Below are 57,671 nucleotides of genomic sequence, written 5' to 3' on the forward strand. Positions count from 1 at the left end.
GAAGAGGAAGAGGATTTTACTATTTTACAAAAGTTCATTGACACGAATAGTTCTGAAAAAGGGATTCATACAAATTCAAAAAGATTTATGATTATCGCTGTTAAATTATAATATATTTTAGCGTAAAAGCTGCTTTTCATTTAAAGAAAAGCAGCTTTTTGTGTGGAAAAGAATACAGGAAATACTTGAAAATAATAGAAATAAATAAAGTGTAAATCAAAATATGGAGGATAAATGTTTTGAAACGTTACTATATTAGCAATGAAAAAATAAATGTACATATTACTGAATGGGGGAATAATGACAAGCCCGTTATCTTTTTTTTACATGGATTAGGTAGTACGAGTTTAAGTTTTATAGAAATTGCTGAGGAATTAAAAGAAGAGTATAGATTTATCTCCGTTGATGCACCTGGACATGGTAAAACACCGCCATTTGAAAGAACAGAAGATTATGAGATGCAGAATTTAGCAAATTGGTTAAATGAAATAATAAATGAATTGAGAATCGAATACTTCTATTTTCTATCACATTCATGGGGAAGTTTTGTAGCGTTATTTTATTTGTTACATCATTCAGAAAAAGTACAAGGAAGTATTCTTATTGATGGTGGATATCAAACAAAAAGGCTTCAAGAAAAAACGTTGGAAGAAGAAATTGCTTATTATGAAAAGGACTTTGATGAATACGTTTTTAATAATTGGGACGAATTTTTCAAAAGTGAAAAAGAAGCTTATACTAGGTGGTCTTCATTGTTAGAAGTTGCTGTAAAGGACCTAGGGATCGAAATGGATAACAAAGTATGGTGGCATGCCAGGGGGAATACAGCTAGTAATATAATAAGAGGTATGCATAAAGATGAAACGATAGATATATATGAGAAGCTGCCGGCTAATATTGTATTACTCCGAGCTACAGTTCCACAAGTTTGGGCGGATTATAGAGATAAGACAGTAAATGTTTTCAAAGAGAAAACGGACAGGATAGTAAAAGTAATTCCTGATACTACACACATGTTGCACTGGGATAAACCAGAAATTGTTATAGCAGAAATAAAAAATAATTGGAGCTAACATATTCATACTAAAGTTGTAGTTTCTATATGAAAAATCCATCCTTCCGTTTGATTTTATCTATTTATAAGTGTAATACAATACGAATAGATAATAAGAAATGAGGGGGAATGTAAAGTGATTACACATATATCAGATATAAAACTACAAACGGTTTCCATGGAAGGGGTAAAACAAGTTTATAAGGACATATTATCTTTTCCAATAAAAAAAGAAACAGCATCCTTCATTCAATTTGAAGTAACACCTTATACAACAATTAGTTTTCAAGAAGTGTATGAACCAATTGCACCTGCACATGTTGCTTTTGAAATCCCATATTCAAAATTTCATGAAACAGCAAGATGGCTTGAGGAGTCTGGATTACTCATTGCGAAATGGAAAGATGGTCATATAATTGATGAAGAGGATGGTCGATTCAATTTATACTTTAAAGACGGAGATGGAAATCTACTCGAAATTATCGCGCATAGTTATGTTAAAGAAGATGTATTAGTACCGCAGTCACCTTTAAACATTTTATATGTAAGGGAAATTGGTCTTCCTGTTAAAAGTGTACCTATTTTTAGGGAATGGCTGAAATCAAATCTAAATATGAAAACGATGGAAGACGGGGATATTTTTAACTTTGTAGTTGGTGGCACTGCTTATGTCGTCGCAACTTGGTGGCAGCGACCTTGGATTCCAATCGCGATGAAAGCTCTATCACCGAAAGTACACGTTTCTTTCGGAACACCAGACGTCGCATTTTTACAGCGAATCCAAAATAACTTTAAGAAAAATGGTGTATCATTTGAATATAAATGTAATGAAGTATCATTTATTGAGCAAGGATATACATTTTCAATTGTGCATACATCAGAGTTTCATTCTGATATTCCTAAACAATTAAACTTACCGCTTTCTATTTAAGGATGGAAAGCGGTAAGTTTTTTGTATATTCGTGAAGAAGGTTTTAGCTAGGATTATAGTGAATTTAAAGAGAGGTATAAGGTGTTATTTTAATTTATGTTAAGGGGAGAAATGAAGTGGTTTTAGGTAATCCGATTGCAAAAGGGAATACAGCAGAAATTTATTTAACTGATGATAAGGTTGTAAAATTATTTAAAGATTACCTCTCAGATACAGAGTCTATAAAGGAAGCAAAAAAACAAAAATATGCGTATTCATGCGGGCTGCCAGTTCCAAACGTATTTGAAGTGACAAAGATACAAAATAGACAGGCAATTATTATGGAATATGTAAAAGGGGAGAACATTGGTAATCTCCTGCTTAATAATTTGAATGAGGCAGAGCGTTATATCGGACTTTGTGTTAATGAGCAAAAAAAGATCCATGCTATACGTGTGAATACAGATGAAATGGAGTTAATGAGGAAAAGGTTAGAGCGTCAAATTAAATCTGTACATAAATTGGATGAAAGCAAAAAGAAGAATATATTACAAAAATTAGATTCTATTACATTTGATTTTAGGCTATGTCATGGAGATTTCCATCCATTTAATTTGATTTTGAGTAAGGAAGAGAAAGTGAAAGTTATAGACTGGGTAGATGCAAGTTCAGGTGATATTCGCGCAGATGTATTTCGAACATACTTGTTGTACTCACAATCTTCGGTAGAATTAGCTGAGATGTATTTACATATATATTGCAGTCGTACCGGCTTATCAAGAGATGAAGTTTTTCAATGGGCTCCTATTATTATTGCAGCTAGATTTTCTGAAAAAGTATCACCGCAAAATGAAGTGTATTTGAAAAGATTATTGAATCAGTATTTATAAGTCATAAAAAAGGCTGTCAGCAAATTAATAAATGCTGTTGTTTAACCAAAGTTTCCTTGTAGTTAAACAACAGCGTTCTTAAATATTGATATAGGTATTCTTATTTTCGATCTTCATCCTATAAAGGTTCATAATCCGTACTTGTTCCTCCCTTAATTCTTCTTTATCCCAATACATATGCATTAAGCTATATTCAAAAATCTCCTTTAATTTAATAAATAATGGAAACTTGTCTATCATCTCTTTTGGTAGTTCATTTTCCTCTTGGTAGCCTTCAAATAGTGCTTTTGTAATAGAATGTTCATAGTCAATGATATTCCCATTTCCAGCAAATGAATATTCTATCGCACTATAAATAGGAACGGCTAAATCGAATATGTAAAAATGTTTTTGGAATGAATCCAAGAGAATATCAACTTAACAAAATGTCTATTCAATCATTTCTTAAACTAAATTTAAATAAAGAAGGGGCGTTTAATATGAATATTTCTAGAAAAATAGAGGTTGAACAGTTGCGAAATAGGAAGAGTGAGCTATTTGATAAAGAGGTACTTAACATATTAAATGGTCAAGTTATGTATGAAGAATTTAAAAATAAAAAGCTAATGGGTGATTCTGATTATGCCCCATTTAATGAGGCAATGTGTGTGAACTCGGCTACTACTCAAGTTTTTAATGAAGAGTTTATTAAAACAAGAGCGAAAGGACATAACAGTTCAGTAGAAAGTTATATAAAAAAGGTTATAGATCCGTTAGAAAACCTTTTTACGAAAAAGTATAAATGTATTGTTCTATGGTTTGGTGAAGATATGTTTTGCCAAATGAACCTACTTACCATACTTTCTCACCTTGAACAGTCTGCTTATGAAGGGAAGGTATACTTAAATAGCTTTAGAGAGGATGAATTTAAAGTAAATCAAATTGAACTTGAATTGGGGAATTACTCTTCTATATACAATGAAGTATTAGTAAACCATAAAAAGACCCCCCATAAGGTACCACCTGTAATGTATCAGGCTATAGACTTATTTTTAGAAATGTTAACAGAAGATAATGCAGTAATGAAATTCATTTCTAAAAATAAAGATTTATCAACTCAAGAATTATTAAAGAAGTTGTTTCATCTTTTTCCTACAATCGGATATGGAGATACTCAGTACATAGAACTGATTAATAAAATAAAGAAGAAAACTACACCTAAAATATAGGTGTAGTTTTCTTCTTATAATTGCTCAAGTAATTCTAATTCTTTTTCTACAAATAGCATTAGTTCTTTTATGGTTTCACCAGAGAAATCAAAACGAATACCGGCTGCATCATATACTTCTTTTATAGATTGCGAGCTTCCTAGTGATAATGCCTTTTTATAATTTTCTAGTGTTTGCTTAGGATCCTCTTTATATTGTTTATACATTTGTAATGCCCCAAGTTGGGCAATCGCGTATTCAATATAATAAAATGGTACTTCAAAAATATGGAGTACAGGTAACCAACTCGTTGCTATCCAGTTTTCGTAGCCATCAATATGTATGACGCTAGATTGATAATGTTTTTGAAGTTGTAAGTATTTTTCATTTCTTTCTTCAGAAGTATGAATTGGATTTTCATACAGCCAGTGTTGAAATTGATCTACAATAAGCATAATAGGTAAATATGAAATAACATCTTTAAAGAAGTTAATTTTTGCTTGTTTTAAATCTTTTTTGTCTGTATAGAAGGTATCCCAATAATTAAGCGAGAATAACTCCATTGTCATACTGGCTAGTTCAGCTGTTTCAGCTGGAACTTCTATATACTGTCGTAATTCTAATGGTTTTATGAGTTCGTTATGAATACTATGACCCATTTCATGTATAAAAGTGATAATATCATCTTGTGTATAATTTAAGTTCATAAAAATATAAGATAATTGTGAAGCTGGTAAGTACTCACAAAAGCCACCAGCTGCTTTTCCTTTGCGGCTTGTTAAATCAAGACAATTGTGTTTATACATTCGGTTTAAAAGTGCTGAAAATTCAACATCTAGTTTATTAAAGATATGAGTGCTCTTTTCAATTAAATCATTTTCATTTGCAATAGGTTTAAGTACTTTTTGATCTGGAGTTACAGCTGATACATCCCAAGGGCGAAGTGTATCTACTTGCAGTTTTTCTTTTTTCTCTAGCATTATTTTATCTTTAAGAGGCACAACATACTTACGTATGGATTCGGCTAGTTCATAGCAATCTATCGCTGAATAATCAAAACGCTCGTATTTTTTGAACATATAATCGCGATAATTCTCTAGTTGAATATTTTTTGCTTTTTGATGGCGAATTTCAATTAATTGATTTAATATGTTTTGGAGTTCTTTTTCAACAGATAAAAATTGTTCAGAAATAATAGTTTTTGCCTTTTTACGGATGTCACGATTCGAATCTTGTAAATAGGATTGTAATTCTGTTATCGTTTTTTCTTCTCCGTCCCAAATGGCACTTAATCCTCCAGTGATTTCAAAGTACTCTGTGACTAATTTGTCTTCCTGTATTTCTAATTCAATATTTTCCTCACAAAATAACTTTTGAGCATTTTTTATTTTTGTATCTAATAAACCATATACGTTAGAATCTAATTCCATTCGAAAAGGTGACTCTAAATATTTATTATCCAATAAATTTTGGTACCGCTTTAAAAGTGGCTTTACAAATTGTTGATCATGTTCAAATGTATCCTTTATTTCTTCATCATCCGTATTACATTGAAAGGCGATGTAATGTAATCTTAATTGTTCTTCGATTTCCCAAATTACTTTTGACTGCTCTTTTAACCAATTTTCAAGGTCTAGTTTTGAAGAAATCATCTTATTTAATAAAGTCGAAAGAGTTTTTTCCAATTGTAGTACATTACTAATATCAATCGTATTTACACGTTGCATTATATATCCCTCACTTTTTATTTATTCATAGAGATATTCTATTTATTAATTGTAATTCCCTTGTTAAGTGGGGAAAATGTGAAATAATGTTAAATTTAATAATTATAGAAGGTATTTATATGTCAAAGTAAAAAGTTTATCGTAAATGAAAATTTGTGGAGGGGTGCTACATGAGAAAGGGAACAAAGGTACTTGTATTTTTAATTCCATTTGCTTTATTATGTGCCTGTGAGAATGAGATTGAAGATGCTAAAAGTGAAGATTCTATAGTGATGGATATTGCTACAGCAGCGGTAAAGGAGGAATCTTTTTTTAGTGCTGCTATATGGGATGAAAAAGCAAGAATAGTAGATTTAGAAATTGCTGATAGCGAAAATGCTAACGAAATAAAAAAAGAAATTAATAAAAGATTGCAAATTCAAGGTGTTATGTCCTATAAAGTAAATATATCTCAAAGAAACAAGGAGATTGTAAATGCAGAACATAGATGGGAGTTAGTTTTTGGACAGATATTTGATGACGTATTCAGGAAGAATGGATATGAAGGGTTTGGGATTCAGCAAATAAATTATAAAAAGAATCAACCTGTTACCATTGATATAAAAACTAAGATTAGCGATGATGAAGTAGGGGCGAGAGAACTTGGACAGAAAATAGAAAAAGAAGTTGAAGGGGTACTTAAAACAGAAGCAGTAAAGAAATGGATTGAAAATGATTCATACGCTATTGGGATTTACGATATAGATGATCGGAAAATTAACTAATTGAGGAATGAATGCTATATGAATATAAAATCGATATAATTAAATAGAAAATTGCTGAAGGAGGTGTAATATGTATAAGTATTTACATATTTTAAACGACATAGAAAATATGATTCAAAATGGAGAAATAAATGAAGGAAAGAAATTACCGTCTATACGGTCACTCGTTACGCAATATGAATGTAATAAGGCGACAGTTATACGTGCGCTTCATGAATTAGAAAAGCGTCATATTATATATTCTGTCCCTCAAAGTGGATATTACGTTGTTAAGAAATCTGGGAGTACCATAGAAAATAACGAGATAATTGATTTTGCTTCCTCAGCACCAGATCCAGATGTTTTCCCATATTTAGATTTTCAACATTGTATTAATAAGGCTATTGATACGTATAAAAATGATTTGTTTGTATATGGAACGCCGAAAGGGTTACCATCTTTAATACCAGTTATTCAAAAACAACTAGCAAATTATCAAGTCTTTACAAAAGAAGAAAATATTTTTATAACGTCAGGTGTTCAGCAGGCACTTGCTATATTAACTTCCATACCATTTCCGAATGGAAATGAAACTGTATTAATTGAACAGCCAACATATCATCTATATATTGATTATCTAGAAATAAATAAAGTTCCTGTAATCGGTATTAGACGTACGAATAAAGGTATCGATTTGAATGAATTGGAGCAAATATTTCAAACTGGAAAAATAAAATTCTTCTATACGATACCGAGATATCATCATCCGCTTGGAACGTCTTATTCTAAAGATGAGAAAGAAAAAATCACACTATTGGCTAAGAAATACAATGTATTTATAGTGGAAGATGATTATTTAGCAGATTTAGAAACTGATTCAAAAGCAGATCCGTTATATAGCTTGGATAATTGTAGTCATGTCATATATTTGAAAAGTTATTCGAAGATTATTTTTCCAGGTTTACGGGTTGGAGTTGCGGTCATCCCACGATCCATTGCAAATGCTTTCTATACATACAAAAAAATACTAGATATTGATAGTCCGATGATTTCTCAAGCGGCTTTAGAAATTTATATAAAGAGTGGTATGTTTGAACGTCATAAAAGTAAAATTAATTCTTCCTACTACAATAGATCAATAAAACTAGCAGAAACATTAGAAAAAGTGCAAAATGAAAATTCATCATTATTTACATATAATAGACAAAACACACTGGGAATACACACTTGTTTAGAAATGCAGAAAAACATAGTTACAGAAACACTTATACAAAAATTAGGTGACATTCAAATAAGTGTCGATACTATTGATAAGAATTATATGAGGGATTTTCCTAAAGAAAAACTATTAAAATTAAATGTTTCGAATGTAAAAGAAGATAAGATTGAAGAAGGTATTCGTAAAGTAATTGAGGAAATCAAGCAATCAAGACAGTTGGATTTTCAGTTTAGAAAGGAATAATTTGAATTAGGAGGTTTGTTGTGAGATTGTTTTACAATTAGTTACTCCAGATGGAGAAGCCTATATGAGGAAATATGATAGGAAGCATATACCAGAGGTTATAAAGCTGAATTATAAAAGTTGAATAAAATGAAACGATTACGGAGAAAAGTAGCAGTTGTGGCCGGAGCAACTATATATGTAACTGAATAACTATATGTTTTTTAAGAGCACTCTTAGCAAAAAGTGCTCTTTTTCATTAATGTAAATATTTACTTAGCATCTTTTTAAAATGATTTTTATCATAATTTACATATTGCGTAGCTGTATTTCGTATTGAATCTCCCGCGTAAAATCTTTCGTACAATTCGTGTCTAGATCCTAATGGGCTTCCGATGATATCCCAGGCTAACTTAAATAATTTTGTACGTTGTTCGGCATCTATATTCGTTCCATTAAAGTATTTTTTCAATAAATCAGCTATCGGACTCTGGAAGTCATTCGAGCTCGAAGGAAGTTGAATGAAACCACCTGCTCCAATTAATTGTAAAATTTCTATTGCACGGGGATAATATTTGGAACCAAGATTCCTTGCAGTTTCGATATATTTAAATTTCGGCAAATAAGTTTTTGTTTCATTTGTAGTACCTTCAACTTCTGCAGCAATTAAAAGTGCGCGAATTGTTTCGATTTGCATAATTAATTCCCCAAGCTTCTCTTGAACATGCAAATAAGTAGTAGCACCGATTGCTTCAGCAATTTCACAAGCAATTGCAGTTATAAATTCTAGCTTTACTACTAATCGTACAATTGCTTGGTGATAAGCTAAACTACTAGAAGCTATATCTGACTTTATTGCCCATAACGCTTCAGGGTTGTTATATAGTAAGACACGTTCCCATGGTACAAATACATTATCAAAGATTAATAGTGCATCCATTTCATCGTACTGTGAGCTAAGAGGGGAATCAACTGTAATTGAATGTGTATTCGCAAATGGTTCTCTACAAACCATATGTAATCCAGGAGAATTGGCTGCCACAATGAGAAAGTGAGCTAAATCTTTTTGAGTATCAGTCAGTTTTGCTAATGGATAGATTAATAAATCATTTGAATAAGGAGAAGCAGTACCGATCATTTTAGCACCACTTAAATAAATTCCGTCAGAAGTTTTCTTCGTAACTCTTAGTAATCCTAAGTCATTTGTATTCAACATTGATTCTGTAGATCGATTTATTTGTGGATCACGTTGAACTACGCTTAAGAACAAGTGATTATCTCTCGCTTCTTCATAATAAGATGTAATTTTATCTGGAAACTGTACATCGAATTTTTTATAAAAATATTTTGATACGTACCAGCCGGTAAGTCTCGATCTTGCGTAATCAGATAGTCTACTCATTACACCGTCTGTAGCATAACTCCACGTTTCAAAAGCGGTTCTTCTCATTAATAATTCGTTATAGGAATTCGGAATTAAAAAGGCTGTATGGACAAATTCTTTCGTTTTTGGGCTAACATATCCAACAGAATCTCTTCGTATTGGATCATCAAACAATGAAAATAAATTAGAAATGGTACTTAATGTTCCTGCAAAATGTTTGTCTGTAGTTACATCTACTTTTTGTCCATAGAGCCAAACGTTACGACCATCTTGTAAGCTCTTTATATAGTAATCTTTCAAATTTTGCATATTTCCTCCTTCTAAAGACTATTCATATATTTGGACATCTTTTAATGGTGGGGAATATACGTGGAAAGTTATTACTGCCGAATCTGTAGCATTATACATTTTATGCACAGTATCTTTTTTTACTGTGAAAATATTTCCCTCTGTAAACTCTTCAATCCGCTCGCTATTATTTTCGTACGTTATATTTTGTAGCGTACCATTGACTATTAGTATACATCCTACAGATATTCCGTGATCGTGCACAAAAGTCTTTGCTTTGCTGGGGAAATTTAATACTAAAATCTCTACAAATTCAGACTGATAGATAACGTTCCTTCCGTATTCAAGATTAACTGGTGAAGTAATAAAAGGAGATATTTTATGAAGTGAAATATTTAATGATTGAATAGCGTGTATTAAATTGACTGTATCGTAGTGACATAGGTTATGAAACGCCTTTCTTATGTTATGAATCAATTGCATGTACAACTTCCTCCTAAGCATTTGCAGTGAAAGAAAGTAATCTCCTATTATATCGTGTGTAGTTGATTATATAACATTGTATTGAGTAAATTCAAAAAGGTGACTGGTTTTAATTGGGTAATATCTTCTTGGGATAATATGGTAATTAATCCCGTTTTTTGTGATATGCTTGAACTATAGCCTATTTTCTATTGGAAAGGTGATGAAATAAATGGCAGTTCTTTTATTGGAAAATCTATATCAAATGTCTATTGTTTTACTGATCTTATGTTCATTTTGTTTTTATAGATATTTAAAGAAAATAAAAAGGGAAAGAAAGCTTACAGGTTTTGAAATTACGATGTATATCGTTACGCAACTTGCGTATTTTATTTGGGCGGCAACAACTTTTCTTAAGATGTTATCAGAATAGTAATCTTAAAGTGTTAGATGCTGAACAGTAATGTACAGAAGCAGTAACGGTATAAACCTGGGCAAGGGTAATTTCTCTATTAGGTAAATAAATATAGTCGATAACTAGATGGATAACAATATTACTTATAACATCTTTATAAAAAGAGAGGATATAAATGGAACAATATAAGTTAATTTTAAAAGAGCCTAAACAAATCGAGTGGGAAACAAATGAAATTAAGGACATACAGGACGATGAAATTATCGTTAAAACAATTGCAGGTGCAATAAGTATTGGAGCAGAGTTACCACAGTATAAAGAATCGGATGTTACAGATACAAATCCTATCTATCCAAAAAAAACTGGATATGAAAGTTATGGTGAAGTAATTCAAGTTGATAATAAAGTAACAAATTTAAACGTAGGTGATAAAGTAGTTTCTTTTTATGGACATGAAACGATAGGAATAGTTAAGGGAGATAAAGTAATTCGAGTGCCTAGTTATATAAAACCTAAAGTTGCTTTATTATCTATTCTTTCGTGTGATGCTGCTAAAGGAGTATTGAAGCTAGACCCGCGACAGGATGAAAAAGTACTTATTACTGGAATGGGAGTTATCGGTTTACTCGCTTGTTATTTCTTAAAATACTATGTAGGTGTTGAGCGTGTGGATGTTGTTGAGCCTAATAAAAATAGAAGAGAATTTGCAAAGAAGTTTGGTGCGAAAAACCTCTTTGATTCAGAAAAACAAATAATAGAAACATATAATTACGGTTTGGAATGTTCTGCTATAAATAGAGGGTTTCACACATTGCAAAAGGCTATTAATAGTAATGGAGCGATATGCATTCTTTCTGATGGTAATATAGAAGACTTAACATTAACCGCCGACTTTTATCGAAAAGAATTGAAAATCATTGGTTCAAGTGATGGATATGATTACCAAAAACATGCAGATTGGTTTTTTAGTCAAATAGAACAGACGCCATGGATAGAAGAGATTTTTCAACATGAAATTCATTATACTGCGCTTGAAAAATGTTTTGAGGAATTAAGTGAAGGAATAATTACTCCTTTAAAAGTATTTGTCTCATATGAATAAAATGACAACGTACTTGTCACGTAGCTCACATATATTTTGTCATTAATATGATAATAAAACGAGGAGTAGCATGTACGTGTTAATTTTTAATAGGCACAACGGGTTGTTGCTCTTTCATTATGTACAAATCGTATATTATCTTTCTCAATGTACATATTAAGTAAAGTATTTAATATCACGTACATAAAAGGCGGGGTAATATGGATGGAAATAAGAAAAATGAAGAATTGAGTAAATTTAAGAAACAATGGTTTAATGAAGATAATCAACCAGTAGCTGGTATAGAGCTAGCCTTACCGCCTGATATAGGCAGCATGTTAGACTCGAAATCAGTTGATGATCAAAGTGGAGAAAGTAATAATGAATAAGTTTAATCTATACGCATCCATTTGGGTGCTTTTGTTTTTTTGACAATAGAAAATAGATCATCAAATTCTTATTGAAAAAAGATGGATCTAAATAGATCCATTTTCTATATATGTAAGTTTTAATTTTCACCAAAAAGTTTAAAGTGCATCTAGAATGCTAATAACATTTACCATTAAAGGATTGGGCTATTATGCATATTATTGTTGAAAGCATTATTTTAATTCTCACTGGGATTCTTGCATTAAAAATGACAGGTAGTAAATCTGTTAGCCAAATGACAAGAGCTGAAATCATCATAGTAGTATCAATTGCGCGTATTATTGTAGAGCCTGTATTAAGTAGGAAAGTAGTCCCATCTATATTTGCAGCTGTAATATTTGCAAGCGTACTTCTTATCATTCATTTCTTTGAACTGAAATCAAGGGAGGCGGAACAATTCCTAAATGGCAGTAGCTTTGTAATTGTTGAAAATGGAGAGATTATTAAAGCGAACTTGATGAAGGCAAAAATGTCTGAACAACAACTTTATATGCAATTAAGAGAAAAAGGAATACATGATTTAAAGATTTTGCAGCAAGTTACAGCTGAGCCGAATGGACGTATTGGTTATCAATTAATAGAGAAAGCTCAACCGATAACTTTAGAAATGTTAGAAAAAACATTAGATCAGCACAAAATAAAAAGATAATTTCTTATGTGAAATGCCAATATACAATTGAATTATTGGCATTTTTTATTTTTTCTAAATGTAAAAGTTAATATTTAGAATAGATATTCAGCCAATCTTTAAATTAGATATAGGCTTATTAATATGCTATATTCAATGGAGCTATAGTGACTGTGGTGAAAAAAGCAGCGTTAAAATGAATAGGTCTTTCATGTGATATTAAACATGAGATAAGAATAAGGAGATAAAAATAAAATGGAATTTTGGGAATCAAGTTTTATTGAGAAACAAACAATGTGGGGATTTGAACCTACAGAATCTGCAATTTTGACAAAAGATTTTTTTCTAGAAAAGAACATTAAGGACATATTAGTTCCCGGTATTGGATATGGTAGAAACGCAAAGGTATTTATCGAAAATAGTATAAATGTAACAGGTATTGAAATTTCGAAAACAGCGATCGATTTAGCAAGAGAAAACGGACTAGAAGATGTTAGTATGTATCACGGTTCAGTAAACGAAATGCCTTTTGATAATAAACTGTATGATGGGATATTTAGTCATGCACTTCTTCATTTGTTGAATGGACAGGAAAGAGAGAAATTTATTGAAGATTGTTATAATCAGTTAAAACCAGGAGGATATATGGTTTTTACAACTGTTTCTAAAAAAGCTCCCATGTACGGAAAAAGAAAACAGTTGGATAAAGATTATTATGAGATAATGGAAGGTGTAAAAATGTTCTTCTATGATTCTGAATCTATAAAAAAAGATTTTAATCAATATGGATTAGTACAAGTTTCGGAAATTGATGAACCAAATAAGAACATAGTAAATAAACCTTCAATCAATTTCTTAATGATAAAATGTAAGAAAGAACGATAACTAAAAGTTATTAAGAATGATTAAAGATGTTTATATATTGATTATGCACAAATAAAAAGGACAAGCATATAATATAAATACCTTTTAACTTTAAGTAACCTTAACTTTCGTTAATAGGGTATCTCAAAATCCCCAAAAGAGCACTTGCGGAAACAAGTGCTCTTTTATTTTTTTTGTTTCATAAATATTTATACTTGCAAATTTCGTCCAATAAAAATAAATCTGAGAGAAATAACCATATCTTTATTATACGATTATTTCTGAACTACAAACGTTATAGCATTTGTTTTTAATTGAATGTGTCTTTCATTACGAACTATATTATAAGCTAATTCTTTTATTTCAACTTTTACTTCTTTCCATCCTTTATAAATACTTTTTAATAGATGTATCATTTCATCAGTTGGGAGATTAATTTCAATTAAAGCTTCTAATTCTTCATTCGTTTTTAAAACAATTTCTTGTATGTTAGAGTTAATAATTAAACAATTAATACCGTCGTTTTTTGTCCCTTGTTTCATAGAATGGAGCACTTTTTTAAAATCTTCTTTTGATTTAACATGCTCTAAACTTGATACTGCAACGATATAATCATAAGCGTTAGAGTCAATATGATAGTTTTCAATTTCTGCTTGTTCTGTTTTTATAACCTCGAATACATCATGTTCTTTGCTATAAGTTTGTAGCTTTGTTAAAGCGGAATTAAGTAAATCAACACATGTAACAGTGCCGCTAGTATTTCTTAATTTTTGTGCAATTGGAATGCTATTTCTACCGACGCCAGAGCCAAGATCAAGTACTTGCAAGTTGTTTTGTCCTTCAAAGTGATCCATCAAGTCCATAACTGTTTTAACCGGTTTGTACAGCCAAGAGCCAATTTCAAATAGTTTATATTGTTCATAGCAAAGGTCGTGATATTTCTTTTCTTCTTGTCTTATGTAATCGATACGGTTCATATTGTTTCAGCCCCAATATTTTTATTGCAAAATTCATATGTAGGACAACCTTTTATATTTGTTTGAATTCGAAAAATACCACCAGCATGTGGATACTCTTTTAATTCGTCATCCGTCATTCTTGTTCTGGCTGTTGTAACATATAAATCTGTTAAATTAGGTCCTCCAAATGTACATGATGTTACATATAAAGCTGGAATTGGAATATTTAATATTTGTTCTCCAGTAGATGGATTCCATCTAGTTATTTTTGAACCTCCCCAATGTGCAATCCATAAACAACCTTCTTCGTCAATTGTCATACCATCAGGTAGACCATCATTTTCAGAGAAATTGATTACATCACTTGGATTATGAATGTCTCCAGTACGTATATTATATTGATAGCGAACCACTTTTTTAGTAGGTGTATCTATAAAGTAAAAGTATGTATGATCAGGTGACCAAGCAATTCCATTTGATGTATTTACATGTGAAACTTTTTTCTCTACACTTAAATTATGATGTAAACAATACAAGGAACCTGCAGCATTCATACCGTATGTATCTGTAGAACCTGCCCAGAAACGACCAGCTGGATCACATTTTCCATCATTGAAACGATTTTCTATTAAATGTGGTTCAGGGTCAAAAATATGTGTCAGTTTTTCGGTATTTACATTAATAGAATAAAAGCCTTTTTCCATAGCTAAGAGTAGTACATCCTCTAAATATGGAACAACACAGCCAATTTGTTGATTGAGTGCAATTACTCGGTTCGTATTAGCGGTAGGATTGTAGATGCATAATTTTCTCTCCATAATATCAACCCAATATAAAAGTTGCTTTTTTTCATTCCAACATGGTCCTTCAGCTAAACTTGCTTTAGCATCTAAAACTAATTCTATATTACTGAACAAGATGTTCACCTCGCGTTATAAGATATTAATATAATTCGATAAGAATAGAGGTAAACCTTTTAGTCAGAGGATATTAAGATTTATACTGTAGAAAAATGACCTTCTCACAAGTGATTAAAAAAGTGTATAAACAAGGAGAGGAAAATGCATATGATGTTTTATGAAATTGTTTGCTTTTCTTGTAAGAATATATTTCGTGTTTACGAAGGCAGTGAAAAATATAAGCGATTTAAAGAGAAACCAAACGGGGCATATTGTTGTGATGAGTGTAGTCATAAAATTCAATTAGAAGCGATAAAGAATTTTTTTAGGTAATTAAACTAAAATTCCGGAAGTCATAACTTAATTTTTATTTTAGAAGATTTTTTAAGAATAATGTCTAAATATAGAATGTAAATAAAGATGAAGTATACACAAAACAATTCGTTTAATCGATAAGTATATATTATGAAAATTGAGTTAGAAATAAAAACGGCAAGCTAGAATTCGCTTGCCGTTTTTTTTATAGTTTTGTATGTATTTGTATACCTTTTGCTTTTTCTTTTTCGTTCTTTACGCGTACAATTAAATTATAAGATCCAGATTTTGGTGCTTCAAAAGAAAGTAAACCTTCTTTTTGAGAAGTGACTTCTTCTTCGTAAATGACTTTATCGTCTTTAGTGATTTGTAATAAAATTGTACCCTCTTCAACGGTTGCATCAAAAGGAAATTGTACATTTCCTTGTTCAGTTTTGATCGTTTGTACATCGTAATACCCTTTCAGGGAGCCAATGTTTAAAGTTGTTTCGCCGTTTTTTTGAACCTTGGTGACTTTTACTGCTGTATTACCACATGCGCTTAATAATACAACAAGAGTTAGAATGAGAAATAAACGTAGTAATTTCATAGTGATCCCCTTTTTATCATTATAAAATTTTTCCAATGCGTAAATTAGTTTATCATTTTTTTATAAATAAATATATACATTAAAACTAAAAGTTGTTATTTAGTGATAATCTCTTATATACCATTTGGTTTCTATTAGTCTAAGAAACTTCAGTACATGTTGAATATTCGATTAATAAAATGTTATAGGAGTTAAATATTTTATCTTACTATTAGATTACTTGAATGAAAAGAAAACACCGAAAGTATATATAAAAGCAGGTACTTTCGGTGTTTTCTTTTTTACTATCGTGAATACATTTTCGGACATTCATCACCACTTGGTTCATAAAAACAATGGCTTTTAAACTGTCCTACAAATGGCTGATTATACCATTCAGGTGGACAAGCTCCAACTGGACGGAAATACCAAAGAGCCCATCGTGCAGGCCAGCGCCATTCACCTTGTAAAACTTTTCGTGCGATTTCTTTTTCTGATTCACGAGCGCGTTGATAAAAATATCCATATTGTACTGCTTCAAATCCGCCGGGGCTTTGATATACAGCGTCTCGTACGGTACGGAGTTGTTTAAAATCTAAGCAATCACAAAATACACGGTTTACTACAACGCATCCAACTAACTCCTCACCTTGGCGACCTTCGCCCTCAGCTTCAGCACGAATTAAACGAGCTAGTAAATCAACATCACTTTCGTTGTATGGAATAAGGGGCATAGTGATACCACCTTTCTGTTATAGTAAAGAGTGTATGTTATAAAACAATCTGCGTGCTTTTTTACATAAAAATAACATTTAATTTTAAGAGGAGCTTGTATAAAAAAAGCTAATTAGTAATAGTAGATAAATATAAAAGGGAGAGGTATTATGTATCGAATTCATAAAGACCATATCATTTACTCAATGTCACCAGAGAATAAGCCGTGTATGGAAGTGGAAATTGGGAGCAGTCTTGTATTTGAAACATATGATTGCTTTGAAAATCAAATCGATTCTGAAGATATTGTGTTTCAAGAATTAGATTGGAATCGAATTAATCCAGCGACTGGACCTGTATATATTAAAGGAGCAGAACCTGGCGATATATTAGTTGTAACGATTGAAAAAATTAAAATTGCAGAGCAGGGCGTTTTAACTACAGGTGCAAACCTTGGTGTAATGGGGGATGAGTTAAATGAAAATACAGTGAAAATTGTCCCAATACATAACGAACATGTTTTGTTTTCAAGTGAACTACAAATCCCGATTAATCCAATGATTGGGGTGATTGGTACTGCACCGAAAGAAAAGAGCATTTCATGTGGCACACCGCATGATCACGGCGGGAATATGGACTGTAAAGAAATTAAAGAAGGAACAACATTACTACTACCAGTTAATGTCCCAGGAGCACTATTAACGTTAGGTGATTTACACGCAGCAATGGGTGATGGTGAAATTGGTGTTAGTGGTGTAGAGGTTGCTGGTGAGGTAACGGTAACAGTTCAAATTATAAAAAGAAAGAAATGGCCGTTACCAATGGCTATTCAAAAAGAAAAAATGATGACGATTGCTTCAGAGAAATTGTTAGATGATGCAGCAAGTCGTGCTGTACATAATATGGTGAAATTTTTACATGAAGAATTAGCAATGTCTAAAGCTGATGCAACTCTTTTATTATCGGCAGCAGGTAATTTAAAAGTTTGCCAAGTTGTGGATCCGTTGAAAACGGCGCGTATGGAATTAGGGATGGATTATGTGGAGAAACTAGGATTTACTTTTAGTAAATTTCATATTAAATAGATAAGGGACGAAAAAGGATACTTTTGTATAAAAGCATCCTTTTTTAATTTACGGATTTTGTGAAAAGGGGTAGTATTTATTTTATATAAGTATATTTGAGAATGTGGATTAAAAAGGAGTTCAATAATGGTCAAAATTATGATTGTAGAAGACGATATGAAAATTGCAGAACTATTATCAACACATGTCGCGAAATATGGTTATCAAGGAGTTATTGTATCGGACTTTCAAAATGTATTAGACATTTTTTTAGATGAACAACCAGAGTTAGTTTTATTAGATATTAATTTACCGAGTTTTGATGGGTACTTTTGGTGTCGTCAAATTCGCGGTGTTTCTACATGTCCGATACTATTCATTTCGGCCCGTGAAGGCACGATGGATCAAGTTATGGCGTTAGAAAATGGTGGCGATGATTTTATTCCGAAGCCTTTTCATTATGAAGTTGTAGTGGCGAAAATTCGTAGTCATTTAAGACGTGCATATGGAGATTATGCACCGAAACTAGAAGAGCGAATGATTGAGCAACAAGGCCTTTGTTTATATCCTGAAAGACTTGTATTGAAACTTAGAAACGAAGAGATTGATATAACGAGAAACGAAGCTATTTTATTAGAGACATTAATGAAAAATTATCCGCGTGTTGTGAGTAGGGAAGTGTTGTTAAATAAATTATGGGATAGCGAATCTTATGTTGATGATAATACATTAAGTGTAAATACAACACGTGTGCGTAAAAAGTTACAAACGTTACATATAGAAGGTGCGATTGAAACGATTCGTAGTGTTGGATATAGATTGCATATTACTTGGGATACTGGTATAGAAAAATGATAAGGTTGTTTATACGTGATCATATACCACTTATTTGCTTTACTATAATTCAACTACTAGCTATATTTCTCGTATATTGGTTTGATGGGCATAATCATATTACAACGGCGTTATATGCAATGTTTCTAGGGGCTTTCTTTATGGGAAGTTATTTAGTGTTTCGTTATTTTACACATCGTTCTTTTTATGAGCGCTTAGCAAACCCGATGCAATCTTTGGATGAATCTGTTCAAAAATCTGATTTTGCAGCTGTATCGGCTGCTCTTCAAGAACTACTTGAGGTGCAATATCGACATTATCAAAATCAGCTGCAAATGCAAGAGAGAAAAAATAATGACCATTTAACCTTTATGAATCAGTGGATTCATCAAATGAAAACACCTTTATCTGTAATAGAATTAATTACACAGGATGAAGTAGATTCACGTTTTGAAAGTATAAATGAGGAAACTGATCGATTAAAAAAGGGATTAGAAATGGCTCTGTATGTCGCACGTTTAGAAGCATTTACACAAGATTTTTATGTAGAAAGAGTACAACTACATAAAATAGTGAATGATTCGGTACATGAGCATAAACGGTTCTTTATCCGGAATTTTGTATATCCAGAGCTTGAAATTGATAAGGACATTACTGTAGAAAGTGATGCGAAATGGTTACAATTTTTAATTGGGCAAATACTATCGAATGCGATTAAATATTCATCAGGTAGTAGAGAAAAGATTAAAGTGAAAGCTTGTAAGGAAGGTAATACCGTTATACTTGAAATTGCTGATAATGGCGTAGGTATACCGAAGCAAGATTTACCAAGAGTCTTCAAACCTTTCTTTACAGGAGAAAACGGTAGAGATTTTAAAGAATCAACAGGAATGGGGCTATATCTCGTATATGAAATTACGAAGCAATTAGGACATAGTGTAGAAATCCATTCAGAAGTTGATAAAGGTACGGTAGTACGAGTAATATTTTTTAATGTGTAAAAAGTGATCAAGGCTAAAGAACGTTGGAGATAAGTTTTTTAGCCTTGTTTTGTATTTTTTAAAAAGTTTTCATATGAATAAATGATACAAATTAGTAAAAATTAAAGATATGAGCACATGAAATTGTAAAAATAAACTTGAAGAAAAATAATTGCTTTTGAAGTACAAATAATAATATTTACGCATACAGTATTATCATGGTACAATATGGTTATTAATGACAGAAAGGAATGATGGGTGGACGATGATTAACTAATCTTATTTTTAAATGTTGAAATTCAATAAATTTCAATTTCTAAAAAATAGGATTAGTCTGCCCAATTTCCATAGAACGGTATTGCTATTTATGTTACGTAATAGCTTATTTGGGTGTGAATATTTTAACGACTAATCCTGCCAAATTTATTTGGGAGGATTTTTTTATTCTCCCTTAATGAAAGGGATCGGTATTATGAAAGAACTATTAAAATTAAATGATGTTTATGTTGAAATAAAAGAAAATATGTTGTTAGAGAAAATGAATGTGACAGTAAAACAAGGGGATGTTATCGGATTAATTGGTAAAAACGGTGCTGGTAAATCAACGTTACTTCAATTAATAAATGGAAAGATTGAGCCTTCAAAAGGGATTGTTGAATGGCAGCAAATGAATATGACAACCGCATATGTTGAGCAAGAAATAGAATCTTTTATTAGTAATGATGTAATTGCAAAAGAAGCAGAACTTCTTGCGAAATGGGGCGTGCCAACGAACGATTTTCATACTTTAAGTGGTGGTGAAAAGCTGAAAATTCGATTAGCAAAAGGATTTGCTGAAAATCCTAATGTCTTAATATTAGACGAACCGACAAATCATTTAGATGAGATCAGTACGGGATTTCTCATTAAACAAATAAAAAACATGAAAGGTACAGTTATCGTTGTATCACATGATCGATATTTTTTAGATGTTGTCGCAACAAAAATATGGTCAATTGAGGACAAAAAATTAATTGAGCATAGTGGTAATTATACGAGCTACATGAAAGCACGTGAGCAAAAAAGAAAGTCGCAGCAGCGTGAATATGAAAAGCAGCAAAAAAAGATAGAACAAGTAGAAACACATATAAAAGAATTGAGTTCATGGTCACAAAAGGCACACGCGCAGTCTACAAAACAAGAAGGTGTGAAAGAATTCTATCGTGTAAAAGCGAAGCGAATGGATGCACAAGTGAAGTCAAAACGAAAACGACTTGAAAAAGAGCTGGAGAAAACGAAAGTAGAACGTGTGAAAGAAGAGTATTCAGTTGAGTTTTCTATTCAAGCGAACAAAAAAGTAGGAAAACGCTTTTTAGAAGTAAAGCAATTAAAAAAAGACTTTCATGGGAAAGTATTATTTGAAAACGTTAATTTTACAATTCAGCACGGTGAGAAAGTTGCGATTGTTGGACCAAACGGTAGTGGGAAAACAACATTACTGAAGATGATTATGGGAATGGAAACTGCTGAAGGAGAAATATGGATTTCACCTTCAGCAAACATCGGCTATTTAACACAAGAAGTTTTTGATTTACCGCTTGATAAAACACCAGAAAATTTATTTTTTAAAGAGACGTTTGAAGAACGAGGAAAAGTCCAAAATTTAATGAAACATTTAGGATTCCAAGCGTCTCAATGGAAAGAGCCGATTGAGCATATGAGTATGGGAGAAAGAGTAAAGTGTAAGCTAATGGCTTATATTTTAGATGAAAAAGATGTACTCATTTTAGACGAACCGACGAATCACTTGGATCTACCTTCACGTGAACAACTTGAAAATACATTAGCTGAGTATAACGGAACATTAGTAATTGTATCTCACGATCGATATTTTCTGGAGAAAACAACTAACACAAAACTCGTGTTTTCAAACAATACGATACAAAAGCAGCTAGAAGAACCTACTAAAACAAGAGATGATATTGAAGAGCTACGTTTAACGTTAGAAACAGAGAGACAAGAAGTATTAGGGAAATTAAGCTTTTTAACTTCTAAAGACAAAGAATATAAAGCACTGGATGAACGGTTTATTGAACTTACGAAGCAGATTAAGGAGCTATAACGTAAGTAAGGGGGATTAACATGGGAGAAGAGAGATTCACTAAGTTATTTAAAATAGATTGTGGAGATATATACTTGCAAGAGTTTACGGTCAAAGATGCAGAGAGTATTTATAAAATAGCAAATCAACCGGAAATAGCAAAATTTTTACCAGACTGGAAATCAACGAAAGAACAAAGGGTGGATTGGATTGCAGATTATGAAATACCAGCAAACAAAGCATTTCTTGATGCAGTGAAAACTACGAATAACATAGATAATTATATGTTAAAGCTAGGAATATTTAAGAAAGCTACAAATGAACTCATTGGATGGTGCTGCACAGGTATGAAAGAAGAACTCCCTTCACCAAACAGAGAGGTAATGTATGCTATCTCAAATGAATATCAAAATCATGGCCATGCTACAAAAGCGACTAAAGGTTTAATTGACTATTTGTTTAAAGAAACAAATTTAAATGTCCTTAACGCAATTGCTTTAATTAACAATGTAGCATCAAATAAAGTTATTGAAAAATGCGGGTTTATTTATAAGAGCCAACAGAGGATAGAAAATCAAATATATAATCATTATATATTGAGAAAATCTGAGTGGATAAAAATATAACGTTTGGTAGTAAAAGACCGATAGCAATCGGTCTTTTCTCATTTATATAATAAAGATTTATTATACATTATATTTCCTACTACTATACAATTATTATAAGATAGTTATGCGTTAATTTTAGTTTGAAATAATTATGTTGTCAGTTTTTTTAGAAATCTTACAAGCGTGTAAGGTAAATGAAAGATGAATCAATATGAGCTGTAAGACAATTCATTTACACTTTATAGTGAGCAGTGGAAATGAAGGGAGAATATACATGGAAATTTTACATGCAAAAAGTATTAGTAAAGTATATAAAGGGAAAGTACCTTATAAAGCATTAGTAGATATTGATTTATCAATTCAAGAAGGTGAATTTGTAGGAATTATGGGTCCATCAGGTAGCGGAAAAACAACGTTATTAAATATGGTATCTACTATTGATTCTCCATCATCGGGAGAAATATTTATTAATGACACAAATCCTTTTCAATTATCATCAGAAGAATTAGCGTTATTCCGCAGAAAACAATTAGGATTTGTTTTTCAATCATTTAATCTTCTTAGCACACTTACTGTAAAAGAAAACATCGTATTGCCGATGACTTTAGATGGTGTTTCCGTGCAAGAAATGAACAAGCGATTGGAAGAGATTGCAGAGAAGTTAAATATTACAGATATATTGAATAAAAGAACGTTTGAAATATCAGGGGGACAAGCTCAAAGGACAGCAATCGCTCGTGCGATTGTTCATAAGCCGCAATTATTACTTGCAGATGAACCAACAGGGAACTTGGACTCTAAATCTTCAAATGATGTAATGGAGATGCTGGATACTCTAAATAAAGAAGAAAAAGCAACGATGATGTTAGTTACACATGATCCGTATGCAGCGAGCTTTTGCAGCCGAGTAATCTTTATTAAAGATGGTCAACTATATAACGAAATTTATTGTGGTGAAAGCAGACAAGCCTTTTATCAAAAGATTATGGATGTCCTTTCTTTGTTAGGAGGGAAAAGGCATGACTTTTCGTCAGTTCGCATTTAATAATATTTTTCGTAATAAGCGTACATATGCTGCCCATTTTTTAAGTAGTGCATTTTCTATTATGATTTTCTTTACGTATGCTCTTTTATTATTTCATCCTGATTTACAAGGTGAGTTGAAATCGACAAGTGCAACAATAAGTGCATTTGGTACATTGGGATTTTCAGTTTCGCAAGGATTGATTTTTGTATTTTCATTTTTCTTCATTTTATATTCAGTTAGTTCGTTTTTAAAAACGCGTAAGAAAGAATTTGGCGTTTTAATGATGCAAGGTATGTCAATGAGACAGCTTAAGAAATTATTATTAATTGAAAATATGTTGATTGGACTTGGTTCAATTTGTATAGGGATTTTCATTGGACTCATATTTTCTAAACTAGTCTTATTGATAAGTGCAAGTGTATTAATGATTAATAATGGTTTACCTTTTTATATACCAGTGCGGGCTGTATTATTAACAGTTATCACATTTCTTTTCTTGTTTTTAATTGTTTCATTATTTACATTTAAAATGATAAAAGTAACGGAACTTGTGGAACTTATTCGAGCAGAGGAAAAGCCAAAACCTGAACCGAAATCTTCAGTTTTATTATCGCTACTTTCTTTAATTAGTATAGGGTATGGATATTTTTCAGTATTTCGCTTCATACCAAGTACCAATTTTATTACGCTTGGAATAGGTGGCTCCTAGTAATTATAGGAACGTACTTTTTATATACACAGTGTAGCGTGTATATATTGCGCCTTGCTAAAAGGAGAGAATCTTTCTTTTTAAAGAGAACAAATATATTAACATTTTCTGAATTAATTTACCGTATGAAAGATAATGCAACGATGTTTTTTATAGTATCTATTGTTTCAGCAGTTGCATTTACAGCAATTGGTACAACAGCCGCAATTGGAAATAGGGATTTGGTAAGGATGACAAATCCGTATACATTTTTGTATGGAAGTTTTGAAAATGACAAAGTATTGAATAAAAATCTTTCTATTATAAAAAAGCACCTTTCTGATGCTAATATTCCGTATCGAATGGCTTCATCTTCATATATATACACAGAAAATGGCGTAAATGTAATGAAGTTAAGTGAATACAACGATCTTGCTAAAGCACTAGGCTATCAACAAGAAACAATTGAAAAAGAAGATGAAATTTTATTAATTCCTGGAGTCGTATCACAAAAACAAGAATTTAAAAATGGCGAGTATAAAAAGAATATAGAAGTCATTCAAGGTGACTGGACAAAGACATTTCATGTGAAAAAAGCTGTAGAAAATTTAGTTTTACCACACGATTCTAGAACTATTTATATCGCTGTTCAAGATCAGGTATATGATGGAATGCCTCTTACTAGTGACCCAGTTAATAAAGAAATTCCATATCGTACTTACGGATTTGTTGTAGATGATTGGATAAAAACGAAAGAGATTTCCAATCAATTAAAGAGTATATTTGATAAAGATCTTAGGGACAGAGATTTCTACTTTGAAGCTTTAACATTAAACTTGTTGGAAGCAAAGCAAAAGAATGGTTTATTACTTATGGTAAGTATTTTAGTCGGAATCGTCTTCTTTACATTTGCTGCTAGTTTTATTTATTTCCGATTATATACAGATTTGGATCGCGATCAGCAGCAATATAAAATGATTTCGAAAATGGGATTAAGTAAAGGTGAGTTAAAAAAAGTTGTAACGAGACAGTTATTATTAATGTTCTTTTTACCAATTGTCGTTGCAGTGATTCATACTGTAGTCGCTTATATAGCATTACAGCAATTAGTCGATTTTTCTATCATAAATAGCTCTATCGTTATTTTAATTTCATTTATATGTATACAAGTTTTATATTTCTTTATAACCCGTTGGCGTTATCTGCAAAAGCTTTATAAGGTTATGGAGCAATAGAATTTATTAGCTTGTAAGACTACAATAAAGTATGTAGAAAAATGTACTGTATGATGAAAGGAAACGAGATGAAAAGAACTTTAACTATTTTTATGTTAACGATACTACTATTAATAAGTTTTAGTGCATGTTCTAAAAAGGAAAATCCATTTCCTGCAAACGGTGTATTAATTATTGGAGATGAAAATAATATTTCACCAATTATTAATCGTTATCAGGAAATTACGGAAGAAAATGAAGTGTTTTCTGTGAAAAAAGGGGAAGTTGGAAATGGAAATGTCTTAATTTTAAATGAATCTACAGCACAAGCATTGATTAAAGAAAAACTTTTTCGAAAACAAGATAATGGCTCCAATTATATTATAGATACGTTACCGAAATTCCCAAAAGAAGGGGCGCTATTATTTACAAGTGAAGACAATAAGACTATGAAAAGTATTAAAATAGGAGAGGAAGAGATTCCTGTTACATACGATAGTGATGCTTGGATAGGTAACAATCGTAAATATTCAACGGAATGGTATATGATTGTAGCAAAAAATAGTGTTTATAAAGAAATAAAGGCAAATGAAATGAAAATGCATCTTCTTCATTTGAAAAAATCACTAGGTGACGAAAAACCTAAAATGTCGACAGATAATACATTGGTTAATGAAAATGTCAAAGTAAAAAAGTTAATTAAAGGTTTGGAAGGAGAAGTATCTTTTCACTTTGTAACGATTGGCGAAAAACCTTAAAAAAGAGTTCGAAGTTGATAAAAATTTCATCAGCTTCGAACTCTTTTTAGTTTATAGACAAATCAATTATTATGCTTTACATTACTTCATTTAATCGAGTCTCACTCGTTTCTTCAATCGCATTTGAATTTTGAACTGAATTATTTTGTGCTTCTTTTTCTTTACGAGCCTTTTGTAGCATTTCAAGTATAATCCATAAAGGAACACCTTTATCCTTTAACATCTTCCATAAATCTAATTCATTAAATTTATGTTCAGGCTGTTTCATTTCTTTTTCGGATGAACGAATATCGAACTTGATAGGATCATTTACTTTCTTACTTTCAAGTTTAGTAGAAGAGATAGTATTATGCTCAAGAGTAGATGGAGTTATTTTAGTAGGTTGAGATAATGTATGAATATTTGATCCGATTTGCATGCTTTTTTCCTCCTTTTCAAGCAATGAGATTAGTTTTCTTATGGTTTTTAAATCTTTTTAACATGAGGAAACTATATTTAATTATAAATTCTAATAAACAGATTTACAAGTTGTATTGTAAAAAGTAAATGTTTATTTGAATTAATATTTATCAACATCTGTATATGTTTTCTATATATACAACGTATATAAAATACTTTACATTATGTTTAAGTTATTAAAGTATTCTGTTATTTTTTAAAAAAGAAAAATGTAAACGTTTTATTAGGGGGAGAAAGTATGGGGAAGTTATTTTTAAAAATATGTTTTTTCGCATTAGTGACCGTATGTTCATTCGCAGCGAAAATATCATACGCTGAAGAGAGGCAACAAAATAATTATCCTATCATATTGGTGAATGGATTTGCTGGATGGGGTAGAGAAGAAATGCTTGGCGTAAAATATTGGGGTGGTGTTCATGATATACAGGAAGATTTGAAACGCAATGGTTATACGGTACATACCGCAGCTGTTGGACCTGTTTCTAGTAACTGGGATCGTGCATGTGAATTGTATGCACAAATTAGCGGTGGGACAGTAGACTATGGTGCAGTACATGCTGAGAAACATGGACATAATCGTTTTGGCAGAACTTATAGTGGTTTTGCGCCGAATTGGAGTGAAACAAATAAAGTTCATTTAGTTGGACATAGCATGGGTGGACAAACGATTAGAACATTAGTACAGCTATTAAAAGAAGGTAGTTTTGAAGAAAAGAATTATGTAAAAAATCACCCAGACACCAAAATATCACCACTATTTGAAGGCGGAAAATCATATGTTCATAGTGTTACAACATTAGCAACCCCTCACAACGGTACAACACTTGCGGATGGTAGTCTTCTACTGCCGTTCGTTAAAGATTTACTCATTACAGCTGCAAGCTTTGGAGGAAACAATAATTTATCATTATATGATTTTAAATTGGATCAATGGGGTATAAAGAAAAATGCTGGAGAGTCCTTTTTCCAATATAGTAATCGTATTCTAAATAGTTCACTTTGGAAAAATACAAAAGATATAAGTCAATGGGATTTAAGTACAGATGGTGCAAAGGAGTTAAATAATTGGGTAAAGACGCAACCAGATGTGTATTACTTATCCTATAGTGGGCATGCATCACAAGCAGCACCTATAACAGGTTTACATTTGCCTCATATAACGATGAATAAAGTGTTAATGGGAAATGCATTTTTCTTAGGTTCTTATGCGAGATATGAAGAAAACCGTCTGTTAGTTGATACTTCTTGGTGGCAAAATGATGGTGTAGTAAATACAAATTCTATGATTGCACCCTCTTCTAATGTTGCTGTAAATAATAATGAGTCATTACAGATTGGAAAATGGAATCATATCGAAACGAAAGCGAATTGGGATCATCTCGATATGGTAGGATTAAGTGTTTCAGACTCATTAGGTTTTTCTAGCATTCAAGAGTTTTATAGAACAATTGCTGAAAAGCTATCACGTTTACCGAAATAGGTAATAATAAAGCGCTCTCGATGGAATTCGAGAGCGCTTTATATTATATTGAAAGAGGGATTTGGTAGAAAAATATGGGGGGATATTATGAAAATTCAAGTTGTATTATCAGGATACGGAACAGTAGGTAGAGAGTTTATAAAATTATTAAATGAAAAATATTCATATATATATGAAACATATGGGATTCAATTAGTTGTAAGTGGCGTATTAGGGAGAAATATTGCGATACATAATGAAGACGGCTTATCACTTCATCATTTATTGATGTATGGTGGCGGTACCGCTGCAATTGAAAAATATTTAGAGTATCATCCGAAGGAACGTGCAACAACTAGCATAAGTGGTACTGTATTGGTAGAATCAACAGTTACAAATCTTAAAGATGGAAATCCAGGGAAACAATATATGAAACAAGCGATGGAGAAACAGATGGATATAGTAGCAATTTCTAAAGGGGCGCTCGTTACAAACTGGAGAGAAATAAATGAAGCAGCAAGAGGCGCAAATGTACGAATTCGATATAGCGGTGCAACAGCCGCTGCACTACCGACCCTAGATATCGGACAATTTAGTTTAGCGGGTTGCAGTATTGAAAAAATAGAAGGAATATTAAATGGAACAACTAATTATATTCTTACGAAAATGTATGAGGAAGATGTGATATTTGAAGAAGCACTGAAAGAAGCACAAGATAAAGGAATTGCTGAGACAAACCCTATATTAGATATAAGTGGTTCAGATAGTGCGTGTAAATTGTTACTTTTGACAAACAGCTTAATGGGAACAGAGAAAACACTTACTGATATACATATAAAAGGAATCGAGCACGTTACAAAACAGCAAATTAGAAATGCTAAGGAACAACATAAAATTATTAAATTAATAGCATCAACATATAAGGATGAGGGGGGCAATGTCAATTTAAATGTTGAACCGTGCGAAATAGAAAAAAATCATCCGTTAGCAAAAGTAAATGGGACCGAAAAAGGAATTACGTTCTTTACAGATACGATGGGACAAGTTACTACAATTGGTGGGGCTTCTAATCCACGAGGCGCTGCAGCTGCAGCTTTAAAAGATGTAATTAACTTATATCGAAAAGATTTGTAAGACCGTACCGCCCTTTATAAAAAATACATATGTCGTGGACCTTTTGAGAATGAAATAAATATGCAAAAATGATTGCAGGGGGTAAGGAATTGTTTAAGGATTTTAAAGTTGTTAAAGATCGTCCCGTTTATATTCAATTGAAAGATTATTTGAAGAAGATGATTATGAAAGGGCATTTGCTCGGGGATCAAAAAATCCCATCAACAAGGGAACTAAGTGAATTACTAAGTGTGAGTAGAAACACTGTACTCGCTGCTTATGCAGATTTAGAGCAAGAAGGACTCATTTATGCAGTTAAAGGAAAAGGGAACTTTGTTGCGAAGGTGGATATATCTAACACTTCGTCTGTTGAAATAGATTGGAAAAATAAACTTAATACAGTGACCGCATTAGCGGATGAATTAGATTTAATGAAACATGGTGTTCGTTGGGAAAAAGGAATGATTGTTTTTAATAGTATAGCCCCGGATGAGAAGCTATTTGATGTTGAAAATTTCAAAAGAGCTTTTCTTACTCGTATGTCCATTGAAGGAGACATCGTATTGAACTACGGATATGCAAAGGGATATAGACCGTTAATGAATTATTTACTTCATTACATGGAAATGAAAGGTGTAGACATTTCGAATAAAGATATTCTAATTACAAATGGATTTACAGAAGGATTGGATATTGTACTCTCTTCTTTATCAAAAAAATCCGGGCGTGTCATTTGTGAGAATCCAACTCACCACGCTGCACTTAAGCTTTTCCGTTTACATGGACTTGAAGTTCATGGGATTGATATGCATGAGGATGGTATTGATACGAATGAAGTTGAAAAAAGTTTGCGTGAAAAAGATTTTGATTTTGCTTATTTAATTCCTTCTTATCATAATCCAACTGGTATTGTTACGAGTTCAGAGAAAAGGACGGAATTGATGAGGTTATTCTCAAAATACAAGGTTCCTATTATAGAGGACGGATTTAATGAAGAATTACGTTATTCAGGTTCACATTTAGCTCCATTATTAACTTTTGCTGGAGCTGGCAATAATGTGATTTATATTAGTAGCTTTTCAAAGGTACTTTTCCCTGGTTTACGTGTAGGCTGGATTATTGCAGATAAAGAGCTGATTCATTATTTAGAAAGCGTAAAAAGAGCAAGAACGATCCACACATCTACGTTAGATCAAGCTGTTCTGTTTCAATATTTACATGAGGGATATTTTGAGAAATATTTAAAAAAGGCAAGATCTGTTTATAAGAAAAAATATGAGTTAGCTGTCGGGGCATGTAACCAGTACATTCATTTCAAAAGAATGACTGGAGATGGTGGACTTCATTTATTTATAGAACTAGAAGAGCATATGAATGCCCGCACACTTTTACAAAAGTGTTATGAGAAAGGCGTTACGTTTTCACCTGGAGATGTTTTTTACTCTGATGGAGAAGGAGCGAACACTTTCCGATTAGGGTTTTCGCGCTTGAAAGAAGAAGAAATAGTTCGGGGAATTAAAATAATTGGTGATACAATAAAAAATGAAATTTGGAGTTGAGAAAATGAAAATCGGTGTTATTATGGGCGGGGTATCGTCTGAAAAACAAGTTTCAATTATGACGGGGAATGAAATGATTGCTCATTTAGATAAAAATAAGTATGAAATAGTTCCAATTACATTAAATGAAAAAGTGGATTTAATTGAAAAAGCGAAAGACATTGACTTTGCGTTGCTCGCGTTACACGGAAAATACGGAGAAGATGGGACAGTTCAAGGAACACTGGAGAGTTTAGGAATTCCTTATAGCGGAAGTAATATGTTATCTAGCAGTATATGTATGGATAAAAATATTTCGAAAAAGATTTTACGTTATGAAGGTGTAGAAACACCAGATTGGATTGAACTTACAAAAATGGAGGATCTAAATCTTGATGAGTTAGATAAGTTAGGATTTCCATTAGTAGTAAAACCAAACTCTGGCGGATCGAGTGTCGGAGTGAAAATCGTTTATAATAAAAATGAATTGATCTCAATGCTAGAAACTGTATTCGAATGGGATTCTGAAGTAGTAATTGAGAAGTATATAAAAGGTGATGAAATTACATGTTCAATTCTGGATGGAAAACAGTTACCTATAGTTTCAATTCGACATGCAGCCGAGTTCTTTGACTACAATGCAAAATATGATGATACTAGTACAGTTGAGGAAGTTATCGAACTTCCAGCAGAAATTAATGAACGTGTAAATAAAGCGTCACTTGCTTGTTATAAAGCATTAAAATGTAGTGTTTATGCAAGAGTTGATATGATGGTGAAGGACGGAATTCCATATGTAATGGAAATTAATACATTACCAGGGATGACACAATCAAGTTTATTGCCAAAAAGTGCAGAAGCAGCGGGAATTAGTTATAGCAAACTATTAGATATGATTATTGAAACATCATTAAAAGTTAGAAAAGAAGAAGGGTTTTAAGGGAATTATATAACTAATTTTTTGACAGTTTCACGAAGTATGCTATGATGAATACATTATAAAAACAAAATATTTATCCACTAGGGGGGCCTTTTATAGGCTGAGATCAAATGTGATTTTGAGACTCTTAGTACCTGATCTGGTTAATGCCAGCGTAGGGAAGTGGGAAAGACGTTGCTATTTAATGAGTAAATAAATACTGTCAATTTCACTTTCTTTACGCCTGTAAAGAAAGTTTTTTTATTTTACAGCTTTAATAATTGTGGATAAATAGTTATATTTTATATATTATTGGAGGGATTTAAATGACTTTTTCACAATCATTACGTAAAGAAGTAGATTCAATTTGGGAAGCGAGTTTTAACCATCCTTTTGTAAAAAAACTTGGTGAAGGAACGTTAGATTTAGCTAGTTTTCGTTATTATGTGCTTCAAGATTCATATTATTTGAGCCATTTTGCTAGAGTACAAACTTTAGGAGCTGCAAAAGCTCTTGAATTAGAGACGACAGCTCGTATGGCACATCATGCTCAAAATACATATGAAGCAGAGTTATCTTTACATGAGAATTTTGCTAAAAAGCTAGGGATAACAAAAGAAGAAAAAGATAATTTTATTCCTGCGCCAACTGCATATGCGTATACTTCACATATGTATCGTGCTGCGTATGAAGGGCATTTAGGAGATATTATTGCAGCAATTTTACCTTGCTATTGGTTGTATTATGAAATTGGTGAACGCTTAAAAGAGTGCCAGCCGGAAGAGGCAATTTATAACGAATGGATTTCTGCTTATGGATCTGATTGGTTCCGTACGCTAGTTGAAGAACAAATTACACGGTTAGATACTATTGCTGAAAAAGTAACAGAGGCAGACCGCAAGCGTATGAAACAGCATTTTATTATTAGCAGTCAATATGAATATTCATTTTGGGAAATGGCTTATACATTAGAAAAGTGGCCAGTGGATACAGACGTAAAAGACGTAATTGGATAAAGAATAGAAGTAATGTTATAGATAGGTGTGGATCATACCTATCTATATATTTTTTCTTGTCAAATTTGTGTAAAGTCATTAGTGCTACGGATATGGCGAAATAGAATATCGATAAGTTAGCTAATTTAATTGTCTACGAATTAACTGGATAAATTTCTGCCACATTTATTTTACATTCAAAAAACGTAAAGATTGGTGGTATGAAGTTAAATAAGAAAAGAAACCGGCTCTGTTAATTGTAATGGATTTGCTTTTTCTTTAAGGGAATTGCTAAATCATCATGGAATGCTGTTCATACAATATGCAAATATGCATATTGTATCTTTTTGAGTTCTTTATGTGTTAAAATTAGATATAGAGATATGGGAATATAAAGAAGCAAAAGCAGGAATATCCAATGAATTTTGAGAGGTGTTATATGTTTACAAATAAGAAATTAATTCGATTTGGTTTATCGTTATTTGTATTTTTAGGGATAATTAATTTTACAATCAGCTATTTCCAAACATATCTTGAAACAGCAGCAGATATTAAATGGGTAATTCCAGAAATTTGGAAAACTATTTTGCTAGATGTTCCTCAAGGGATACTTGTTCTTTTAGGCGCAATTGCTTTATATGATTTCACAAAAGAGGCATCAAAAAAAGACGCATCAATCTAAATGTGTCTTTTTTCAATTAGCAATTTCATATAGAGATTTGCTGGAGAAATAGAATGAAAAGCCCTAATTAGGGCTTTTTTTGTTGGAATTTCTTAACCGTCATAGAAACTGGTCACTTGGAGGTGTTATAGCGAAAGCCATTTACAGTACAGAAAAATCTAAGCAGCAGACGGAAATATATAGGATATGGATCATAATTATTGAGAAATTAATTGAACTTAGTAAGTATGAAGATATGACGCTAGAATTCATATTTTTTAATTTTTATTTATCTCGCTATTTGCCGGGCAGTAAGCCCCCCACCTCAAAATTCAGCGGAAGCAAAGAAGTTAGGTAGGGGATGAACAAAACCCCACTGATTAAATTTTCACTTTATAAAAATGAGCCCATAGTAAAAATAGGTATATGAACAAGGTGCATCATCTAGTGATAAGTCATACTTTGTTGGTGTACGTATTGAACTTAGTTTATAGCGCTATTTCTACTTAGATGTAACGAACAGGAATATAGGGAAGTATTGATGAGGTTGTATTTTATAAACGGAGGTTATGAAAATGAATCAGTTTCAACAAGAACTACAAGCGTTAAGCCTTAATGATTACCGGTCTGGAAATATTGTCTATTGGGACCAGCAAAACCAATATCCGTATTACTATATTGAAGATGCTGCTCGTCGCTGTGGCGGTTGTGGTCGTTGTGGCGGTTGTGGTGGAGGTCGTTGTGGCGGCTTCCGTTGTGGTGGCTTCCGTTGTATTGGTTGCTTCGGTTGTTTTGGTTGTGGAGGTTGTGGCGGCTGTGGTGGTTGCTCTAACTGTTTTGATGGTTTTACTGATACTACCGGTACTATTGTAACGTATGAATATTGATAACATCTATCTTGCTAGTTGCGGGTAGTAACATCCCCAAAAAAATTCAGTGAGAGCAAAGAGAAGTTAGGTGGCGGACTGCCCATAAAATCCCGATTGGTGAGAGCTGATTAAATTTTCACTTTATCAATTAAAAAACATTAGTTATATATGTACGTGCCGACAAAGAATATAGCCATTATTCATGGATATATTCAATCATTCAAGTAAAAGAGTAATAATAAGATATATAGATGTAATCAAGATGTGATGGATAAAGCAATGACTAGATTTAAAATCTAATCATTGTTTTTTTCTTATGGTTTTATCATTAAATATCTGTCTAGTTTGGGCATTGCTTCCTTCTAGCTAATGATTTTATTACAACCGTGTAAGGTTAATGTAATGTTAATCGATAGTAAAATAAGTTGCTTGAGTGTATTTTAAATAAGATTAAAAAGTACTGTTTATCTATAAAATAATTGGGTAAATAATATGTAATTAGGAAGTGTATGAATATGGTTGAACTAAAATCTATTTTCCATTCGTATAAACTAAAGAGAAAAATAGCTAAAGATTTATACGGAAAAAGAGATGAATTATCACTGTTATTAAATGAATTTAATAATATGAAATGTACAGTAACATCTGAAAAGAAGAAAAACAATATGTTATCTCGTTTGCAACTAATTTATGAAAATATGAAATTAGATAAGCAGTATCCTCTATCAGTTTCTTTTGATAGTAAATTATTGGAGCGATTAGAAAAAGAATCTCTACATACTATTGAGGATGGTGTAACATGTCTACATTTAATGTTAGATATGAATTATGAAAAAATAAAACAATATGGGTCGGGTACAAGTAGGTCATTCGTTCCATTATCGCAGTCTTCTATTTGTCTCGCTGATTGTATTTGTTTAACAGGATTTGTAGTAGGTTTACTAGGAGCAATTTCATTTGGAGCATTACTGTTATCTATATGTTCAGTCACATAACGCTTAATATTTGTAAAGAGAGCACCGATTTAAGGTGTTTTTTTAGTTTTTTGTAAATTTATTGTAAATGATAAGTACAATATACCAAGTGAATTGTATAATTCAAATGTATTAAAATATAAATGTAAGGGGTGCTGTATATGATAATTACTTTTAATTTTTAAAAGAGTCATTTTGATAATGTTTTGTTTAGATAAATAGTTTTTACTTTTCTTTTAAATACTTCGTTTAAATGAATTAGATTAAGTAATTATTGTTCTAGCTTTTTGATAATCAAGACAATCGAAGAAAGGAATCATTTTATGAAAAAATTAAGGCTGTTAACATTTGAAAATATAGTAGAACCCCTTTTAAATGAAGAGGTATCATTTATATACTTTCCTATTGAATGGCTGGACATCGTAGAGATACATTATAAGACGTTTTTATTAACGAGTAAGTTGAAACGTTTGAATAAAAGATTATATGATATGTTTTCGGATATATTGTTTATTCAGCATAATCCGTACGTATTAAATGAAAATATACCATGGATTGTATCAAAAGAACCTATTAAACAAGAGCAACTCGATTATATTTTTCAAAGTTGGTATGAGATTATTCATGATTGGAAGCCAAATAGATTAGTAGAACCACCAAAATATGAATGGCAATCCGATTTGATTTCTAATTTGCCAGTACTACATGATAATGAAACGTATTCTAAGTGGGTACCCGCTTTAATCTCACATATTTTTTGTGAGCGTCCTATATATTTAGAAAATACAAATGAAGAAGAAATCTATTTTTCTCCTCTTAGATCACAAAATATTTGTGAGGCGATGTCAGAGCCGATAAAAGATGAAAAAACACAAGATTTTTTCTCCTATGTATATCGATTCCAATGCATAACCCGTGGTGGTGAGAAGGCTCCATTATTAAATATTTCAATAGGGATTCGGAGATTTTATCAAGAATATAAGATGATAGGTCAAACAAACCTTGATATGACAACATTTGTTTGACTTTTTTTGATAAAATGCAAACATTTTGCAAACATAGGTTATCCAAAGATACTTTTACCGAAGTTTTTAACTGCTTCTTCCTGCATATTCGGTAAAACATGAGAATAGACACTTAATGTCATTGAAATATCTGTATGACCTAATCGCTCACTGATGATTTTAGGGTTAACTCCTTGTTTCAATAGTAGAGTTGCGTGTGTATGTCTTAAATCATGGAATTTAATTTCTTTTATACCTACTTTGTGTGTCATCCTAATGAAACTTTTTCTGAAATGTGCTCTTTTTATTATTCTTCCAAACTCATTACAATTTATTAAATCTTGATCTAGATAAGCAGAACCAAACCTTAATTTCTCTTTATTGATTAAAATTTTATGTTTTTTTAAGGCTTCTATTGTTTCATTAGGTACAGGAATTGTGCGTTTTGATGAATTTGTTTTTGCAGTTTTTTTGATTTTATTGTCATGACCAGATGTTTGATTTATTGTAACAGTATGTTTTTCAAAATCAATGTCCTGCCATCGTAAACCTAGAACTTCTCCTAGACGCATACCTGTAGTTATTGCAAGTAGATATCCAATGTGATATCGTGATTCTTGTGAATGAGCTAAAAACTTTTTTACTTCTTCCTCTGTCCAAGTCTGGATAGGGGGTTTTTCTTTTTTAGGTATCTCAGCAAAATCTGCTGGATTTCGAGAAATAATATTTTGTTTTACAGCTAGGTTTAAAGCGCTCTTTAAAATTCTATGCATAAGCAGAATAGAATTGTTTGCAATCCCTTTATCTATCGCAGTCTTATAGCATTTTTGAATGTGTATAACATTTAATTTATGGAGCGCGACCATTCCTATACTAGGTATAACATGTTGGTTGATAAATGCCCTATAGCCAGCAAAGGTACTCTTTTCTATGCTTATACTTTTAATTTCTAGCCAATGATTTAGGTAGTCTTTTAGCGTAACTTTAGATGGCTCTATAAAAGTTCCTTCATTCAATTCTGTAATCTTCTTTGCTACATCGGCCTGTGCTTCTTTTTTTGTCTTATATCCAGAAAACCACTTCTGTCTTCTTTTTCCTGTCTCTGGATCAGGACCGATATCAATAACGATGCAATATTTATTTCCTCTTTTTCGAATATGTCCTTTCACTTAAAACACTCCTTCATTTTGTTTTGAATCATGTTGTATAAGCCTAGTTGTAATTTTGTTGCTATGAAAATTACCTGTTTGGACATATCAGCGATGGGTATATTTTACCATATTTAGATTGTTATTAAGGGATAAAAAAAGAGCCATAGGGCCTCTTTTTTGCTATATTTATGGAAATAAAATTAAATGCATTTGATAAATAGCTGCAATAGTACATGTGATGTGGTTGTTAAAATACTAGCTAACCATTATATATATTATATTAAGTTTAATGAGTGGAAGAGATATTATTATCCAATATAAAAGAATACTTTGTTATATTAATTATTAAACTTTCTCAATAATTTTCAGATTAGCAAATGAATAAAATTCTTAATTTTTGTGATATTATGAAAATAACTAAAAAATGGACATAAAAAAAGACCCATGACTGTGTAAGTGGTGCTGCAACACCCCTACACCGTCTCCCTAACCACAGTAGGGAAAACAACTGTCATAAGTCTTCGTACATTAGTATAACACACAACCTAGATATAATGACACGTTTCTCTTAAATGTAAAAACTAGGGATGACGTGTCTTTTGTCCATAAGGAGGACAAAGATTGTGCAAGTTTTATTGGATTTTAACGATATGCAAGAAAGTCTAAAATTATCCGGTTATACAAATAGGAAGTTAGCGATACGTTTTAAAGTAACACACACAACTGTAAATAGTTATTTTAATAAAAAGGGTAAATTTGATTTTATGCACTTTGTGGATGCACTTAGGTTATATAAGCCTAAAGATATTAAGTTTAGAAGAAACTGCATCAAAGAGTGTATACCAACACTTTCACACAAAAATTTAAAATTGGCATTAGAAGTGTTAGATATGTTTGGAGAATATGAACTTCAAGATATGATTATGCAACAGATAAATAAATTTAAGAGCAACCAATCAGAGACCGAAAAAGAAATGAAAAAAGGTATTTCGAAAACAGTACGAATAAACTTAAACTTGGTTCCTTTATACCAAACATTGCGAGAAAGAAGTGAAAATACGATTACACCTAAGGTGTTCTTTGAGAAAGTTGAAAAAATGAGAAAAAATCAAAAATATATTGATAATGAACTTGTAATAATGTTGATTCTAAACACAATATATTCTTTTTTTGATTTAGGTAATTACAAGATGGTAAATGAATATATTCAACAATTATTACCTGATATTATAAAAATTAAATGTCGCTCTTTAAGAGATTCATTTTTGTTAAGAATAAAAGAAATGGAGATTTTTGTGAATCTTCACGAAAATAAGTTAAGAGAATCTCGTCAACAATGTTTTGATATAATAAACGATGAGACGAATTGTTATGTCAGTACTAAGGCGGTAGCGTATTGTAAAATTGGAGAAAGTTATGTTTTCTCCGATTATCAGAAAGCTAAAGAGTACATGGAAAAGTCACTAAAAGCTATTGGTGATCCACCTAATAAGAAACTAGAATTAAGGAGAGAAAAAGTCCTTAATACACTTTTGTTTTTAAGGATATACCATAAGAGAGATTTACATACTATTAACTTTGATGATTTAGATGAAGCCGAGAGAGCGTTTTTATATGTAAGGTTAGGCGAGAATGAAAAAGCAATTAGAATTTTACAGACCTTAAAAATTAACAACGGTTATCTTAGTAGTTTTCAATTGTATTATATGGGGCTCGCGGTTGGAGGCAAAGAAGGAAAAAGATACTTAGAACTATCCCTTGAAAGTTTTTCTAAATCAGGTGATTTCTTCTATATGTTTCTACCAAAAGAAGCATTGGAATGTTATAATTAAACTATACATAAAAGGTGGTGAAGCACTTGAAAAATAAGTTTGTAAAAGTAGTGTTATCTATTGTAGTTGTAGCTTGTTTTTCTATCACAACTTTTCAAGTGACAGAAAAAGATAAAGTACAAAGCGCTAAAGAACAAAAAACAATTCTATACATGATTGATCCAGGTCCCGGAGGCGGATAATTATATAAATACAAGAAATGACACTATCTATTAGATAGTGTCATTTCTGCTTTAAAGGGAATGGAAACATTTTGACTGGAACGACAAAAACTTTCCACTTTTAGAAAGTTCACGTATAAATAACAGGATGCAAGGGGGAACTAGTGGTGACAAAAGAAGAAATTGTAATGCTATTCTTAGATACAGTAAAGGAATTCGCTCCTGAAAAATTAGATGAATATATTGCAGAGATTAAAAAAAATAGCCTATCCTAATTCGAGAGGCTATTTTTCCATTTTCTTATGATGTTTATTCAGAGCTTGAGCGATAGCTAACATCTGGTCTAATGCCATATCTTCTTTATCTTTTGGAAGAGGTTCTAGCCATGCCATAATTTCTTTAAATTTCTCGTATTTATTATCATCCTTGTTTGCTTCGTTATTTTCTCCATATAAGTAGTTCACAGGAACGGCAAATCTTTTCGCTATTTTTTCTATTGTCTCACGACTCGGGAAGGCTTTTCCATTTTCGAATTTTGAAACGGTACCCTTAGTAAGATCTACTTCTTTACCAAATTGTTCTTGGTTCATTTTATGTTCTAAACGAATTTGTTTTATTCTATCTTTCATATCCATAAAAAAACTCCCCTTATTAAGACTTTTCGATAATCCTAAATCCTATTAAGTTTATTATAAAGTTTCCTGACAAGAAACGTAAAGAACAAAAAAGTTTCCTATTCTGAAATTTTTTATAAAAAACACTTGAAGTTTCATGTAATGAAACATATAATGAACTTGTAAGCATCAGAAGGGAGTGATCAGATGCAAACCGATACACCTAAAACAGAACTTCAAAAAGCATTTGAAGAATCTGGACTTAAATATCATGAACTAGCTAAAAGGGTAGGGATATCGAAGTCATACTGCTATAAAATAATCAATTGGAATTTAAGGGTTTACTATGATGTGGCAGTTAATATATCTAAAGTATTGGGAAAGGAAACAACTATATTATTTAAGGAACAAGAAAAAAATTTTAAACAATAAGTTTCATTGTGTGAAACTTATTCAAGAGGAGTGAAAGAAAATGGGTTTAGAACAATTTATTAAAGAATCTATTCGTGAAATTGTAAGAGAGGAAATCAGATTAGCAATAGCTGACTTACAACAACAATCACAACCAAATAAGGTTATGCGAGTGAAAGAAGCCGCAGCTTATCTCAACATTGCGGTTTGCAGAATGTATGAATTAGCAAATCACCCTAGGTTTCCAGTAATAAGAGAAGGGCGTAAACTACTTTTTCTGCAAAAGGATTTAGAAGCTTGGCTTGAGGCACAAAAGGAGGTGATTTAGTGGAAGATACAACATCATTAGTTATATTCTCAATGTTTATCGTATGTAGTGCATGGTTGCTTTACATTACTTACGAACCAATAAAACAATGGGCTTGGAGTGACGTAGAACAAAATAAAAAGACCCACGGCAATGGGTCCTTTTCTAAAAAATAAGTTGTTCTAAGTATACCACGGAAAGTAGGGAAATAGTACATGGATTTAATCGAATATCAAGTGCTAGTACCTAATAAGTTTTGGGACTTAGCAAAAAGAAAAGATGAATTAAAACAGATGATACAGCAGTATTTCAGTGTTTGTTATCCGCATTATAGAATCCAAAGAATTATCAAAAGCGGACAAACATATATTGCAATTTGTACTAGGAGGTAAAAAGATGGCGATATTTAGACAAGTACACACTTCATTTTGGAATGATGTGAAAGTGCAAGAAGATTTCACACCAGAAGATAAGTACTTTTTCTTATATTTATTAACTAATCCACAAACTAAACAAATTGGTGTGTATCAAATAACAAAAAAACAAATGGCTTTTGAAACAGGTTATTCGCATGAAACTATAAAGGCTTTGATGCAACGTTTCGAAGACTATCACAAGATAATAAAATACGATAATGAAACCAGAGAGTTAGTCATTTTTAATTGGGGAAAATACAACCTAAAAAAAGCTGGAAAACCAGTTGAAGATTTAATTAAGAAAGAATTAAAAGAAGTGAAAAATATATCTTTGTTGATTCCAATCTGCAAACATATAGAGCAAAAGTCCATAAAAAAGCTAATTGAAACGTTTATTCACGACTCGTATAACGATACGTTAACGAACCGTGGCACGATAGGGGGACAAGAACAAGAAAAAGAACAAGAAAAAGAAAAAGAAATAGAAAAAGAAAAAGAAATAGAAAAAGAAGGACCTTTAGTAGTAGAAAATCTCGCAATCGATTTTTATATGAAAAATTTCGGACATATCTCTCCATTCATGGGAGAAGAAATTAATCAATGGATAGATGAACTTAATCAATCGTTAGTAGTGGAAGCAATGAAAATTACTTTAGAAAACAATAAACGTAATTGGTCTTATACAAAAGGAATTTTAAAAGATTGGCACCAACAAGGCTTTAAAACAATTCAAGATGTAGAAGTAGCACAAGCATCATTTCGAAGACAACAACAAAGCAGAAAACGTACTGGTAAAGGTTATGCTAATCGAACTGAAGTTGTACCAGATTGGTTACATCAACAGAAAGAAATTAAACCAGTGCAACAACAACCACAGCAAGCTTCAAACGAGGATCTCAAGGATAATAAGAAACGTTTGGATGAGATTCTAATTAAATATAAAAATACTAAAGGGGAGTAAGGTATGAAAAACACAGGTGTTGCAAGAAAAGTCGATGAGCTAGGTCGCGTAGTAATTCCGATAGAGTTACGCAGAACTTTAGGGATTGCCGAAGGAACGGCACTAGATTTTCATATCGATGGTGAAAACATTGTTTTAAGAAAACATGAAAAGTCATGCTTTGTAACCGGTGAAATTTCTGAAACCAACATAGAGTTGCTAGGTGGCCGAATGTTTTTGAGTAAGGAAGGGGTAATTGAATTACTGAATCTTATTCAGAAGAGTGGGCTGGCACATGCCTAAGCAACTAAACATTTTCGATGTAGATCCAGCAATTTGTGAGTTCGATGTAATGAAAGCCAATGTTAAGAAAGGAAATGGACGCGTTACATATGCAGATGTACGTGTCCAAGTTCCTAAGAATGCAAAGTGTACGGATGAATTACCACGCACAACTAAACAAGATGATCGCTATGACATCTTTGAGCAATATGTAATGGCAATATGGAGATTTCAAAGAGCTGTAGATAAGTTTTTCAATTGGGATACAGCTGAAGAATTGTGTAAGGCAGCAAGGGATAAAAAAGAAATAATTCCGGTAAGGGTTTATTTAGGAAGTGGCTTTAAACCTAATGTTGTTGAGTACATGAGGTAGTAAAAGGGAGATGGGCATATGAAAAAAGTAGAAATTGATGTTAGTAACAACAAGCTTTTAATAGTAAAGGATGGAAATGTTACAGCATTCAATCCACCGGAGAGTGGTTTTGGTGAACAAGTTGCTGTTTGGATAAACGGTAAAGTTGATCGTGTAGATACTAAGTTTACTGAAAAGGTAAAATAATTATTTTTAGAAAGTAGGTTCGCTTATGAGTGTAGCGAGAAATCATGAAGCGATGAAGGAATCACGGTTGAAGGTATACATCGCTTTAGAAGAAGCTAACTTCATTTGGGATGAAAGAGATGTAGTTCGTTTTCGTAAAATGTGGAGTCAAGGTATGAGTTTGCCGAAGATGGCAAAAGCATTAAGGAGACATCAAGCGGAGGTTGCTCTCCTTGTAATAGATCAGGCTGATAAGTATTTAATTGAAAATCGTCCGATAGGATTAGGAATTTGCTAAATAGGAAGGGGAAATCAAAAATGAACATTATGGAAAATGGTGTATTAGAAGCAACTAAATTAATGAGTGAAGTAAAAAATGAGGGTCAAGTTATAAATGAAGCTACAGTTTTTCAGATTGCAAGTATCTTATCGATTGATGAATTAAATGATTATCAGGAAGCAACTTTACGAACTTGGAATAACAAAACTGATTTTGGAGGACGAGTTTCAAATGCAGCTTTAGGACTTACAGGCGAAGCTGGTGAAGTTGCCGATATTGTTAAAAAAGCAATTTATCACGGACATGGTTTTCAACCATCGCATTGTCCAGGAGAAGAGGACGGAAACACTTATAAGTTAGCCTTAGAGCTTGGAGATATTCTTTATTATTTATCAATTATGGCGCATGAACTGGGATATACGTTACAAGATATTGCTGAAATGAATATTGCAAAATTAGCTAAAAGATATCCAGATGGTTTTAGTCGAGAAGCAAGTCAAGCACGTGTAGATGTAAAGTAAGACAAAATTTGAAATTTGTATAAAAAACGAAATATAAAATTGTGGCCATTAAAAATTCGAAAGCAAAATACGAACGAAATCATCAACTTTAATCCTTATATATTCGTAGTTTGGAAAGATGGCGTGAAAATGAAAAGTAAAGATTATCAAAAAGGATATTTGCGAGGGCAATTAGATGAGGCGGAAATTACTTATAAAAATATAGTTTCAATTATGGATGACATGATTGAAGATCCAACTAAATTCACTTTGGAGTGGATCAGTGAGCTAGAAAAGTTTTTAAAGAAGCATGGCAGATTATAAAACAAGACAAAAGCGTTATTATATAGTGATGCAAAAAGAGTACATATCGAATATGTACTCTTGAAAAAGGGAAGTGTAAATAAGTTATGAAACACTATACTACAACATATGCTTGTCTCATTTAAAAGTGCAAGGAATATGATAAAATAGTTATTGTATTGAAGAAAAAACATGCACAAAAAATGTGCATGTAAAATAAAAAGCTATGTCTTGTCTATTTAAATATATGCTTTGTTTATATAAACCGTGATTATGTTTGAGCAAAATGGTTATTTATTAGCAAATATAAAGAGCGTTTTTTTAAACGCTCTATGACCAAAACTAATATTGAAAATGAATGCCACATGATATTTTGTGTATGTTTTTATTGAATGTGCAGTTTTTATACAAAAACGATATTGCGTTATGAAAAATAAAAAGGACAGTTAGTTACACTAATTGTCCTATGCATAAGAAGAATTCGATGGCTATTCATCTTGCACTTTGATGTATCTATAGTATTAACATATTTTCAAAAGTTATTCTTTAAACTAAGAAACAGCTAGCTAAAAGCTAACTGCTTAGTCCCAAGGAAGAGGAACGGTTTATTAGGTCTAAGGTTGAAATAAGGGTTTTAGATGTTAAGACCTAAATATAGTATGGATTTCACTTTAGAAATTATGCATATAAATTTTATTCTTGCAGAAATGGTTAAAATACAAAGCAGCTAGTTCAGTGAACTAACTGCTTTGCGATCTAAAAGAACAATACACATACACGCTATGTTTTGTAACTTAAGATTACAGTTATAGTATAAACAGTATTGTAGAATATATATAAAATGAAAACTTTTGTTAGCACAACGAAGCAGTCAGCTTAATTTGCTAACTACTCGTTGTATAAAGGAAATTAGGCCCTACAAGTACAGATATGTAACTTGAAGTTACAGTTATAGTATAAACGTAATTGGAAATGTTATTCGGGAGTAAAAAGGAACCTGAATTTTATTTTGTAACAAAAACTTAGTCAAAGAGCAATGTATATAAGTGCCCTTTGACTAAGCTTTTATGAAATGAAGTTTGAATACCTTTTCAATATTAAGGTATGACAAAAATGCTTCGTTGGTGAAGCCGATATAAAAAAGAGTGCTCGTTTACGGCGCTCTAAAGATAGGAGGTAACTAATTCTGTGAACATAACGAACTTACTAACAATGTATGTTGTATGCAAAAAATAAGAACAAAAAAGCTAACTGCTCCAATCTTAAAGAAATATTAACTGAAATGTCTTAGAAGTTTCTGTACTTAAAGTATATTTAGTGTATTAAAAAAGAATTCTTCGAAAAATTTCTTTTCTCGGAGTAAATATTCAATGATATTATTTAAGGTTTTAAGAAATTTTATTGGAAATTGTTCAAAAAAGTATACAGATTTCATATAAAATTGTTGAAATAAAAAAGAGCACCATTATATGGTACTCTTTTATGAATCAGTACACCATTTAAATATTGTTGATGTTTGTGAGTCATGAACAATTAAATGGTTTAACAAGTAAGGATTCAAGATAATGTATGTAAGATGAGTATAAGTTGTTACAAAGAAATAAAAATTAGTCAGCAAAAGCAAAATGATTAGCTCTTAATGGAAAATGAAATGCATTATTAGAAACTCATGATATAAACAACTAGGTTGTGAAGATTAAACTTTTTCAAAAAACTTCATTTGATATTACTCTAGAATGGCATTATTGAACTTATAAATTAATATGTCTTTTCGTTTAGTGGCAAAATAAACACCTTGATAGGAGTAATAACGTATTCCTTTAAAAATACGCTTTTTCATTAGGGAATTAATCTAAGCACTAGATAAATAGATGCGTATACTTATATTATGTGAGTTGTGAAAGTAATTAAACTGAATTTTTATAGTTTAATTATTAGTAACTATTTTTATTCTAAGAAAAATGAATATTTAAAAATATTCAACGCTATTACAATTGAGTGTTTCTTAGTATAAGAGTATTCTCTCAAAATTATTAAATAAGGAGGAAATAAATGAAACATAATGATTGTTTTGATCATAATAACTGCAATTCGATTGTTTTTTCAGCAGATTGTTGTAAAAATCCACAGTCAGTTCCTATTACTAGGGAACAATTAAGTCAATTAATTACTTTACTAAACTCATTAGTATCAGCTATTTCAGCATTTTTTGCAAATCCAAGTGATGCAAACAGAGTAGCGTTATTCAATGTGTTTAATCAATTTTTAATTTTCTTAAATTCCTTATTACCTTCCCCAGAAGTTAATTTTTTGAAACAATTAACTCAAAGTATTTTAGTTTTATTACAATCTCCAGCTCCTAATTTAGGACAATTGTCAACATTATTGCAACAATTTTATAGCGCCCTTGCACAATTCTTCTTCGCTTTAGATCTTATCCCTATATCCTGCGACTCAAATGTTGATTCTGCAACTTTACAACTTCTTTTTAATTTATTAATTCAATTAATCAATGCTACGCCAGGGGCGACAGGTCCAACAGGCCCAACAGGTCCAACAGGTCCTGGAGGTGGAGTAACAGGTCCAACAGGCCCAACAGGTCCTGGAGGTGGAGCAACAGGAGCAACAGGTCCAACAGGAGCAACAGGTCCAACAGGAGCGACAGGTCCAGCAGGTACTGGTGGAGCAACAGGAGTAACAGGTCCAACGGGAGCAACAGGCTTAACAGGAGCAACAGGCTTAACAGGAGCAACAGGCCTAACAGGAGCAACAGGAGCAACAGGAGCAACAGGTCCAACAGGTCCAACAGGAGCAACAGGCCTAACAGGAGCAACAGGCCTAACAGGAGCAACAGGAGCTGGAGCGGTTATTCCGTTTGCATCAGGTGGACCAGTAGCATTAGCAACTGTTTTAGGTGGATTGGCAAACACAGGAGCACTTCTTGGATTTGGAAGTTCATTCTTCCCAGTAATTGTCCCACCTGGTGGTCCAATTACTATAGGTCCTGTACCTCCAGTATTTGATTTTGCATTTGTAGCCCCTCGCGCAGGTACAATTACTTCGTTAGCAGGCTTCTTTAGTGTAAGTGTAGCGGTTGCTTTAGCATTAGGAAGCATACAAATTCAAATGCAGTTGTACAGCGCGCCAGCAGCAAGTAATACTTTCACTCCAGTAGGTGTACCATTACTATTAACACCAGCATTTAGTGGTCTAATTGCTATCGGTGCTACTTCAAGTGGTATTGTTGGAGAAGCAATTGCGGTAGCTCCACAAGATAAGATATTACTTGTTGTTTCATCAACTACACCTGGTTTCGATATAGCTACTGCTATTACAGGATTCGCAAGTGCGGGTATAACATTCGTATAATCGCTTATAAGTTTCTTGTTTGAAAACTTTGAAATAAGAAAAGAGAATGTCAAAAAAGTATCCACAGATTAACTTTTGAAGACATTCTCTTTTTTTAATTTTTTTTATTTTCGGTACTATACTATATTTTATGTTTAATGAAAATGATTAAATATGCTATGAGAATGTGATGTGATTGTGTTAAATTAAATGATCACTGCTAGTAAATTACATAGTAATAGACATAAAAGATGCACCAAGTAGGTGAAGAAATCCCACCTACGCAATTCGATACGTGGCTGGGACAATTTGAATTTTAATAATAAATGGGGAATGAGAAATGGCAATTGAAGCACATAGATGTAATGTTAAAGGGTGTAATGGTCTTGTAGTTTTCGAAAATGCTGATTATGATTTGCAAAATCCAGACACATTTAAAGGAGTTTATGTATTTGATGATCCTTCTTGTAACGTTTGTGGAAAAGAATTTTTAGTAGTTCCCAGCTATGCTGTCATTGATTTTGATGAAGAAAAAGGAGATTTTGAAGAAATTGAATCAGCTTGTATTACTGAATGGCAGAATCAAAAATTTTAATCAAAGCGTTATTTTATTATAGATAAATAGGTGACTCAGCAATTGTGTCAGCCGAGTCACCCAATATTATTGATATAGAAAATATTCTTTTTCTATATGTAGTTATAGTGAGTTTTTAGAGGTTAACTCTAAACCGCAGTTAAAGGACAAAGAAATTTATTTTAGAAAGTATTAGATTTAACTATGTTAATGCTACAACAGCAAGAGTTAAACCTAACGTATTTAATGTATTAGAATATGGTCCTACATGAACAGTAAGAGTACTTGTTATACCTAAAGGTGTAGTGAAAATAGCGGGTGCTGATACAGAAGTGAATCCTGCAGTATATCCCAGAGAAGTACCAGAGCCAATGATTGGATTATTATTCAAATACATAGTGATACCTGCCGAATTACCTCCTGGTTGAATGATAACTTGCACTTCATAGATTGCCAAATAGGTTCTTCCACCTTCAAGTAAAACAGTTGTTGGTGGTGTGAATGAGATTGCCGTACCATTAGAATTTACCACGGTATCTAGTGGAATCGCAGAATTTACAGAAACTATTGATGGGGTAGTTTGAACAACATTTAAACTGTTAGCCGTGGGGGATGGACAAGTGCAAGGTTTGTGAATGTTAGAGTTATTATCATTTTGGTAATTCACAAATAATCAAGCTCCTTTGCGTAAGATAATTTTTTATCCTATATAAAACGTAGCTTTTTTGTATCTAAGTTATTTTTAATAAGTTTTTAAAGATAAGTCGAATATTGTTGGTCAGTCAACTCTTAAAAGTATTTGATACTCTGGGATTTTAAAATGCATCTGATAAATATATATGAATGTTTTTTTAAGGACATTACTGTAAGTTAGGAAACATAATAAAATAGTTATTTGGGCATAAAAAAGAGCACAATATATGTGCTCTTGGATAAGAAAGGTAGATTTCTATGAGTGGATGACTCCATACAATAATATATGCTTGTCCAGTTAAAAGGTGAAATGTTTTAATAAAATAGTTATTTGATAGAATTTTGATAAAAAGCGATGATCATTAATTCACTCCTTGACTCATGACAATTGCTTATGTATTGAAAAGTTATTCAGCTATTTGAAATATAGTTTCATTAGCTCTAGAGAATCCATATAGTTTCCTTGCGAACTTTAAAATACCTTCTTCGCTCTCTGTTAAAGTTTTAACATCGTTTTCAAAATAACGTCCTATCAGTTCTAATTCAGACAATTTTTTCTTTTCTTTATTAAGTGTAATTTGTTTTTCTTGAATCATATCTTCTTGTTTGTAAATGCAGATTTGAATGGAAATAACCATAGGTAGCATAAAAGCAAGTGCTAATAACAGACGACGTCTTAGTTTTTTATTCGTTTGTTGATTCTTATTAGGGTTAATTTGTTTTTTTGAGATTGATTGTTGTGGTGTTAAATTTGGGACACTCCCCATTTTAAAGCCTCCATTACTTATGTATAGAATTTAAATTGTTTAAAAGTATTATATATGTTAAATAGATAATTTTGAATCTATTTGGATAAAGGGGGGGATTAAATTTAAATAAAAACGTTATTTGAATAGAGAAGTCCTAGATTTAGGGGGTCTAGGGCTTCAAATCTGAGCATATCTCACACGGCATTATAAAGAGAAAAGAACGTACTGAAGATAACATATGAATGTTTCATAAATGTAATAAAAAAGCGCCCTATGACTAAAATGTATATTGAAAAAAAGTTCACATCATATTGTATGTATGTTTTTTATGATGGTGCAATTTTGAAACAAAAACGTTATTTGAATTATCAATGCGAGTTTTACATTATTAAAGGAGGGAGAAGGGGGGAATAGAAGTATAATTCTACTTTTCCCTAAGAATAAATAGATTTGATTAAGGTTGAGTTATATTCGTTGTGACACAACTTGCTTCGAAATTATTGTTAAATACAAGTGTACCTTCACCAGTAAATGGCACTCTAATAACTAGATTCTTACTATCATAATCAAATTCTGTTGATAGTGAACGTGATCCGTACTCAACGGAGGAGAATACAAGTTTACCGTTAGAAATATTATAAATAAGAGTTAAACAAAGTGGCTGAGTTAATCCTGTGATAATGCAAGACATTCTATTTAAACCTCCTATCTTCTCCCTTATTAATAGCGTATGCAAATAGTACAAGCTTTGGCACAGTAGAAGCGGATAGGGAATGATGTAAAGATAGAAACTTTTAATAAAAGTGCTATTTTAATCAAAAGGAAGAATGAACATTGAACGTAAAGGAGTACGTCGTTTATAAAAGTGAATCATCTCTATGGATTGGAACTATACAGGAGTACGCTGAGTATATGATCGTACTTCCTGCAACAGTTCGTTTTTATACAAGACCAGTGTATCAAAGTAGAATAGTAAGTCGGAAGAATGCTAGGAATTATATAACTGTTACGGAGGTGAGGAAGATTAATAAAAATTTCATTTTGTAGAGAAATGGTGTGATTAAGTATGGGCATTGAATACGGAATGTTTGTATTAAAAAAGAGCAGACTTTAACCTACACATAAAAGTGCTGGAATTGTTCTAAAGGAAGGAATATCTGAAATATAAATATAATTGAGGGGAGTGAAATAATAATGGAAACTAGTACTTTTTTAGGGCTGTTCTGGGGGTGGATGACGGTTATCGTATCGGGAATACTTTTCGTCCGTCCATCGGTGCTACGTGAGTTAAAAAAATTAGTGGTTGAAGACAGAGGGTTTGGTATTATGTATGGTTTTCTATCGATTTTCCTGGGATTAGGTACTGTAATTCTACATAATGTATGGGTATTCAACTGGCAGGGATTCCTAACGGTTATTGCATGGCTTGCATTATTAAAGGGAATTTACATAATTGCATATCCTGAACCCTCTAAGAAAACAGACTTTGAAGTAAGGATACTATCAACACGTATAGTACTCGCTATCATTGGTGCTTTGGCTTTATGGATGCTTATAGTAATCTATATAAAATAATCTTTTTTTAATAAATAAAAGAGCCTGATATGAGAGAAAAGGCCTTTTCAAAAATTGCAATAGTAGGAAAAAGAAATACTTATATTGTCATCACCCTGTACCATCCATTTTGTTTAAAATATGGGGAGTTAAACTCACACATTAGTACACAATTGGAAATATAATCAGTATGTAAAGAAAGAATATGTGAATTATTTAAACAAAAAGTGCTAACAAGTTTGCAAACGAACTTGCTAACACTTATACAAAATATACATAAATTATCGCTGATATGTCTTCCTCAATAATAGCCATAATAAATTAGAACACACTAGTACGAAACGCTCATAAAACCATTTTTAATTTACATGATAATAGTATAAACTCTATATTTCTTTTAATAATTTAGGGTTATATCTTTTCTGCATTAGATGCTTTTAACCACGCTTCGTAAAATGCTGTAACTGATGCATAACGTTCTGCACGATTTTTATTTACAGCACGATACGCTACCTCATATAATTCCTTACTTGCTTTCCATTTTATAAAAGAACGATCTTTTTCACCGCCTAAAAGTGAGAAAGCCATTGCTCCCATATTAAATACATTTGTTCTTTCATCAATTGTTGCGTTTAGTTCAAATTCCTCTGGTGACATAAAACGGGAGGAACCCCATAGCCGGCCCATTTTATTTATGTAAGGTTTCTTACTGTATAAATCTATATCACAAATTTTTGTTTCTTTTGTATTAAAATTATATAAAATACTACCGTCATAAAAATCTATTGCTACATAGTTTTTCTTTTCTACATAAGTATGGAAAGAAAAAATGGAATGTAAGGAATGAATTCGTTCTATAGCAGATAAATGCCTAAATTTATAAAATGGTGAGTTTGGATTTTTATATTTTTCAGGAGGTGGGAAACTCCAATGCGAATGAAGACATTCACCATCAAACCAATCGAAAATTAATACATATCCAGATTGAACTGGAAAATGATCAATTAGTCTTATGAGCGATTCATGCTTTAAATCTTCATAGATAGTAACTGAATTTTTTAGCCTTTTAATAGCATCACCCGTTGTTCCTTCATATGCAATTGTTTGTGCTCCTGCGTATTTGATAAATTTCTTGTGACCATCTTTTTCTACACCAAAACTTATATTACCTGAGTCTTGCTGGTCAAAAACTGCAAATACGGTCCCTAATTTAATAAGCCAATCAAAATTATGATATTCTTTTAATTGGAATGTTACACTATTTAACTGAATTTCGACGGAATTATCTTTCATAGCTTACCTCACATTTAATATAATTAAGTTGTACATTCCACTATTCGACATATTTTATGGAAATCCTATGCTAACAATATTAAATTTTATAAATATAATGATAAATACTTATAAAGAGGTGAATACAATGGATCAACAAATTGTTATTAAACCGTATCAAAAAGACTGGGTTGAAGAGTATATAAAAGAAAAAGAGAAATTCTGTTCCTTGTTAGGACAAGAAATAATTGCTGTTGAACATATAGGAAGCACAGCAGTAGAAGGATTAGGAGCTAAACCTCTTATTGATATGATGATTGGCGTAACAGAACTGCAAATAACTGAAAAGTGGATTGAAGTTCTATCGGAAATTGGATATGAGTATGTTCCAAAAGATGCAACCAATTGGCGTTTTTTTAGAAAAGGAAAGTGGAGAGCGGGTACTCATCATTTGCATGTTTATATTTATAATAGTGACGAATGGAGGAACAATATTTTATTTCGTGACTTTCTAATAAGCCATGAATGGGCACGTAAAGAATATAGAGAATTAAAAGAGATACTTGCTATTACATATGCTTTTGATCGTGTTTCATATACAAAGGCAAAAGCGCCGTTTATTCGAAAAATATTAGAATTGGCTAGAACTCAATGAATTTATAGATTCTTATCTAACTAGTTTTGAAACCTCTTCCTACACTTTTTATAGGGAGGGGATTTTTTGTTTTTTCATGACTAAATATATAATTTCTAATTATTGGAGGTAAACTATTTTATTTATTTTGATATTTCTAGTACATTGGAAATATTAAGGGGGAATTAAGCAATGAAAGCTATTGTACATCAATATAAAAAAGGATTAGAGGGAGTAGGATATAAATTTTCACCTAAGATAAGTCCTAGTGCAGGTGAAGTAAAAGTAAAGTTAAAAGCTGCCGGGTTAAATCATAGGGATTTATTTATTATAAATAATAGAAAAGAAATGGATCTACCATTAGTAATAGGGTCAGATGGATCAGGAATTGTTACAGAAATAGGAGAAGGAGTTTCAAATATTACACTACATACAGAAGTTATTATTAATCCTAGTATTGGATGGGAACATGCTACTGAAGTACCAGAGTTACCGGAAGTGCTAGGTGGGCCGAAAGATGGAACGTTTGCTGAATATGTAATTGTACCAGTTGAAAATGTTGTAGAAAAGCCGTCATATCTTACTTGGGAAGAATCAGGTGTTTTATCTTTATCCGCATTAACTGCATACAGAGCGCTTTTTACTAAAGGTAGATTGAAGCGCGGCGAACACGTTTTAATTCCGGGAATAGGCGGTGGTGTTGCTACATTTGCCATGTTATTCGCGAAAGCAATTGGCGCAAAAGTGAGTGTTACTTCAAGGGTAGAGAATAAAATGGAACTTGCTGCAAAATATGGTGCAGATATTTCTTTTCATAGTGCCGGAAATTGGGAAGAGAGCTTACAAGGTGAAAAAGTAGATTTAATAATAGATAGTATAGGTCCAGCAACTTTTTTGAAATATTTTGATGTATTAAAACCAAACGGAAGAATCGTGAATTTTGGTGCAAGCTCAGGAGATAAAATTGAATTACCATTACGCGCGCTATTTTACAATCAAATTGATATTATGGGAACATCCATGGGTAGCCGTGAGGAATTTAATGAGATGATAAAGTTTATAGAAAAACATCAAATTAAACCAATTATTGATAAAGTTTACTCGTTAGAAGAAGCAATTCGAGCACTAAGCTGTATGGAACGTGGAGAACAATTCGGAAATATTGTACTTCAAATGAATTAAAAAATATGATTTTGCAATTAGTATATTTAAATGAATATGTTATGTATTCCAATCATGAAAAAAATACGAACTGCCTTATTATAAAGGTTTACGAGCTTTATACATAAATAGCGTATAAAATTTGTTTTATAATTGTCACATGAGTAATAGTAAAATGAGAATTAGGTGAGAAAAGTTTAAGCCCATTTTCATAATGGTATTGTATACTGTGTAAATCAAGAACACTTGTAAGTAGGGAGAGAGTATTATGAATTACACAGTATTTCAGTGGTTTAATAATTTTGCTGATTCATCCAAACTATTAGATACAATAATGGTTGCTATTACAAATAGCGCTGCATACGTAGCCATTTTATTTATGCTTATCTTATGGTTTAATAATGGAAAGAAAGAGAATGCAATTAGAAAACAATATACAGTTTTATATACGACGCTTTCGGTTATTATTGCATTAGTAGTAAATGTTCTTATACACGCAGTATATTACCATCCGCGTCCGTTCGTATCATATGATGTACATCAATTAGTACCACACGCAGCAGATTCATCATTCGTTAGTGATCATTCTGTACTTGTATTTTCAATTGCCTTCGTATTTATTTTTAGAGGAGAAAAACTGAAATATATCGCGCTCTTATGGGCAGTGTTAGTCGGTATATCACGTATGTATGTAGGTGTTCATTATCCTTTAGATATACTTGGTGCAGCTTTCATAACAATTGTTACGAGCGGTTTAGTAATGCAAAGTACACGTATGTTTGAACCAATAGCGAAATTCGTATTCAAAATGTATGCATTAGTAGCGAGACGAATTCCTTTCTTAGCAAAATATAACCATATCGCATAATTTTCTTATAAAAAGTTCCCCTTTGGAAATCCAGAGGGGAACTTTTTATAGTAAATAAGAAAAGAGTTTAGAGTGATATGCAATCAAGTTTTGGTGAAGTTAATATTCAGAAATTTCACGCACCGTATTTTTATTAAATAAAACAAAAAATAACAATAGTTAGTTTCGTATTGTTTTAAAGGAATTAAAAAGAAAACTTCGAAACATATAGTATCGTAAACAAAAACTACAAATTATAAAACGCATCTTCGTACGAATCCATTCCAAAAGAGAGGAGATAAGTATGCAAAAACTTCAAACGAATAAAGGCGCTCGATATATGATGATTGCTTTTATTGTTTTGTTTCTTATTATGATTTTGCGTATAGTCTATATTCAGGCAGTAGGAGTCGTGCATAATGTAAATGTAAAGGACCTCGCGGATGAACAACATAATAAAAAAGGTGTTTTAGAAGCGAATCGTGGTACTATCTATGACCAAACGGGAAAGGTGTTAGTACAAGATTCTACAACGTATCGAGTTGTTGTGAATTTAAAAGGAAAAGATAAAGTGAAAAATAAAGATGAAACCGCACAACAATTAGCCGATGCGCTTGAAATTGATAAAGAAGAAGTATTAAAAAACTTTCATGAAGGGCGTACGCAAGTTGAAATTGGGAAAATTGGTCGGAACTTATCTAGGGAAAAGAAGGAAAAAATTAATGATTTAAAAATACCAGGTGTATCTTTTATGTCGGAAAAAGCAAGAGTGTATCCGAATGAAGACTTTGCATCCTATATACTTGGTTTTGCTAGACCAGATGATAAAGGGAATACGGAAGGGAAGTTTGGGCTTGAAAAGAGTTTGGATAAATATTTGCGCTCGACAAACGGGAATATAGAATATGTGGGTACACGAAGGGGGATTCCGCTTACAAATGATATAGGTAAAGTAGAACCTGCTAAAAATGGGAATAACGTGTATTTAACGCTTGATAAACAAATTAATAGCTTTTTAGAAGAAGCGATGAACAAAGCACAAGAGCATTATGATCCTTCTATGTTAATTGGAATTATTGCTGATCCAAAAACAGGTAAAGTTTTAGCGATGTCTAGTAAGCCTAGTTACAATCCTAATGTAGGTGATATCGAATACTTTTTAAATGATCCGATTGCAAATGCATATGAACCAGGTTCAACTATGAAAGTTTTTACGTTAGCAGCTGCCATTAATGAAGGTGTATATAACGGCAAAGAATATTTTCAATCTGGAAAATATTCCGTTGGTTCCTCTGATATAAAAGATCATAATGGTGGATTTGGATGGGGATCAATTACATTTGATGAAGGTTTTGAAAGATCATCAAACGTAGCTTTTTCTATTTTAGAAGATCAGTTACTGAAACCAAATAAATTTAAGCAATATATGAATAAATTTGGATTCAATCAAAAAACAGGAATAGATTTACCTGGAGAAAGTAAAAATACTTTATTATTAAATACGCAAATTCAACAGGTTACAACTTCTTTCGGTCAAGGTTCTACAGTAACTCCGATTCAATTAATCCAAGCGGCTACTGCTATAGCAAATGACGGGAAAATGATGCAACCATATATTGTTGATAAAGTTGTAAATCCAACAAACAAAGAAGTTATTATGGAAAATCAACCGAAAGAAATTGGGAATCCGATAAAAAAAGAAACAGCGGACAAGGTTAGAAGCTTAATGGAGCGTGTTATAACATCTTCAAAAGGAACTGGTACAATGTATAAAGTGGATGGTTATCCAATTGGAGGTAAGACAGGAACAGCACAAATACCGAATCCTGAAAACGGCCGATATATGGAAGGGAAAGAGAATTACATTTTCTCCTTTTTAGGAATGGCTCCAATTGATGATCCGGAGTTAATCGTATACTTAGCTATTAAGCAGCCAAAGTTAAAAGGAGATGAGTATGGAGCTCAGCCTCTTGCTGAAATATTTAAACCTGTTATAAAAAACAGCCTTGAATATTTAAAGGTGAAACCGTATACAGAAAAACAAATAGCTGATGCAACGAAGCAATCTCAATTAAAAGTACAAAATTATGTAAATCAATCGATGGGTACAGCAGAGAAAAGTGTAGAAAAAGAGAAGCTACAGCCAATAATTTTAGGAGAAGGAAAAATAATAAAACAATATCCACAGTCTGGCGAGGTCATGAGTGAAGGGGATCGTATATTTTTATTAGGGAATAACGCACAAATGCCAAATGTAAAAGGTTGGTCCATGCGTGATGTTATGTATTTCTCTAAGCTTTTGAAATTAGATTTGAAAACTTCTGGTACAGGTTATGTAACGAGCCAAAGTATTGAAAAAGGACAAAATTTACAAGAAGGAGATACACTAGAACTAGAATTAGAACCGCCGTTACAACCGTTAACAGAGGCGAATACGAATTAATTCAAACTTGTTGAAGAACCTATATCCAATAGGTTCTTTTTTAAAAATTTATGAGTAATTTCACGCACCGTATTTTTTAGAAAAAATAATAAATAAAATACTTAACAGTTACTAAAACAAAAAAACTTACATATATTGAAATTAGAACGATTGTTCAATTTTTGTATTAAACGATGGAAGGAGTCTACATTGAATAAAAGACGATATGATAGTGATTTAGCCAAAGAAATAATAGGAGAAAAAGCGATAGAGTTATTTTCCTTAAAAGGGTATACAAAAACCTCCATTGATAACATTGCTAAAGCCTCTGGTTATAGTAAAGGACATATATATTATCATTATAAAAATAAAGAAGAATTATTTGTTTATTTAGCTAAAGACAGTATGAAAAACTGGCATGATAAATGGAAAATGGCAGAAAAACAGTATACAAACGCAACTGAAAAATTATATGGAATG

At 32.0% G+C, this 57,671-nt stretch carries 65 protein-coding genes, 2 pseudogenes and 1 riboswitch (2 of these 68 cut by a window edge); of the genes and pseudogenes, 52 read left to right on the forward strand and 15 right to left on the reverse strand.

The window, feature by feature from the left end:
- From EBQ15_RS05560 to EBQ15_RS05575, 4 genes are all read left to right on the forward strand, one after another.
- Positions 1-111, forward strand: the final stretch of a protein-coding gene (locus tag EBQ15_RS05560; RefSeq protein WP_001003884.1) for a class I SAM-dependent methyltransferase. It extends 642 nt beyond the left edge of the window; the window shows 111 of its 753 coding nt (coding positions 643-753); the start codon falls outside the window, past its left edge; the stop codon is at positions 109-111.
- Positions 112-239: 128 nt separating this feature from the next.
- Entirely contained in the window at positions 240-1,073 is an 834-nt protein-coding gene (locus tag EBQ15_RS05565) for an alpha/beta fold hydrolase (RefSeq protein WP_000833453.1), read from the forward strand.
- 117 nt (positions 1,074-1,190) lie between these two features.
- Complete coding sequence (locus EBQ15_RS05570; protein WP_000627961.1) at positions 1,191-1,985, forward strand: VOC family protein; 795 nt, start codon at positions 1,191-1,193, stop codon at positions 1,983-1,985.
- A 116-nt stretch (positions 1,986-2,101) separates the two neighbouring features.
- Complete coding sequence (locus tag EBQ15_RS05575; RefSeq protein WP_000242842.1) at positions 2,102-2,854, forward strand: aminoglycoside phosphotransferase family protein; 753 nt, start codon at positions 2,102-2,104, stop codon at positions 2,852-2,854.
- Positions 2,855-2,932: 78 nt separating this feature from the next.
- Here the strand turns inward: EBQ15_RS05575 and EBQ15_RS05580 are convergent, their stop codons facing one another.
- Positions 2,933-3,259: a hypothetical protein gene (locus tag EBQ15_RS05580; RefSeq protein WP_001999850.1), complete on the reverse strand. Its 327-nt coding sequence runs from the start codon at positions 3,257-3,259 to the stop codon at positions 2,933-2,935.
- On the opposite strand from EBQ15_RS05580, the gene EBQ15_RS05585 reads away from it, so the two are divergent.
- Complete coding sequence (locus EBQ15_RS05585; RefSeq protein ID WP_232292424.1) at positions 3,250-4,062, forward strand: AraC family transcriptional regulator; 813 nt, start codon at positions 3,250-3,252, stop codon at positions 4,060-4,062. The two genes, EBQ15_RS05580 and EBQ15_RS05585, sit on opposite strands and share 10 nt — an antisense overlap.
- A 14-nt stretch (positions 4,063-4,076) precedes the next feature.
- On the opposite strand, the gene EBQ15_RS05590 is transcribed toward EBQ15_RS05585, so the two are convergent.
- Complete coding sequence (locus EBQ15_RS05590; RefSeq protein ID WP_001190035.1) at positions 4,077-5,768, reverse strand: M3 family oligoendopeptidase; 1,692 nt, start codon at positions 5,766-5,768, stop codon at positions 4,077-4,079.
- A 170-nt stretch (positions 5,769-5,938) separates the two neighbouring features.
- On the opposite strand from EBQ15_RS05590, the gene EBQ15_RS05595 reads away from it, so the two are divergent.
- The 3 genes and pseudogenes from EBQ15_RS05595 to EBQ15_RS31520 all read left to right on the forward strand — a co-directional run.
- Positions 5,939-6,532: a DUF4030 domain-containing protein gene (locus tag EBQ15_RS05595; RefSeq protein WP_001225461.1), complete on the forward strand. Its 594-nt coding sequence runs from the start codon at positions 5,939-5,941 to the stop codon at positions 6,530-6,532.
- A gap of 70 nt (positions 6,533-6,602) precedes the next feature.
- On the forward strand, positions 6,603-7,973 hold the full coding sequence (locus tag EBQ15_RS05600) for an aminotransferase-like domain-containing protein (RefSeq protein ID WP_000280118.1): 1,371 nt from the start codon (positions 6,603-6,605) through the stop codon (positions 7,971-7,973).
- A gap of 13 nt (positions 7,974-7,986) precedes the next feature.
- Positions 7,987-8,097 (forward strand): annotated as a pseudogene (locus tag EBQ15_RS31520) (carboxypeptidase regulatory-like domain-containing protein); the annotation flags it as partial.
- A 114-nt stretch (positions 8,098-8,211) separates the two neighbouring features.
- Here EBQ15_RS31520 and EBQ15_RS05610 read toward each other — a convergent pair.
- Together EBQ15_RS05610 and EBQ15_RS05615 are read right to left on the reverse strand one after the other, a co-directional pair.
- A complete protein-coding gene (locus EBQ15_RS05610; RefSeq protein ID WP_001180376.1) occupies positions 8,212-9,645 on the reverse strand; it encodes a 4-hydroxyphenylacetate 3-hydroxylase family protein in 1,434 nt (477 codons plus the stop codon).
- A gap of 18 nt (positions 9,646-9,663) precedes the next feature.
- Positions 9,664-10,107, reverse strand: a complete 444-nt coding sequence (locus tag EBQ15_RS05615) for a cysteine dioxygenase (protein WP_001176006.1) — start codon at positions 10,105-10,107, stop codon at positions 9,664-9,666.
- A 211-nt stretch (positions 10,108-10,318) separates the two neighbouring features.
- Between EBQ15_RS05615 and EBQ15_RS05620 the strand changes: the two genes are divergently transcribed.
- From EBQ15_RS05620 to EBQ15_RS05635, 5 genes are all read left to right on the forward strand, one after another.
- Positions 10,319-10,519: a hypothetical protein gene (locus EBQ15_RS05620; RefSeq protein WP_000279681.1), complete on the forward strand. Its 201-nt coding sequence runs from the start codon at positions 10,319-10,321 to the stop codon at positions 10,517-10,519.
- 157 nt (positions 10,520-10,676) lie between these two features.
- Entirely contained in the window at positions 10,677-11,603 is a 927-nt protein-coding gene (locus EBQ15_RS31040) for a zinc-binding dehydrogenase (protein ID WP_000438838.1), read from the forward strand.
- 200 nt (positions 11,604-11,803) lie between these two features.
- The gene (locus EBQ15_RS31045; protein WP_000348947.1) at positions 11,804-11,971 is read left to right on the forward strand and encodes a hypothetical protein; all 168 of its coding nucleotides are present in this window, start codon (positions 11,804-11,806) and stop codon (positions 11,969-11,971) included.
- 191 nt (positions 11,972-12,162) lie between these two features.
- Positions 12,163-12,660 carry a DUF421 domain-containing protein gene (locus tag EBQ15_RS05630; RefSeq protein WP_000547582.1) on the forward strand — a complete coding sequence of 166 codons (498 nt, stop codon included), beginning with the start codon at positions 12,163-12,165 and terminating at the stop codon, positions 12,658-12,660.
- A 234-nt stretch (positions 12,661-12,894) separates the two neighbouring features.
- Positions 12,895-13,524 (forward strand): class I SAM-dependent methyltransferase, encoded by a 630-nt coding sequence (locus tag EBQ15_RS05635; protein ID WP_000397590.1) that lies wholly within the window; start codon positions 12,895-12,897, stop codon positions 13,522-13,524.
- 254 nt (positions 13,525-13,778) lie between these two features.
- Here the strand turns inward: EBQ15_RS05635 and EBQ15_RS05640 are convergent, their stop codons facing one another.
- Positions 13,779-14,480, reverse strand: a complete 702-nt coding sequence (locus EBQ15_RS05640; protein WP_001079461.1) for a class I SAM-dependent methyltransferase — start codon at positions 14,478-14,480, stop codon at positions 13,779-13,781.
- Positions 14,477-15,379, reverse strand: a complete 903-nt coding sequence (locus tag EBQ15_RS05645; protein WP_000492422.1) for an SMP-30/gluconolactonase/LRE family protein — start codon at positions 15,377-15,379, stop codon at positions 14,477-14,479. The genes EBQ15_RS05640 and EBQ15_RS05645 overlap by 4 nt, the downstream gene beginning before the upstream one ends.
- 144 nt (positions 15,380-15,523) lie before the next feature.
- On the opposite strand from EBQ15_RS05645, the gene EBQ15_RS05650 reads away from it, so the two are divergent.
- On the forward strand, positions 15,524-15,694 hold the full coding sequence (locus EBQ15_RS05650) for a DUF2197 domain-containing protein (RefSeq protein ID WP_000551047.1): 171 nt from the start codon (positions 15,524-15,526) through the stop codon (positions 15,692-15,694).
- A gap of 187 nt (positions 15,695-15,881) precedes the next feature.
- Here EBQ15_RS05650 and EBQ15_RS05655 read toward each other — a convergent pair whose 3' ends face one another.
- The gene (locus EBQ15_RS05655) at positions 15,882-16,265 is read right to left on the reverse strand and encodes a BA_1872 family lipoprotein (RefSeq protein ID WP_000771814.1); all 384 of its coding nucleotides are present in this window, start codon (positions 16,263-16,265) and stop codon (positions 15,882-15,884) included.
- Between the two features lie 284 nt (positions 16,266-16,549).
- A complete protein-coding gene (locus EBQ15_RS05660) occupies positions 16,550-16,978 on the reverse strand; it encodes a cell wall hydrolase (protein WP_001128398.1) in 429 nt (142 codons plus the stop codon).
- Between the two features lie 150 nt (positions 16,979-17,128).
- On the opposite strand from EBQ15_RS05660, the gene EBQ15_RS05665 reads away from it, so the two are divergent.
- From EBQ15_RS05665 to EBQ15_RS05700, 8 genes and pseudogenes are all read left to right on the forward strand, one after another.
- On the forward strand, positions 17,129-18,043 hold the full coding sequence (locus tag EBQ15_RS05665) for an acetamidase/formamidase family protein (RefSeq protein ID WP_000285658.1): 915 nt from the start codon (positions 17,129-17,131) through the stop codon (positions 18,041-18,043).
- Between the two features lie 126 nt (positions 18,044-18,169).
- A complete protein-coding gene (locus tag EBQ15_RS05670) occupies positions 18,170-18,877 on the forward strand; it encodes a response regulator transcription factor (protein ID WP_000238990.1) in 708 nt (235 codons plus the stop codon).
- A complete protein-coding gene (locus EBQ15_RS05675) occupies positions 18,874-19,857 on the forward strand; it encodes a sensor histidine kinase (protein WP_002103134.1) in 984 nt (327 codons plus the stop codon). The genes EBQ15_RS05670 and EBQ15_RS05675 overlap by 4 nt, the downstream gene beginning before the upstream one ends.
- 451 nt (positions 19,858-20,308) lie before the next feature.
- A complete protein-coding gene (gene abc-f / locus EBQ15_RS05680; protein ID WP_016117980.1) occupies positions 20,309-21,937 on the forward strand; it encodes a ribosomal protection-like ABC-F family protein in 1,629 nt (542 codons plus the stop codon).
- Between the two features lie 20 nt (positions 21,938-21,957).
- Complete coding sequence (locus tag EBQ15_RS05685) at positions 21,958-22,542, forward strand: GNAT family N-acetyltransferase (protein ID WP_000503530.1); 585 nt, start codon at positions 21,958-21,960, stop codon at positions 22,540-22,542.
- 256 nt (positions 22,543-22,798) lie between these two features.
- Complete coding sequence (locus tag EBQ15_RS05690; RefSeq protein WP_000404273.1) at positions 22,799-23,569, forward strand: ABC transporter ATP-binding protein; 771 nt, start codon at positions 22,799-22,801, stop codon at positions 23,567-23,569.
- Positions 23,544-25,474: pseudogene (locus tag EBQ15_RS05695) on the forward strand (ABC transporter permease). The gene EBQ15_RS05690 and the pseudogene EBQ15_RS05695 overlap by 26 nt, the downstream one beginning before the upstream one ends.
- A gap of 50 nt (positions 25,475-25,524) precedes the next feature.
- Entirely contained in the window at positions 25,525-26,211 is a 687-nt protein-coding gene (locus EBQ15_RS05700; protein ID WP_000975419.1) for a lipoprotein BA_5634 family protein, read from the forward strand.
- Between the two features lie 76 nt (positions 26,212-26,287).
- Here EBQ15_RS05700 and EBQ15_RS05705 read toward each other — a convergent pair whose 3' ends face one another.
- Positions 26,288-26,629 (reverse strand): DUF3914 domain-containing protein, encoded by a 342-nt coding sequence (locus EBQ15_RS05705; RefSeq protein WP_001165518.1) that lies wholly within the window; start codon positions 26,627-26,629, stop codon positions 26,288-26,290.
- A 279-nt stretch (positions 26,630-26,908) separates the two neighbouring features.
- Between EBQ15_RS05705 and EBQ15_RS05710 the strand changes: the two genes are divergently transcribed.
- From EBQ15_RS05710 to EBQ15_RS05750, 9 genes are all read left to right on the forward strand, one after another.
- A complete protein-coding gene (locus EBQ15_RS05710) occupies positions 26,909-28,150 on the forward strand; it encodes an esterase/lipase family protein (RefSeq protein WP_000517068.1) in 1,242 nt (413 codons plus the stop codon).
- Between the two features lie 87 nt (positions 28,151-28,237).
- Positions 28,238-29,263 (forward strand): homoserine dehydrogenase, encoded by a 1,026-nt coding sequence (locus EBQ15_RS05715; protein ID WP_000701767.1) that lies wholly within the window; start codon positions 28,238-28,240, stop codon positions 29,261-29,263.
- Between the two features lie 89 nt (positions 29,264-29,352).
- Positions 29,353-30,801, forward strand: a complete 1,449-nt coding sequence (pdxR, locus tag EBQ15_RS05720; protein ID WP_000471609.1) for a MocR-like pyridoxine biosynthesis transcription factor PdxR — start codon at positions 29,353-29,355, stop codon at positions 30,799-30,801.
- Positions 30,802-30,805: 4 nt separating this feature from the next.
- Complete coding sequence (locus EBQ15_RS05725; RefSeq protein WP_001999863.1) at positions 30,806-31,720, forward strand: D-alanine--D-alanine ligase; 915 nt, start codon at positions 30,806-30,808, stop codon at positions 31,718-31,720.
- 72 nt (positions 31,721-31,792) lie between these two features.
- A riboswitch (TPP riboswitch) is annotated at positions 31,793-31,898 on the forward strand.
- A 127-nt stretch (positions 31,899-32,025) separates the two neighbouring features.
- Complete coding sequence (gene tenA / locus EBQ15_RS05730) at positions 32,026-32,715, forward strand: thiaminase II (protein ID WP_000144508.1); 690 nt, start codon at positions 32,026-32,028, stop codon at positions 32,713-32,715.
- A gap of 397 nt (positions 32,716-33,112) precedes the next feature.
- Positions 33,113-33,376 carry a DUF3937 family protein gene (locus EBQ15_RS05735; protein WP_002101034.1) on the forward strand — a complete coding sequence of 88 codons (264 nt, stop codon included), beginning with the start codon at positions 33,113-33,115 and terminating at the stop codon, positions 33,374-33,376.
- A 554-nt stretch (positions 33,377-33,930) separates the two neighbouring features.
- Complete coding sequence (locus EBQ15_RS05740; protein WP_001071365.1) at positions 33,931-34,242, forward strand: heterocycloanthracin/sonorensin family bacteriocin; 312 nt, start codon at positions 33,931-33,933, stop codon at positions 34,240-34,242.
- Between the two features lie 491 nt (positions 34,243-34,733).
- Positions 34,734-35,219 (forward strand): hypothetical protein, encoded by a 486-nt coding sequence (locus EBQ15_RS05745; protein ID WP_001999865.1) that lies wholly within the window; start codon positions 34,734-34,736, stop codon positions 35,217-35,219.
- A 302-nt stretch (positions 35,220-35,521) separates the two neighbouring features.
- Positions 35,522-36,223: a pPIWI_RE module domain-containing protein gene (locus EBQ15_RS05750; protein WP_000736191.1), complete on the forward strand. Its 702-nt coding sequence runs from the start codon at positions 35,522-35,524 to the stop codon at positions 36,221-36,223.
- A 38-nt stretch (positions 36,224-36,261) separates the two neighbouring features.
- Here EBQ15_RS05750 and EBQ15_RS05755 read toward each other — a convergent pair whose 3' ends face one another.
- A complete protein-coding gene (locus tag EBQ15_RS05755; RefSeq protein ID WP_000675850.1) occupies positions 36,262-37,371 on the reverse strand; it encodes a site-specific integrase in 1,110 nt (369 codons plus the stop codon).
- Between the two features lie 605 nt (positions 37,372-37,976).
- Here EBQ15_RS05755 and EBQ15_RS05760 point away from each other — a divergent pair.
- Positions 37,977-39,185 (forward strand): AimR family lysis-lysogeny pheromone receptor, encoded by a 1,209-nt coding sequence (locus EBQ15_RS05760; RefSeq protein WP_001197703.1) that lies wholly within the window; start codon positions 37,977-37,979, stop codon positions 39,183-39,185.
- A gap of 26 nt (positions 39,186-39,211) precedes the next feature.
- On the forward strand, positions 39,212-39,367 hold the full coding sequence (locus EBQ15_RS31050; RefSeq protein ID WP_000790840.1) for a hypothetical protein: 156 nt from the start codon (positions 39,212-39,214) through the stop codon (positions 39,365-39,367).
- Positions 39,368-39,630: 263 nt separating this feature from the next.
- Here EBQ15_RS31050 and EBQ15_RS05765 read toward each other — a convergent pair whose 3' ends face one another.
- Positions 39,631-39,981, reverse strand: a complete 351-nt coding sequence (locus tag EBQ15_RS05765; RefSeq protein ID WP_000367267.1) for a helix-turn-helix transcriptional regulator — start codon at positions 39,979-39,981, stop codon at positions 39,631-39,633.
- 186 nt (positions 39,982-40,167) lie between these two features.
- Between EBQ15_RS05765 and EBQ15_RS05770 the strand changes: the two genes are divergently transcribed.
- The 12 genes from EBQ15_RS05770 (at position 40,168) to EBQ15_RS05820 (ending at position 47,880) form a co-directional block, all read left to right on the forward strand.
- A complete protein-coding gene (locus EBQ15_RS05770; protein WP_001192731.1) occupies positions 40,168-40,392 on the forward strand; it encodes a helix-turn-helix domain-containing protein in 225 nt (74 codons plus the stop codon).
- 40 nt (positions 40,393-40,432) lie between these two features.
- Positions 40,433-40,699, forward strand: a complete 267-nt coding sequence (locus tag EBQ15_RS05775; RefSeq protein ID WP_000522181.1) for a helix-turn-helix domain-containing protein — start codon at positions 40,433-40,435, stop codon at positions 40,697-40,699.
- Positions 40,699-40,854, forward strand: coding sequence for a hypothetical protein (locus tag EBQ15_RS31055; protein ID WP_000390312.1), 156 nt, complete (start codon positions 40,699-40,701; stop codon positions 40,852-40,854). Before EBQ15_RS05775 ends, EBQ15_RS31055 begins: the two co-directional genes overlap by 1 nt.
- Before the next feature lie 220 nt (positions 40,855-41,074).
- On the forward strand, positions 41,075-42,055 hold the full coding sequence (locus EBQ15_RS05780; protein WP_033693055.1) for a DnaD domain-containing protein: 981 nt from the start codon (positions 41,075-41,077) through the stop codon (positions 42,053-42,055).
- 3 nt (positions 42,056-42,058) lie between these two features.
- Entirely contained in the window at positions 42,059-42,337 is a 279-nt protein-coding gene (locus EBQ15_RS05785; protein WP_000799073.1) for an AbrB/MazE/SpoVT family DNA-binding domain-containing protein, read from the forward strand.
- Entirely contained in the window at positions 42,330-42,689 is a 360-nt protein-coding gene (locus EBQ15_RS05790) for a hypothetical protein (protein WP_001125948.1), read from the forward strand. The genes EBQ15_RS05785 and EBQ15_RS05790 overlap by 8 nt, the downstream gene beginning before the upstream one ends.
- An 18-nt stretch (positions 42,690-42,707) precedes the next feature.
- Positions 42,708-42,875, forward strand: a complete 168-nt coding sequence (locus EBQ15_RS05795) for a DUF3954 domain-containing protein (RefSeq protein WP_000754942.1) — start codon at positions 42,708-42,710, stop codon at positions 42,873-42,875.
- Between the two features lie 25 nt (positions 42,876-42,900).
- Positions 42,901-43,152 carry a hypothetical protein gene (locus EBQ15_RS05800; protein WP_000109497.1) on the forward strand — a complete coding sequence of 84 codons (252 nt, stop codon included), beginning with the start codon at positions 42,901-42,903 and terminating at the stop codon, positions 43,150-43,152.
- Between the two features lie 20 nt (positions 43,153-43,172).
- Positions 43,173-43,655: a nucleoside triphosphate pyrophosphohydrolase family protein gene (locus EBQ15_RS05805; RefSeq protein ID WP_001024298.1), complete on the forward strand. Its 483-nt coding sequence runs from the start codon at positions 43,173-43,175 to the stop codon at positions 43,653-43,655.
- 39 nt (positions 43,656-43,694) lie between these two features.
- Positions 43,695-43,958, forward strand: coding sequence for a hypothetical protein (locus tag EBQ15_RS05810; protein ID WP_000267631.1), 264 nt, complete (start codon positions 43,695-43,697; stop codon positions 43,956-43,958).
- Positions 43,959-45,989: 2,031 nt separating this feature from the next.
- Positions 45,990-47,306 carry an exosporium glycoprotein BclB-related protein gene (locus EBQ15_RS05815; RefSeq protein ID WP_000682176.1) on the forward strand — a complete coding sequence of 439 codons (1,317 nt, stop codon included), beginning with the start codon at positions 45,990-45,992 and terminating at the stop codon, positions 47,304-47,306.
- 319 nt (positions 47,307-47,625) lie between these two features.
- On the forward strand, positions 47,626-47,880 hold the full coding sequence (locus tag EBQ15_RS05820) for a hypothetical protein (RefSeq protein WP_000963460.1): 255 nt from the start codon (positions 47,626-47,628) through the stop codon (positions 47,878-47,880).
- A 181-nt stretch (positions 47,881-48,061) separates the two neighbouring features.
- Here the strand turns inward: EBQ15_RS05820 and EBQ15_RS05825 are convergent, their stop codons facing one another.
- The 3 genes from EBQ15_RS05825 to EBQ15_RS05835 form a co-directional block, all read right to left on the reverse strand.
- On the reverse strand, positions 48,062-48,526 hold the full coding sequence (locus EBQ15_RS05825) for a hypothetical protein (RefSeq protein WP_033693054.1): 465 nt from the start codon (positions 48,524-48,526) through the stop codon (positions 48,062-48,064).
- A gap of 433 nt (positions 48,527-48,959) precedes the next feature.
- Positions 48,960-49,319, reverse strand: coding sequence for a cell division protein DivIVC (locus EBQ15_RS05830; RefSeq protein WP_000536031.1), 360 nt, complete (start codon positions 49,317-49,319; stop codon positions 48,960-48,962).
- A gap of 436 nt (positions 49,320-49,755) precedes the next feature.
- A complete protein-coding gene (locus tag EBQ15_RS05835; RefSeq protein ID WP_001277642.1) occupies positions 49,756-49,992 on the reverse strand; it encodes a hypothetical protein in 237 nt (78 codons plus the stop codon).
- Positions 49,993-50,135: 143 nt separating this feature from the next.
- Between EBQ15_RS05835 and EBQ15_RS31525 the strand changes: the two genes are divergently transcribed.
- Entirely contained in the window at positions 50,136-50,348 is a 213-nt protein-coding gene (locus tag EBQ15_RS31525; protein WP_001101128.1) for a hypothetical protein, read from the forward strand.
- 147 nt (positions 50,349-50,495) lie between these two features.
- Complete coding sequence (locus tag EBQ15_RS05845; RefSeq protein WP_000450248.1) at positions 50,496-50,876, forward strand: hypothetical protein; 381 nt, start codon at positions 50,496-50,498, stop codon at positions 50,874-50,876.
- 390 nt (positions 50,877-51,266) lie between these two features.
- On the opposite strand, the gene EBQ15_RS05850 is transcribed toward EBQ15_RS05845, so the two are convergent.
- The gene (locus tag EBQ15_RS05850; RefSeq protein ID WP_000654549.1) at positions 51,267-52,148 is read right to left on the reverse strand and encodes a protein kinase domain-containing protein; all 882 of its coding nucleotides are present in this window, start codon (positions 52,146-52,148) and stop codon (positions 51,267-51,269) included.
- Between the two features lie 127 nt (positions 52,149-52,275).
- Between EBQ15_RS05850 and EBQ15_RS05855 the strand changes: the two genes are divergently transcribed.
- The 5 genes from EBQ15_RS05855 to EBQ15_RS05875 form a co-directional block, all read left to right on the forward strand.
- Positions 52,276-52,782, forward strand: a complete 507-nt coding sequence (locus tag EBQ15_RS05855) for a GrpB family protein (RefSeq protein WP_000372688.1) — start codon at positions 52,276-52,278, stop codon at positions 52,780-52,782.
- Positions 52,783-52,953: 171 nt separating this feature from the next.
- Positions 52,954-53,943 carry a zinc-binding dehydrogenase gene (locus EBQ15_RS05860; RefSeq protein WP_000644530.1) on the forward strand — a complete coding sequence of 330 codons (990 nt, stop codon included), beginning with the start codon at positions 52,954-52,956 and terminating at the stop codon, positions 53,941-53,943.
- A 247-nt stretch (positions 53,944-54,190) separates the two neighbouring features.
- Positions 54,191-54,790 carry an undecaprenyl-diphosphatase gene (locus EBQ15_RS05865; RefSeq protein WP_001110121.1) on the forward strand — a complete coding sequence of 200 codons (600 nt, stop codon included), beginning with the start codon at positions 54,191-54,193 and terminating at the stop codon, positions 54,788-54,790.
- Positions 54,791-55,073: 283 nt separating this feature from the next.
- The gene (locus EBQ15_RS05870) at positions 55,074-57,212 is read left to right on the forward strand and encodes a penicillin-binding protein (protein WP_001170960.1); all 2,139 of its coding nucleotides are present in this window, start codon (positions 55,074-55,076) and stop codon (positions 57,210-57,212) included.
- Between the two features lie 189 nt (positions 57,213-57,401).
- On the forward strand, positions 57,402-57,671 hold the 5' portion of the coding sequence (locus EBQ15_RS05875; protein ID WP_001042683.1) for a TetR/AcrR family transcriptional regulator. Its footprint extends 327 nt past the window's final position; 270 of the gene's 597 nt are visible here — the first part of the coding sequence; it begins with the start codon at positions 57,402-57,404; its stop codon lies beyond the right edge, outside the window.

Origin of the sequence: Bacillus sp. 2D03, assembly GCF_003946765.1 — a bacterium.
In the GTDB taxonomy this organism is placed as follows: Bacteria; Bacillota; Bacilli; order Bacillales; family Bacillaceae_G; genus Bacillus_A; species Bacillus_A cereus.

What these genes read in the sequence shown, in the direction of transcription:
- EBQ15_RS05585 (WP_232292424.1), top strand. Translation starts at nt 3,250, where the DNA reads ATGAATCCAAGAGAATATCAACTTAACAAAATGTCTATTCAATCATTT.
- EBQ15_RS05590 (WP_001190035.1), bottom strand. Translation starts at nt 5,768, where the DNA reads ATGCAACGTGTAAATACGATTGATATTAGTAATGTACTACAATTGGAA.
- EBQ15_RS05595 (WP_001225461.1), top strand. Translation starts at nt 5,939, where the DNA reads ATGAGAAAGGGAACAAAGGTACTTGTATTTTTAATTCCATTTGCTTTA.
- EBQ15_RS05600 (WP_000280118.1), top strand. Translation starts at nt 6,603, where the DNA reads ATGTATAAGTATTTACATATTTTAAACGACATAGAAAATATGATTCAA.
- EBQ15_RS05610 (WP_001180376.1), bottom strand. Translation starts at nt 9,645, where the DNA reads ATGCAAAATTTGAAAGATTACTATATAAAGAGCTTACAAGATGGTCGT.
- EBQ15_RS05615 (WP_001176006.1), bottom strand. Translation starts at nt 10,107, where the DNA reads ATGCAATTGATTCATAACATAAGAAAGGCGTTTCATAACCTATGTCAC.
- EBQ15_RS05620 (WP_000279681.1), top strand. Translation starts at nt 10,319, where the DNA reads ATGGCAGTTCTTTTATTGGAAAATCTATATCAAATGTCTATTGTTTTA.
- EBQ15_RS31040 (WP_000438838.1), top strand. Translation starts at nt 10,677, where the DNA reads ATGGAACAATATAAGTTAATTTTAAAAGAGCCTAAACAAATCGAGTGG.
- EBQ15_RS31045 (WP_000348947.1), top strand. Translation starts at nt 11,804, where the DNA reads ATGGATGGAAATAAGAAAAATGAAGAATTGAGTAAATTTAAGAAACAA.
- EBQ15_RS05630 (WP_000547582.1), top strand. Translation starts at nt 12,163, where the DNA reads ATGCATATTATTGTTGAAAGCATTATTTTAATTCTCACTGGGATTCTT.
- EBQ15_RS05635 (WP_000397590.1), top strand. Translation starts at nt 12,895, where the DNA reads ATGGAATTTTGGGAATCAAGTTTTATTGAGAAACAAACAATGTGGGGA.
- EBQ15_RS05640 (WP_001079461.1), bottom strand. Translation starts at nt 14,480, where the DNA reads ATGAACCGTATCGATTACATAAGACAAGAAGAAAAGAAATATCACGAC.
- EBQ15_RS05650 (WP_000551047.1), top strand. Translation starts at nt 15,524, where the DNA reads ATGCATATGATGTTTTATGAAATTGTTTGCTTTTCTTGTAAGAATATA.
- EBQ15_RS05655 (WP_000771814.1), bottom strand. Translation starts at nt 16,265, where the DNA reads ATGAAATTACTACGTTTATTTCTCATTCTAACTCTTGTTGTATTATTA.
- EBQ15_RS05660 (WP_001128398.1), bottom strand. Translation starts at nt 16,978, where the DNA reads ATGCCCCTTATTCCATACAACGAAAGTGATGTTGATTTACTAGCTCGT.
- EBQ15_RS05665 (WP_000285658.1), top strand. Translation starts at nt 17,129, where the DNA reads ATGTATCGAATTCATAAAGACCATATCATTTACTCAATGTCACCAGAG.
- EBQ15_RS05670 (WP_000238990.1), top strand. Translation starts at nt 18,170, where the DNA reads ATGGTCAAAATTATGATTGTAGAAGACGATATGAAAATTGCAGAACTA.
- EBQ15_RS05675 (WP_002103134.1), top strand. Translation starts at nt 18,874, where the DNA reads ATGATAAGGTTGTTTATACGTGATCATATACCACTTATTTGCTTTACT.
- abc-f (WP_016117980.1), top strand. Translation starts at nt 20,309, where the DNA reads ATGAAAGAACTATTAAAATTAAATGATGTTTATGTTGAAATAAAAGAA.
- EBQ15_RS05685 (WP_000503530.1), top strand. Translation starts at nt 21,958, where the DNA reads ATGGGAGAAGAGAGATTCACTAAGTTATTTAAAATAGATTGTGGAGAT.
- EBQ15_RS05690 (WP_000404273.1), top strand. Translation starts at nt 22,799, where the DNA reads ATGGAAATTTTACATGCAAAAAGTATTAGTAAAGTATATAAAGGGAAA.
- EBQ15_RS05700 (WP_000975419.1), top strand. Translation starts at nt 25,525, where the DNA reads ATGATGAAAGGAAACGAGATGAAAAGAACTTTAACTATTTTTATGTTA.
- EBQ15_RS05705 (WP_001165518.1), bottom strand. Translation starts at nt 26,629, where the DNA reads ATGCAAATCGGATCAAATATTCATACATTATCTCAACCTACTAAAATA.
- EBQ15_RS05710 (WP_000517068.1), top strand. Translation starts at nt 26,909, where the DNA reads ATGGGGAAGTTATTTTTAAAAATATGTTTTTTCGCATTAGTGACCGTA.
- EBQ15_RS05715 (WP_000701767.1), top strand. Translation starts at nt 28,238, where the DNA reads ATGAAAATTCAAGTTGTATTATCAGGATACGGAACAGTAGGTAGAGAG.
- EBQ15_RS05725 (WP_001999863.1), top strand. Translation starts at nt 30,806, where the DNA reads ATGAAAATCGGTGTTATTATGGGCGGGGTATCGTCTGAAAAACAAGTT.
- tenA (WP_000144508.1), top strand. Translation starts at nt 32,026, where the DNA reads ATGACTTTTTCACAATCATTACGTAAAGAAGTAGATTCAATTTGGGAA.
- EBQ15_RS05735 (WP_002101034.1), top strand. Translation starts at nt 33,113, where the DNA reads ATGAATTTTGAGAGGTGTTATATGTTTACAAATAAGAAATTAATTCGA.
- EBQ15_RS05740 (WP_001071365.1), top strand. Translation starts at nt 33,931, where the DNA reads ATGAATCAGTTTCAACAAGAACTACAAGCGTTAAGCCTTAATGATTAC.
- EBQ15_RS05745 (WP_001999865.1), top strand. Translation starts at nt 34,734, where the DNA reads ATGAATATGGTTGAACTAAAATCTATTTTCCATTCGTATAAACTAAAG.
- EBQ15_RS05750 (WP_000736191.1), top strand. Translation starts at nt 35,522, where the DNA reads ATGAAAAAATTAAGGCTGTTAACATTTGAAAATATAGTAGAACCCCTT.
- EBQ15_RS05765 (WP_000367267.1), bottom strand. Translation starts at nt 39,981, where the DNA reads ATGGATATGAAAGATAGAATAAAACAAATTCGTTTAGAACATAAAATG.
- EBQ15_RS05770 (WP_001192731.1), top strand. Translation starts at nt 40,168, where the DNA reads ATGCAAACCGATACACCTAAAACAGAACTTCAAAAAGCATTTGAAGAA.
- EBQ15_RS05775 (WP_000522181.1), top strand. Translation starts at nt 40,433, where the DNA reads ATGGGTTTAGAACAATTTATTAAAGAATCTATTCGTGAAATTGTAAGA.
- EBQ15_RS05780 (WP_033693055.1), top strand. Translation starts at nt 41,075, where the DNA reads ATGGCGATATTTAGACAAGTACACACTTCATTTTGGAATGATGTGAAA.
- EBQ15_RS05785 (WP_000799073.1), top strand. Translation starts at nt 42,059, where the DNA reads ATGAAAAACACAGGTGTTGCAAGAAAAGTCGATGAGCTAGGTCGCGTA.
- EBQ15_RS05790 (WP_001125948.1), top strand. Translation starts at nt 42,330, where the DNA reads ATGCCTAAGCAACTAAACATTTTCGATGTAGATCCAGCAATTTGTGAG.
- EBQ15_RS05795 (WP_000754942.1), top strand. Translation starts at nt 42,708, where the DNA reads ATGAAAAAAGTAGAAATTGATGTTAGTAACAACAAGCTTTTAATAGTA.
- EBQ15_RS05800 (WP_000109497.1), top strand. Translation starts at nt 42,901, where the DNA reads ATGAGTGTAGCGAGAAATCATGAAGCGATGAAGGAATCACGGTTGAAG.
- EBQ15_RS05805 (WP_001024298.1), top strand. Translation starts at nt 43,173, where the DNA reads ATGAACATTATGGAAAATGGTGTATTAGAAGCAACTAAATTAATGAGT.
- EBQ15_RS05815 (WP_000682176.1), top strand. Translation starts at nt 45,990, where the DNA reads ATGAAACATAATGATTGTTTTGATCATAATAACTGCAATTCGATTGTT.
- EBQ15_RS05820 (WP_000963460.1), top strand. Translation starts at nt 47,626, where the DNA reads ATGGCAATTGAAGCACATAGATGTAATGTTAAAGGGTGTAATGGTCTT.
- EBQ15_RS05830 (WP_000536031.1), bottom strand. Translation starts at nt 49,319, where the DNA reads ATGGGGAGTGTCCCAAATTTAACACCACAACAATCAATCTCAAAAAAA.
- EBQ15_RS05835 (WP_001277642.1), bottom strand. Translation starts at nt 49,992, where the DNA reads ATGTCTTGCATTATCACAGGATTAACTCAGCCACTTTGTTTAACTCTT.
- EBQ15_RS05845 (WP_000450248.1), top strand. Translation starts at nt 50,496, where the DNA reads ATGGAAACTAGTACTTTTTTAGGGCTGTTCTGGGGGTGGATGACGGTT.
- EBQ15_RS05850 (WP_000654549.1), bottom strand. Translation starts at nt 52,148, where the DNA reads ATGAAAGATAATTCCGTCGAAATTCAGTTAAATAGTGTAACATTCCAA.
- EBQ15_RS05855 (WP_000372688.1), top strand. Translation starts at nt 52,276, where the DNA reads ATGGATCAACAAATTGTTATTAAACCGTATCAAAAAGACTGGGTTGAA.
- EBQ15_RS05860 (WP_000644530.1), top strand. Translation starts at nt 52,954, where the DNA reads ATGAAAGCTATTGTACATCAATATAAAAAAGGATTAGAGGGAGTAGGA.
- EBQ15_RS05865 (WP_001110121.1), top strand. Translation starts at nt 54,191, where the DNA reads ATGAATTACACAGTATTTCAGTGGTTTAATAATTTTGCTGATTCATCC.
- EBQ15_RS05870 (WP_001170960.1), top strand. Translation starts at nt 55,074, where the DNA reads ATGCAAAAACTTCAAACGAATAAAGGCGCTCGATATATGATGATTGCT.